General features: G+C 71.0%; 42 protein-coding genes, 1 tRNA gene and 1 pseudogene. 16 read left to right on the top strand and 28 right to left on the bottom strand.

The annotated features are described in order from the left end of the window. Positions 1-74: 74 nt before the first annotated feature. The 6 genes from JF597_RS21455 to JF597_RS21430 all read right to left on the bottom strand — a co-directional run bounded on the left by JF597_RS21455 (position 75) and on the right by JF597_RS21430 (position 7244). Positions 75-1082, bottom strand: a complete 1008-nt coding sequence (locus tag JF597_RS21455; protein ID WP_293997064.1) for a 1-aminocyclopropane-1-carboxylate deaminase — start codon at positions 1080-1082, stop codon at positions 75-77. Between the two features lie 14 nt (positions 1083-1096). After that, the gene (locus tag JF597_RS21450; RefSeq protein WP_293997062.1) at positions 1097-1744 is read right to left on the bottom strand and encodes a GntR family transcriptional regulator; all 648 of its coding nucleotides are present in this window, start codon (positions 1742-1744) and stop codon (positions 1097-1099) included. A 93-nt stretch (positions 1745-1837) separates the two neighbouring features. After that, entirely contained in the window at positions 1838-3427 is a 1590-nt protein-coding gene (locus JF597_RS21445; protein ID WP_293997061.1) for a TROVE domain-containing protein, read from the bottom strand. 325 nt (positions 3428-3752) lie between these two features. Continuing rightward, positions 3753-3822 (bottom strand) — tRNA-Met (locus tag JF597_RS21440). 45 nt (positions 3823-3867) lie between these two features. Beyond that, positions 3868-5328, bottom strand: coding sequence for an alkaline phosphatase PhoX (locus JF597_RS21435; protein WP_293997059.1), 1461 nt, complete (start codon positions 5326-5328; stop codon positions 3868-3870). A gap of 485 nt (positions 5329-5813) precedes the next feature. After that, positions 5814-7244 (bottom strand): hypothetical protein, encoded by a 1431-nt coding sequence (locus tag JF597_RS21430; RefSeq protein WP_293997056.1) that lies wholly within the window; start codon positions 7242-7244, stop codon positions 5814-5816. 340 nt (positions 7245-7584) lie between these two features. Between JF597_RS21430 and JF597_RS21425 the strand changes: the two genes are divergently transcribed. Beyond that, positions 7585-9411, top strand: a complete 1827-nt coding sequence (locus JF597_RS21425; RefSeq protein ID WP_293997053.1) for an endonuclease/exonuclease/phosphatase family protein — start codon at positions 7585-7587, stop codon at positions 9409-9411. Between the two features lie 15 nt (positions 9412-9426). Here JF597_RS21425 and JF597_RS21420 read toward each other — a convergent pair whose 3' ends face one another. The 5 genes from JF597_RS21420 to JF597_RS21400 form a co-directional block, all read right to left on the bottom strand. Beyond that, complete coding sequence (locus JF597_RS21420; RefSeq protein ID WP_293997050.1) at positions 9427-10164, bottom strand: SRPBCC domain-containing protein; 738 nt, start codon at positions 10162-10164, stop codon at positions 9427-9429. Positions 10165-10181: 17 nt separating this feature from the next. Beyond that, positions 10182-10790, bottom strand: coding sequence for a winged helix-turn-helix domain-containing protein (locus JF597_RS21415; protein ID WP_293997047.1), 609 nt, complete (start codon positions 10788-10790; stop codon positions 10182-10184). Positions 10791-10875: 85 nt separating this feature from the next. Further along, entirely contained in the window at positions 10876-11352 is a 477-nt protein-coding gene (locus JF597_RS21410; protein ID WP_293997044.1) for a hypothetical protein, read from the bottom strand. Positions 11353-11425: 73 nt separating this feature from the next. Next, positions 11426-12103 (bottom strand): hypothetical protein, encoded by a 678-nt coding sequence (locus JF597_RS21405; protein ID WP_293997041.1) that lies wholly within the window; start codon positions 12101-12103, stop codon positions 11426-11428. After that, positions 12100-12270 carry a hypothetical protein gene (locus tag JF597_RS21400; RefSeq protein ID WP_293997038.1) on the bottom strand — a complete coding sequence of 57 codons (171 nt, stop codon included), beginning with the start codon at positions 12268-12270 and terminating at the stop codon, positions 12100-12102. Before JF597_RS21400 ends, JF597_RS21405 begins: the two co-directional genes overlap by 4 nt. Before the next feature lie 180 nt (positions 12271-12450). Here JF597_RS21400 and dapA point away from each other — a divergent pair, with 180 nt between their 5' ends. The 3 genes from dapA to JF597_RS21385 all read left to right on the top strand — a co-directional run bounded on the left by dapA (position 12451) and on the right by JF597_RS21385 (position 14894). Further along, positions 12451-13371 carry a 4-hydroxy-tetrahydrodipicolinate synthase gene (gene dapA / locus JF597_RS21395; protein ID WP_293997036.1) on the top strand — a complete coding sequence of 307 codons (921 nt, stop codon included), beginning with the start codon at positions 12451-12453 and terminating at the stop codon, positions 13369-13371. An 80-nt stretch (positions 13372-13451) separates the two neighbouring features. Next, positions 13452-13961, top strand: coding sequence for a hypothetical protein (locus tag JF597_RS21390; RefSeq protein WP_293997034.1), 510 nt, complete (start codon positions 13452-13454; stop codon positions 13959-13961). Between the two features lie 198 nt (positions 13962-14159). After that, positions 14160-14894 carry an alpha/beta hydrolase gene (locus tag JF597_RS21385; protein ID WP_293997032.1) on the top strand — a complete coding sequence of 245 codons (735 nt, stop codon included), beginning with the start codon at positions 14160-14162 and terminating at the stop codon, positions 14892-14894. Between the two features lie 36 nt (positions 14895-14930). On the opposite strand, the gene JF597_RS21380 is transcribed toward JF597_RS21385, so the two are convergent. The 4 genes from JF597_RS21380 to JF597_RS21365 form a co-directional block, all read right to left on the bottom strand. Beyond that, complete coding sequence (locus tag JF597_RS21380; protein WP_293997030.1) at positions 14931-15464, bottom strand: DinB family protein; 534 nt, start codon at positions 15462-15464, stop codon at positions 14931-14933. A 107-nt stretch (positions 15465-15571) separates the two neighbouring features. Then, the gene (dapD, locus tag JF597_RS21375) at positions 15572-16561 is read right to left on the bottom strand and encodes a 2,3,4,5-tetrahydropyridine-2,6-dicarboxylate N-succinyltransferase (protein WP_293997028.1); all 990 of its coding nucleotides are present in this window, start codon (positions 16559-16561) and stop codon (positions 15572-15574) included. 172 nt (positions 16562-16733) lie between these two features. After that, positions 16734-17270: a TetR family transcriptional regulator gene (locus JF597_RS21370; protein ID WP_293997026.1), complete on the bottom strand. Its 537-nt coding sequence runs from the start codon at positions 17268-17270 to the stop codon at positions 16734-16736. Continuing rightward, the gene (locus tag JF597_RS21365) at positions 17270-17590 is read right to left on the bottom strand and encodes a multidrug efflux SMR transporter (RefSeq protein WP_293997024.1); all 321 of its coding nucleotides are present in this window, start codon (positions 17588-17590) and stop codon (positions 17270-17272) included. Before JF597_RS21365 ends, JF597_RS21370 begins: the two co-directional genes overlap by 1 nt. A 309-nt stretch (positions 17591-17899) precedes the next feature. Between JF597_RS21365 and JF597_RS21360 the strand changes: the two genes are divergently transcribed. Continuing rightward, positions 17900-18760, top strand: coding sequence for an AbfB domain-containing protein (locus JF597_RS21360; RefSeq protein WP_293997022.1), 861 nt, complete (start codon positions 17900-17902; stop codon positions 18758-18760). A gap of 58 nt (positions 18761-18818) precedes the next feature. Here the strand turns inward: JF597_RS21360 and JF597_RS21355 are convergent, their stop codons facing one another. The 8 genes from JF597_RS21355 to JF597_RS21320 are packed head-to-tail and all read right to left on the bottom strand — an operon-like array spanning position 18819 to position 25413. Continuing rightward, the gene (locus JF597_RS21355; RefSeq protein WP_037743875.1) at positions 18819-19151 is read right to left on the bottom strand and encodes a metal-sulfur cluster assembly factor; all 333 of its coding nucleotides are present in this window, start codon (positions 19149-19151) and stop codon (positions 18819-18821) included. After that, positions 19148-19618: a Fe-S cluster assembly sulfur transfer protein SufU gene (gene sufU / locus JF597_RS21350; protein WP_293997017.1), complete on the bottom strand. Its 471-nt coding sequence runs from the start codon at positions 19616-19618 to the stop codon at positions 19148-19150. Before sufU ends, JF597_RS21355 begins: the two co-directional genes overlap by 4 nt. An 18-nt stretch (positions 19619-19636) precedes the next feature. Next, the gene (locus JF597_RS21345) at positions 19637-20893 is read right to left on the bottom strand and encodes a cysteine desulfurase (protein WP_293997015.1); all 1257 of its coding nucleotides are present in this window, start codon (positions 20891-20893) and stop codon (positions 19637-19639) included. Then, the gene (gene sufC / locus JF597_RS21340) at positions 20890-21654 is read right to left on the bottom strand and encodes a Fe-S cluster assembly ATPase SufC (RefSeq protein WP_217544243.1); all 765 of its coding nucleotides are present in this window, start codon (positions 21652-21654) and stop codon (positions 20890-20892) included. Before sufC ends, JF597_RS21345 begins: the two co-directional genes overlap by 4 nt. A gap of 7 nt (positions 21655-21661) precedes the next feature. After that, positions 21662-21988, bottom strand: a complete 327-nt coding sequence (locus JF597_RS21335; protein WP_293997009.1) for a non-heme iron oxygenase ferredoxin subunit — start codon at positions 21986-21988, stop codon at positions 21662-21664. After that, positions 21985-23205, bottom strand: coding sequence for a Fe-S cluster assembly protein SufD (sufD, locus tag JF597_RS21330; protein WP_293997007.1), 1221 nt, complete (start codon positions 23203-23205; stop codon positions 21985-21987). The genes JF597_RS21335 and sufD overlap by 4 nt, the downstream gene beginning before the upstream one ends. A 55-nt stretch (positions 23206-23260) precedes the next feature. Continuing rightward, positions 23261-24682, bottom strand: coding sequence for a Fe-S cluster assembly protein SufB (sufB, locus tag JF597_RS21325; RefSeq protein WP_293997005.1), 1422 nt, complete (start codon positions 24680-24682; stop codon positions 23261-23263). Then, positions 24679-25413, bottom strand: coding sequence for a metalloregulator ArsR/SmtB family transcription factor (locus tag JF597_RS21320; protein WP_293997003.1), 735 nt, complete (start codon positions 25411-25413; stop codon positions 24679-24681). Before JF597_RS21320 ends, sufB begins: the two co-directional genes overlap by 4 nt. Before the next feature lie 184 nt (positions 25414-25597). Here JF597_RS21320 and JF597_RS21315 point away from each other — a divergent pair, with 184 nt between their 5' ends. The 6 genes from JF597_RS21315 (at position 25598) to JF597_RS21290 (ending at position 30271) form a co-directional block, all read left to right on the top strand. After that, entirely contained in the window at positions 25598-26401 is an 804-nt protein-coding gene (locus JF597_RS21315) for an aminoglycoside N(3)-acetyltransferase (RefSeq protein WP_293997001.1), read from the top strand. Positions 26402-26447: 46 nt separating this feature from the next. Beyond that, positions 26448-27371 carry an ABC transporter ATP-binding protein gene (locus JF597_RS21310; RefSeq protein ID WP_293996999.1) on the top strand — a complete coding sequence of 308 codons (924 nt, stop codon included), beginning with the start codon at positions 26448-26450 and terminating at the stop codon, positions 27369-27371. Then, a complete protein-coding gene (locus JF597_RS21305) occupies positions 27368-28150 on the top strand; it encodes an ABC transporter permease (RefSeq protein ID WP_293996997.1) in 783 nt (260 codons plus the stop codon). The genes JF597_RS21310 and JF597_RS21305 overlap by 4 nt, the downstream gene beginning before the upstream one ends. Positions 28151-28268: 118 nt before the next feature. Next, a complete protein-coding gene (locus JF597_RS21300; protein WP_293996995.1) occupies positions 28269-28958 on the top strand; it encodes a glycogen debranching N-terminal domain-containing protein in 690 nt (229 codons plus the stop codon). A gap of 14 nt (positions 28959-28972) precedes the next feature. Next, complete coding sequence (locus JF597_RS21295) at positions 28973-29173, top strand: hypothetical protein (protein ID WP_293996993.1); 201 nt, start codon at positions 28973-28975, stop codon at positions 29171-29173. Positions 29174-29260: 87 nt separating this feature from the next. Continuing rightward, positions 29261-30271 carry a COX15/CtaA family protein gene (locus JF597_RS21290; protein ID WP_293996991.1) on the top strand — a complete coding sequence of 337 codons (1011 nt, stop codon included), beginning with the start codon at positions 29261-29263 and terminating at the stop codon, positions 30269-30271. Here JF597_RS21290 and JF597_RS21285 read toward each other — a convergent pair. The 4 genes from JF597_RS21285 to JF597_RS21270 all read right to left on the bottom strand — a co-directional run bounded on the left by JF597_RS21285 (position 30226) and on the right by JF597_RS21270 (position 33593). Then, entirely contained in the window at positions 30226-30969 is a 744-nt protein-coding gene (locus JF597_RS21285) for a nucleotidyltransferase (protein WP_293996989.1), read from the bottom strand. The two genes, JF597_RS21290 and JF597_RS21285, sit on opposite strands and share 46 nt — an antisense overlap. Positions 30970-30987: 18 nt before the next feature. Then, positions 30988-32094 carry an amidohydrolase family protein gene (locus JF597_RS21280; protein WP_293996987.1) on the bottom strand — a complete coding sequence of 369 codons (1107 nt, stop codon included), beginning with the start codon at positions 32092-32094 and terminating at the stop codon, positions 30988-30990. A gap of 166 nt (positions 32095-32260) precedes the next feature. Next, positions 32261-32581, bottom strand: a complete 321-nt coding sequence (locus tag JF597_RS21275; RefSeq protein WP_293996985.1) for a hypothetical protein — start codon at positions 32579-32581, stop codon at positions 32261-32263. A gap of 58 nt (positions 32582-32639) precedes the next feature. Beyond that, a complete protein-coding gene (locus JF597_RS21270) occupies positions 32640-33593 on the bottom strand; it encodes a heme o synthase (protein WP_293996984.1) in 954 nt (317 codons plus the stop codon). Positions 33594-33982: 389 nt separating this feature from the next. On the opposite strand from JF597_RS21270, the gene tkt reads away from it, so the two are divergent. From tkt to pgl, 5 genes are read left to right on the top strand one after another with little or no spacing between them, the layout of a single operon-like run. Further along, positions 33983-36070, top strand: a complete 2088-nt coding sequence (tkt, locus tag JF597_RS21265) for a transketolase (RefSeq protein WP_293996981.1) — start codon at positions 33983-33985, stop codon at positions 36068-36070. Between the two features lie 33 nt (positions 36071-36103). Continuing rightward, positions 36104-37222, top strand: a complete 1119-nt coding sequence (tal, locus tag JF597_RS21260) for a transaldolase (RefSeq protein WP_293996979.1) — start codon at positions 36104-36106, stop codon at positions 37220-37222. Positions 37223-37226: 4 nt separating this feature from the next. Further along, a complete protein-coding gene (gene zwf / locus JF597_RS21255) occupies positions 37227-38750 on the top strand; it encodes a glucose-6-phosphate dehydrogenase (protein ID WP_293996977.1) in 1524 nt (507 codons plus the stop codon). Further along, positions 38747-39850 (top strand): glucose-6-phosphate dehydrogenase assembly protein OpcA, encoded by a 1104-nt coding sequence (gene opcA / locus JF597_RS21250; RefSeq protein ID WP_293996975.1) that lies wholly within the window; start codon positions 38747-38749, stop codon positions 39848-39850. The genes zwf and opcA overlap by 4 nt, the downstream gene beginning before the upstream one ends. Further along, positions 39847-40629, top strand: a complete 783-nt coding sequence (gene pgl, locus JF597_RS21245; protein ID WP_293996973.1) for a 6-phosphogluconolactonase — start codon at positions 39847-39849, stop codon at positions 40627-40629. The genes opcA and pgl overlap by 4 nt, the downstream gene beginning before the upstream one ends. Before the next feature lie 63 nt (positions 40630-40692). Here pgl and JF597_RS21240 read toward each other — a convergent pair. Beyond that, positions 40693-41084, bottom strand: a pseudogene (locus JF597_RS21240) (glucose-6-phosphate isomerase); the annotation flags it as partial.

The following is a 41084-nucleotide window of genomic DNA, read 5'->3' as shown; positions in this document are numbered from 1 at the left end:
GCGCCCCTTCAGGGGCGCGGGGAACTGCGCGACCAGCCACGACGGCGCTGCACCCGACCACCGGCGCACACCAGCTAGAACAAGGCGCTGTAGGCGTTCAACGCCGGCTGACCGCCCAGATGGGCATAGAGCACCGTGGAGTCGGCGGCGATCTCGCCCCGCTCCACCAGGTCCACCATGCCGGCCATCGACTTCCCCTCGTACACCGGGTCGGTGACCATGCCCTCGGTGCGGGCGGCGAGGCGCATCGCCGCGAGGGTGGTGCCGTCCGGGACGCCGTACACGCCGGCGTGATAGCGGTCGTCCAGCTCCACGGTCAACTCACCCTTGACCCCGATGAGTTCGCCGGTGCGCCGGGCGATCCGGGCCACCTGCTCGCGGGTCTCGGCCGGCTTGGCCGAGGCGTCGATGCCGATGACCCGGCGCCGGCGCCCGCCCGCCTCCTCCAGCGCGGCGAATCCGGCGACCATGCCGGCCTGCGTCGACCCGGTCACCGAGCAGACGATCACCGTGTCGAAGAAGACACCCAACTGCTGCTCCTGCTCGGCGACTTCGTACGCCCAGCCGGCGAAACCGAGGCCGCCGAGCGGATGGTCGGAGGCGCCCGCCGGGATGGCGTACGGCCTGCCGCCGGACTCCTCGACCTCGCGCAGCGCCAGCTCCCAGCTCTCCTTGAAGCCGATACCGAACCCGGCGCGGACCAGGCGGACGTCGGCGCCGGCCAGCCTGCTGATGAGGATGTTGCCGACCTTGTCGTACACCGAGTCCGGCCACTCCACCCAGCTCTCCTGCACCAGCACGCACCTGAGCCCGGCACGGGCGGCGACGGCCGCCACCTGGCGGGTGTGGTTGGACTGCACCCCGCCGATGGAGACGAGGGTGTCGCAGCCCTTGGCGAGCGCGTCCGCGACCAGGTACTCCAGCTTGCGCGTCTTGTTCCCGCCGTACGCGATCCCGGAGTTGCAGTCCTCCCGCTTGGCCCACAGCGCGGCACCGCCGAGGTGGGCGGTGAGGCGCTCCAGGGGATGCACGGGCGAGGGGCCGAAGAGGAGGGGGTAACGGTCGTAGGAGGAGAGGGACATGGGAGCTCCTGGGGTCAGTCGGGGTCGGCGAGGTCGGCGAGGCTGCGCCAGATGTCCGCCGTGATACGGACCGCCGCCTCCGCGTCACCGGCGGCACAGGCCTCGATCAGCCGGTCGTGCAGTCCGGCCGAGCGGCAGGAGCCGCCCTCGCCGAAGCGGCGGCGCTCCAGGCGGCGGATGAGCGGGGTGTAGCGGGCGACGGTGGCGGCGGCCGCGCGATTGCCGGCCACCCGGACCAGTACGTCGTGCAGCTCGTCGTCGGCGCGCAGGGCCCCGTCCACGTCACCGGCCCGTACGGCGGTGGCGAACCGCACGTTGGACGCCCGCATCAGATCCAGGTCGGCGTCCCGCAGCCGGGGTACGGCGGCCCGGGTGACCAGCTCGTGCATGGCGCCGACCACGGCCGCCGCGTCCTGCACGTCGGCGGCCACGACCTGGGTGACCCGCGTGTAGCTCTGCGGCTTGCTCTCCAGGAGCCCCTCGTCGACGAGCCGCGCGAACGCCTCCCGCACGGGCGCCCGGGAAAGCCCGAGCCGCTCGGCGAGCTCGGCGTCGCGCACCACCGCGCCCGGTTCGATCTCACCGGCGACGATGGCGTCCCGGATCGCGGCGTACGCGCGGTCGCGGAGCAGGGTGCGGGTGACGGGTCGCAGGGCCTCCATGAACTGAAATGTTACGGTGTCGGCAAGGGGCGGCGGGCAGGGGTGTGACCCGCACCCCCCGTGAAGGTGCGGGTCACGATCGGAGAACGGCGGTCAGGCCGCCTTTTCCCAGGGCCAGGCGGCGTTGCGGGCCGCCTCCAGCAGCGGAACCATCCGGAAGGCAGCGTCCGAGAGGCCGCCGAAGGTGTGGCGGTTACCCGTGCCGGACGGGCCGTGGCCCACCCGGTAGCCGGCCAGGTTCCAGGTGTACACCGGGATGTGCGCCGGGACCTGCTGGGTCGGGTCGCCGTGCCGGTTGAACGCGTACTGCTCGTCGGTGACGATCAGCACCCGGTCCTGTCCCCGGTAGTGGGAGCGGATCGCCGAGGTGGTGTCGGTGCCGCCCAGGTCGCCGAAGCGGTCCAGGATCTTCAGCACCGACTCGCCCTTGCCGAACGTCAGCCGCCTGCTCGTCGTGCCGAACTCGACGAGGTCCGCGTCCGCCGCCCGCAGCGCGAGCGCCGTGCCGAAGATCGCCGCCGCGTCGGCCCGGTTGAGCTCCGAACGCTCGGACAGCCGCGAGTAGAACATCGAGCCCGAACGGTCGACGAGCACCAGCGTCCGCCCCGGCAGCGCGGGCACGTTGGCCAGCGAGTGACCGAGCGCCTGCTCCAGCGGGTACGACCAGCGCAGCGACGGCGCGTGCCGGTACGCGGCCAGGTACCGGAACGGGAACTGCCGCGACCACGCCACCTCCGCCGGGTCACCGATCCGGGCCGCGACCGAGGCCGCGACCTCGTCCGAGACGCCGGCCTCGTCGAAGTTCCGCAGGTTGCGGACGAGCGCCATCGCCCCCATGGACGGGATGACCGCCTCCCACGCGGCCCTGTCCATCGGACCCTGGAGCCATCCGGCCAGCGCCTCCCAGGTGAGACCGGCCGCCGCGAGCCGCTCGGCGCCACCGGGACCGGTGACGACCGCGCGCCGCTGCCCGACGGGCAGCGCCATCAGCTCACGGTGGGCGCCGAGCACCGGGCTCGACACGGGCGGTACCGCGGTGTCCGGGTTGTGCCGCCGGTCCAGCGCGTACCGGAACAGCTCGCCCTGCCACGGCTTGTCGGGGTCCGGCGCCGCGTGCACCAGGTTGAGGATGTCGCCGAAGCGGTATCCCTTGGACGCCGTGTCGTACTTGAGCAGCGACCTGCCGTGGTACAGCCGTCGTACGGCGTCGGCGATCCCGCGCTTGACGGGCTTGGGAACGGCGCGGCCGTACGTCGCCGTCCAGTAGGCGAGCAGTTCGCCGGGCTCGTCGGGCCGCTGGAGCACGGAGGCGACGACCCGACGGTTCGAGGGGCCGTCGGTGACCCCCGCGGTCAGGCGGGCGTGCACGTACTCGGCGGCGCCCACGATCGAGGCGGTCCGCATGTTGCCCTCGCCGCGCAGCCAGCCGAGCAGGCCTGCCGCCCAGGCCGGGTCGGTGACGGCGAGCTCGCGCAGGAGCGTGGCGAAGCGGTCGTCGCGGTCCGCGCCGGTCTCGTAGAAGGTCTGCTGCGAGACGAAGTTGGCGACGGCGAGCAGGAAGAGCTCGGACCGCGCGTCCCGCTCCTGGCCGCGGCCGCCCTGGTAGGTACGGAGCACGCGGCCCGTGGAGGTGACCCGCGAAGTGGGCTGCGCGCGGGGCGCCTTGGTGTTGAATCGCGCCATGGTGAATTCCCCCGAATTCGTTGGAGTTTCGGAGGAGACGCAGCAGAAGGAGGGTGTCCGAGTTCGGGAATCGGCGACGGACTTTACTCAGATGCTCTGCCCATTGAGCTACACCGGCCCCGAGCCGGTGACGGGATTCGAACCCGCAGCCTTCTGATCCCGATGAAGTAACCGCTGCCTGCGCACCGGACACCCACCATGAGCTGCGCCTCCCGAGGTCAAGAACACGCACCGGGAGGTGCATGAAGTTTTCGGTGTCCAGAGATCGAAGCCGGCGGAACCGACGTAAGTGCTCTAACCCCTGAGCTACACCGGCGCGTTGTGCCGGTGGCGGGACTCGAACCCGCGGCCGCCCCATTATGAGTGGAAGTAGGTCCTGCCTTCGCACCTGGACGTGCACAACCTTAGGAGGCGGGCCGCGGGCCGGGCGAGTTAATTAACTATCCGCGCTGCTGGCGCTTCCAGGGCCCGGTGATGGCGAGCATGATGCCCGGGGTCTGGATGTTGGCGTACAGGGTCCGGCCGTCGGGCGAGAAGGTGACGCCGGTGAACTCGCTGTACTCGGGCTCCTCCGCGGCCCCGATGTTCAGCTCGTTGCGGGCGATCGGGTAGGTGCGGCCGCTGTCGGTGGCGCCGAACAGGTGCTGGAGGCCCTCGCCGTCCTCGGCGATGACCAGGCCGCCGTACGGGGAGACGGTGATGTTGTCGGGCCCGTCGAAGTTGCCCTCGACGGACGGGTCGGGGTTGACGCCCATGCGGACCTTGAGCGTGAGGGTGCGGCGCTTGGGGTCGTAGAACCACACCGAGCCGTCGTGCTGGACCGGGCTCTCCGCGCGGGCGTAGGACGAGACGATGTACACGCCGCCGTCGCCCCACCACATGCCCTCCAGTTTGCGGGCGCGGGTGACCTGGCCGGTGGTGAACTGCTTGCGCACCGAGGTGGTCCTCGCGTCGCGGTCCGGGACGTCGACCCAGTCGACGCCGTAGACCGTGCCGATCTTCGTGGCGCGGGAGAGGTCGTCGACGAACTGGCCGCCGGAGTCGAAGCACTTGAAGGCCTGGAGCGTGCCGGCGTCGTCGGCGAGGGTGCGCAGCTTGCCGCGGCCGTGGTGGAAGTGCTCGGGCGGGGTCCAGCGGTAGAGCAGGCCGTTCGGGTTGGACGCGTCCTCCGTCAGGTACAGGTGGCCGCGCTTGGGGTCGACGACGACGGCCTCGTGGGCGTAACGGCCGAGCGCCTTGACGGGCTTGGGGTTCCGGTTGGCCCGGCGGTCCTCGGGGTCGACCTCGAAGACGTAGCCGTGGTCCTTGGTGAAGCCGTTGGTGCCGGCCTTGTCCTCGGTCTCCTCGCAGGTGAGCCAGGTGTCCCAAGGGGTGTTGCCGCCCGCGCAGTTGGTGGCGGTGCCGGCGATGCCGACCCACTCGGCGACGTGCCCGCCGGGGCGGACCTCGACGACGGTGCAGCCACCGGCGGCGGCCGGGTCGTAGACGAGGCCCTCGGTCAGCGGAACCGGGTACGCCCAGTTGGCGCGGGGGCCGGCCAGCTCGTGGTTGTTGACGAGGAGGGTGGCACCGCGCGGGCCGTCGAAGGTGGCGGTGCCGTCGTGGTTGGAAGGGGTGAACTCGCCCGACTCCAGCCGGGTCTTGCCGCTGTACGTGATGACGCGGTACTTGAAGCCGGCGGGAAGCGCGAGGATGCCGTCGGGGTCGGGAAGCAACGGCCCGTAGCCGACGCCGCCGTGCCCGTGCCCGTGCGCCGCGTCGGCGGCCTCGGTGTCGGTGGCGGTGTCGGTGGCGGCGAGGGCGTTCGGGGCGGTGGCGAGCGCGCCGACGCTGCCCGCCAGCGCGACACCGGCACCGGTGATCGCGGATTTCCTTGTGAAGTCCCTGCGGGTGAGCGACATGGTGTCTCCTGTGACGGTCGGGTGCCGTGGAGGGTGGCGGGCCTCAACTCGGCGCACACGCTCCCGCCCGTCCTTGAACTCCGGCTGAACGCAGGGCGACATCACGGCCGTCTGTTCCATGAATCCGTAATCCCCACCCCACGCCCCCCAAAAGCCCACCCCAAGAGAACCCCACAGAGAGCCCGATCGCCCCTGACCGCTTCACGCCGGCCTCGACAGCGCTCTCACCCGTTCCCGCCGCGACAGCGCTCTCATTCTTTCCCCGCCGCAACGGCGCGCAGCCCCGAACGGCGGCATCCGGCGGTGCCCAACCTCCCGCACGCCCGCACCGCACCGCACCGCACCGCACCGCACCGCACCGCACCGCACCGCACCGGCGTGCCACTTACAACAGCGCGCCGCTTGATCTCTCTCCGCCGCAACGACGCCCAGCCGAACCGCGGCATACGGCGGTGCCCAACCTCCGCGCGCCCGTCCGCCGGCCGCTACCCGCCGTGCTGCGACCGTGCCTTGAACGCCGCCTTGCGGGCCTCCTTGGCCACCTTCTTGTCGGGGTGGAGGCGGCCCATCGCCTCCAGTACGTCGGCCGTGTCGGGGTGCCCCACCCGCCAGGCCTCGGCGAAGAAGCCGCTGTGCTGCCGGGCCAGGCCCTCCACCAGCGCCTGGAGCTCCTCGGAGTTCCCCTCGGCGGCCAGCTGCGCGGCCACCGTGTCGATGGTCAGCCAGAAGATCATGTCCTGGGAGGGCGCCGGCACGTCGGCGGCGCCGCGTTCGGCGAGCCAGACCCTCGCCAGCCCGCCCAGCTCGGGGTCGTCGAGGACCTCGCGCAGGGCGGGCTCGGCCTCGGCGCCGAGCAGGGACAGCGCCTGCTGGCAGCGCAGCCGCCGCAGCGGAGCGCCCGCGTCCGCACCGCGCGCGGCGGTCAGCAGTTCGCGGGCCGCGGCGAGGGACTCGCGGCGGGCCAGCCACTGCTCGGTCTCGGCCTGCGCGGCCCCCTGCGGAAACGTGGCCGTACCGTCGAGCAGCGCGTCCGCGCCCTTGTCGGCGAGCTCTCCGACCGCCGGCGCCGCGAAGCCTGCCTCCAGCAGCCGCAGCCGCAACCCGTACGCACCGAGCGGGGTGAGCCGCACCATGCCGTACCGGGAGACGTCGGCCTCGTCGACCGGACCCGCCGCCGGCTCCTCCTCCGTATCGGCCATCAGCGTCTCGTCGACCGGCTGGTACTCGATGAGCCCGACCGGCTCCAGCAGCCGGAACTGGTCGTCGAGCCGCATCATCGCCTCGGAGACCTGTTCCAGGACGTCGTTGGTGGGCTCGCCCATGTCGCTGGGCACGATCATCGACGCGGCGAGCGCGGGCAGCGGCACCGGCGCCTCGCCGGAACCGCCCTCGCTCACGCTCAGCAGGTACAGGTTGCCGAGGACGCCGTCGAGGAAATCCGCCTCCGCCTCCGGGTCCCAGCCGAGTGACGAGAAATCGACCTCGCCGCCCTCGTCGAGCGCGTCGACAATTCCGTCCAGGTCGGGCACGCTCGCGTCGGCGATCACGGTCTCCAGCGCGGCCTGCCACACCGCGAGGACGTCGTGCGGCGAGCCACCGGTCAGCAGCGCCAGCCCCTCCCCCGCCGTCACCGTCCCGGCCTCCTCGTCGGCGATCTCGACCAGTCCGGCGTCCACGGCGACCCGCCAGGCCTCACCGGCGTAGGCGGCGGCGTCCTCCCCGGTGAGGCCGAGCGCCTCGGCGGCGGCCGGGAGCTGCTCCTCGACCAGCTCGCCCCCCGCGTCCACGCGGGTGTCCGGGCCGGCCCAGCGGGCGAGCCGGGCGGCCCGGGCGAGCAACGGCGTGGACAGTGCGGCGTGCGCCAGCTCCGCTTCGGAACGCAACCGCACCGGGGGCAGGGGGGCGCTGTCAGACATCGGCTGGTTCTCCTCGGACGCCTCAACGGTCGTACGGCGACATGGACACCGTATCGACGGCCGTACGACCACCTGGACGCCGTACGGCTCAGCCGCTCAGCCTAGACGGATTTCCACCCATGCCGCCCGGTTCATCTCCCCGCCGGGCCCCGCACGTGGCCGAAACCTTGACAACTGCCCTGGCCACACAGGAGATTGACGCGCATAGAAAACGGGGGACGACCGTTCGCCCGGCGTCTACGCGTGTCACATCCGCGCCGCATGGCATACATGAACGTGTCATGAACGCTCCATAAACCGCCCTTGTCCCGGCGCTTCCGATGTCCCCGGAGGGATTCCCTTGCCGAGCAGGTCTTCCGCGCGTCTCGCCGCGCTCACCGTCGCCGCCGTCTGCAGCGCGGCGTCCACCGTCGCCCTCACCTCGCCCGCCCAGGCCGACGGGCTGCGCATCCACGACGTCCAGGGCACCACGCGCATATCTCCGTACGCCGGCCAGAAGGTGACGGACGTCCCCGGCGTCGTCACGGCCACGCGCACCTACGGCTCCTCCAGAGGTTTCTGGATCCAGGATCCGACGCCGGACGGCAACCCGGCCACCAGCGAGGGCGTCTTCGTCTTCACCAGCTCCACCCCGAAGGTCGCGGTCGGCGACTCCGTCAAGGTCACCGGCACGGTCTCCGAGTACGTCCCTGGCGGCGCCTCCACCGGCAACCAGTCGCTGACCGAGATCACGAAGCCGACGGTCACCACCGTCTCCACCGGCAACGCGGTCCCGGCGCCGGTCGTGATCGACAAGAAGTCGGTGCCGAGCGCGTACACCCCGGCGGGCGACACGGCCGCGAGCAACTCGATCAACGGCCTGGCCCTCCAGCCCAAGAAGTACGCCCTGGACTACTACGAGTCCCTGGAGGGCATGAACGTCCAGGTCAAGGACGCCCGCGTGGTCACCGCCACCGACCCGTACGCCGAGCTGTGGGTCACGGTCAAGCCGCACGAGAACCGCACCAACCGCGGCGGCTCGCTCTACCGCACCTACCGCGACCAGAACACCGGCCGCCTCCAGATCCAGTCCCTCGGCTCGACCGCGGACTTCCCGGCGGCGAACGTCGGCGACACCCTGAGCGGCGCCACGACCGGCCCGCTGGACTACAACCAGTACGGCGGCTACACCCTGGTCGCGAGCACGCTGGGCACCCTGAAGAGCGGTGGCCTGCAGCGCGAGACGACGAAGAAGCAGGCGCACGGCGAGCTGGCGGTGGCGACCTACAACGTCGAGAACCTCGACCCCTCCGACGGCACCTTCGCCGCGCACGCGTCCGCGATCGTGAACAACCTCCAGTCGCCCGACATCGTGTCCCTGGAGGAGATCCAGGACAACGACGGCGCGACGGACGACGGCACGGTCGCCGCCGACGTGACGGTGAACAAGCTGATCGACGCGATCGTCGCGGTCGGCGGCCCGAAGTACCAGTGGCGTTCCATCAACCCCGTCAACGACCAGGACGGCGGCGAGCCCGGCGGCAACATCCGCCAGGTCTTCCTGTTCAACCCGGAGCGGGTCTCCTTCGTCGACCGCGCGGGCGGCGACTCCACCACCGCGGTGGGCGTCACCAAGGTGCACGGCAAGGCCCAGCTGACGGCCTCCCCCGGCCGTATCGACCCGGCGAACTCCGCCTGGACGGCCAGCCGCAAGCCGCTCGCCGGTGAGTTCGTCTTCCACGGCAAGACGGTCTTCGTGATCGCCAACCACCTCAACTCCAAGGGCGGCGACCAGGGGCTGACCTCGCAGTACCAGCCGGTGGTGCGCAGCTCGGAGACCCAGCGCCACGCGCAGGCGACGCTGGTCAACGCGTTCGTCAAGAACATCCTCGACGTCCAGAAGGACGCCGAGGTCATCGCGCTCGGCGACATGAACGACTTCGACTTCTCCGGCACCACCAAGATCCTGGAGAAGGGCGGCGCGCTCTGGTCGGCGATCCAGTCGCTGCCCACCAAGGAGCGCTACACCTACGACTACCAGGGCAACGAGCAGGTCCTGGACCAGATCCTGATCAGCAAGCAGATCCGCGGCAACGGCGACTTCGAGTACGACAGCGTGCACATCAACTCGGAGTTCCACGACCAGATCAGCGACCACGACCCGCAGGTGCTGCGCTTCCGCCCGTAAGCGGTCGGCCTCGGCTCAGGACCGACCGAACACCCCGTTCAGCCAGTCCTGCCAGGCGGCCTCGTTCGCCTCGGCGTCGGCGTCCGGCGCGAAGTCGTGGACGCTGATGCCGACCGGGGCGCCCCAATGGTTGCGCCCGAAGAACCGGACGAGGGCGTCCTCGGTGCGCAGCCCGATGAAGTACGGGTCGCGGTAGTCGACCACCGCGTCCACGGCCCGCCCGCCGGGCCCCCGGACGCTCGCCTTCGCGCCCGCGGCGAGGTCGTCCGGCAGGCCGAGGGCACGGCCCACGGCAGTGAAGGCGTCCGGCGCCTGGGACGCCTCCGGCCCGTTCAGCTGGGCGAAGCTCACCGGGCGGGGCGCGAAGTGGGTGAGGTACTCGCGCAGGGTGTGCAGGTAGAAGTCGGTGTGGCGGCTCGCGCCGTCGTACTGGTTGTCCCAGTCGTCGGTGAAGATCCCGCTGTGCACGTAGCGCACCCAGGCGCGGCGGCCGCCGTCGCGCTCCTCGATGACGTGCTCCAGCTGGTTGGCGCTCTGGGTCGGGAAGCCGACGTCCTCGCTGCGGGTGACCAGGTGGTGCGGCGGGTCGTAGGCGGTGACGGTGGACCCGAAGGCCGCCGTGCCGCCCACCCGGGGCTCGGGCGGCTGCATCGGCCACAGGTAGCCGCCGGTGCCGTGGGTGATCGCCTCCCACACCTCTCCGGGCGTGGCATCGACCTCGAACTCACGGGCGATCTCGAATTCCTTGGACATGATGGGGCTCCTGCCGCCTACTGTTCCAGCTCGGGGGTGGGCCGGTCCTTGACCGTGGGATGGACGGCGACCACGATCCGGTGGTCCCGGCCGCCCTCCGCGTCGGGCGCGTCGTACTTGCGGACGAGCGCGCTCACACCCGCCGTCAGCTCCTGCACGAAGGCCGCACGGTCGGCGGCGGAGGCGAAGCGGACCTCGCCGTCCAGCGCGTAGGTCGCCAGTTGCTTGCGGGCCTTGGCGGCCCCGGTGACCAGCATGCCGACATCGCGCACCAGACGCGCGCCGAGGGCGAGCAGCCAGCGCGCGGAGAGCTGGTCGCGGAAGCGGTCCGGGTCCGGCTGTACGGCGGGCAGGGCCGCCGGGGAGATGACGTACGACGCGGCGGTCGCGCGCATCAGCCGCTCGGTGACGTTGCCCTTGCGCCGCTCGCCCGCCAGCTCGACCAGGCCGTGCCGCTCCAGCGTCTTCAGGTGGTAGTTCACCTTCTGCCGGGGCAGCCCGACCTTGCCGGCCAGCATCGCGGCCGACGCGGGCGCGTCGGCCAGTTCGGCGAGCAGCCTGGCCCGTATGGGGTCGAGCGACACGGCCGCCGCCTCGGGGTCCTCGATCACGGTGACGTCCAGCATGGCTCCACCGTCTCACCGAAAACTTTTTTTGTCCATACAGGTGGAGTTTTCGGTGGGACGGTGGAGCCGGGACCCTCGGTGGAACTCAGGCGCGACGGCCCCCGCGCAGCGCGCCCACCGCCACGGCGACGGCGAGGGCGGCGCCCGCGATCAGCACAGGCCTCGGGTGCCGTACGACGGCCCGCACGACCAGGCGCGCGGGCTGCGGGACCCGGCCCTCGACGGCGTTCCCGGCCACGGCGGCCTTCTCCGACGCCAGGTGCCCGGCGCGCCCCGCCCGCTCCTGGACGGCGCGTCCGGTCCGCAGTGCCCGCCCCTGGAACGTGTGCTGCGCCCTGGCCATCTGCTCCTGTGCGGTGTGGCCGCCCTTCACCGCCCGGCCCTGGGCCTGGTGGCCGGCCTTGGTCGCGCCCTCGCGCAGCTGCACGGTCAGCGCGCCTGCCTTGTCCCTGAGGTCGGCGGCGCGGGCCTGGGTACGGCCCTTGAGGTCGGCCTTCGCCGCCAGCGCGCCGGCGGTGTCGGTCAGCCGGGCCCCCGTTCCGCGTGCGGTCCTCTTCGTCATGGGTGCTGCCCCTCCTGGACTCGTCGGCGTCCGCTCTGACTGCTGACCTTCCGAGTACCCGGTCCGGCCGCCCTCAGCCCTGCTCGCCCCGTTCGCCGAGCCGGGCGAGCTGACTCTGGAACCAGTCGAGGCGGGCCTGCAACAGGGCTGCCTCCGCGACAAGTTCGGGCACTCCGAGGCCCTCCCCCGCCACCGGCGGGCCAACGCCGTCCCCGGCGCCACCGGCGATCACCCGCAGCCCCTGCCCCGCCAGCCGGGCGAACCCGGCGAGCGAGACGGAGGCACGCGCGCGGACACACCCGGCGCAGGCGGCGGCGAGGGCTCGCCAACCGGGCCTGCCCCAGCCCGCGTCGGCGAGCGCGACGGCCGGCGCCCCGCAGGCGCACGGCCCGACGGTCGCGGTCCGCACCCGCTGCCGGGCACAGCGGAAGCCGCGCTCGAAACGGATGTAGGCACCGAGGACGGAGACTTCGAGCAGCACGGCCGACCGGTGCTCGGCGATGCACAGCAGGGCCTCGGCGACCTCGCGTTCGTACACGCAGTGGAAGCCGCAGTCGCACAGCCGCGCGGGCGGGCGGTGCCGTCGGCCGTAGACGCAGGACGCGTCGTCCAGCACTCCGTACGGCAGCGCGCCGCCCAGCGACACACCGGTGAACCCGGCCCGTGCACCATCCTGGGACAGCATCGGGTGGGCGATCTTGTAGCCGGCCGGCGGCTCCGTCGGCCGTTCCGCCGGGAGCCACAGCCTCATCGGGCGGCCGGGGCCTCTTCGGACGCGGCCCGGGTTTCGCGGATCTCCTCGATCGCGTGGACGTCTTCCGGAAGTTCGGGGACCTCGGGTACGTCGCCGTGGACGAGCGGCCGCTCCTCGGCGACCCCGGTGGCCAGTGCCTTGCCCAGCTTCATGGTGCCTCCCATGACCCATGACCTGCAGTAAGTGACCGTCCGGCCCATAGTGGCCCATGAGGGGCCGTTTTGGACACAGGGCCTCGCGCTCGCGTCGCGGCGCCCAGCGCGATCCACGATTTAGCGTTACTAAGGCATGCGTCGTAGAAAATTTAAGTGGAGCTAAGCCGTTGCCCCGCCGAGACTACCCCCATGAAGAACCCACACGGCACCGCCCGTTCGCCCCGCCCTTTCGGCCGTACCCTCTGCGCAATGGTCACCCCCTTCACCGAAGGAGGCGCGCTCGACCTCGCCGGAGCACGGCGGCTGGCCGCGCATCTGGTGGCGGAGGGCTGCGACGGCCTGGTGCTGAACGGCACCACAGGTGAGTCGCCGACCACGACGGACGCGGAGAAGGCCGAGCTGATCGCGGCCGTCCGGGCGGCGGTGGGCGACCGGGTGCCGCTCGTGGCGGGCGTGGGCACCGCGGACACCCTGCACACCGTCGAGCTCGCCCGCGCGGCCGAGAAGGCGGGCGCGGACGGCGTCCTGGTGGTGTCGCCGTACTACAGCAGGCCCCCGCAGGACGCCCTGGAGGCGCATTTCCTCCAGGTGGCCGAGGCGAGCGGGCTGCCGGTGATGCTCTATGACATCCCGGGCCGCACCGGCATCCGGATCGAGCCGGAGACACTGATCCGCCTCGCCGCGCACCCCCGGATCGTCGCCGTGAAGGACTGCTCGTACGACTTCCTCGGCACCCAGAAGGTGCTGGCGCGCACGGACCTGGCGTACTACGCGGGCTGCGACGAGCACATCCTCGCCCTGTACGCGGTGGGCGCGGCCGGCTGTGTGAGCACGGTCGCCAATGCCGTCCCCTCCCGCGTCGCCGCGATCCTGGACGCGTTCGACGCGGGCGACACGGCCCGCGCGACCGAACTCCAGCTGCGGGCCGTGCCGTTGATCGAGGCGATGACGGCCGCGGGACTGCCGGGCACGGTCACGGCGAAGGCGCTGCTCGCCGGGATCGGCCTGCCGGCGGGCCCGGTACGGGCGCCCCTGCGGGCCGTCGGCCGGGACACGGCGGCCCGGCTGCGGGCGGTGTACGAGGAGTTCGCGGAGTTCGCGGCCGCCTGATCGGCGCTCGGCGACGTCCCGGAGGCCTCCTGCGGGATATTCGCCGGTGCTCCGTCCGCCCGCTGCCGTACGTTGGCCCCGTGCGCCCTCCCCTGCTGTTCCTGGACGTCGACGGACCCCTCAACCCGTACGCGGCCAGGCCCGAGCGGCGCCCGGAGGGCTATACGACGATCCGGGCGACCGTCCGTCCGGGCCGCCCGCTGCGGGTGTGGCTGAACCCGTCCCACGGGCCGGCGTTGCTCGCCCTCGGCTACGAGCTGTGCTGGGCGACCACCTGGATGGCCGAGGCCAACCACTGGATCGGCCCGGTCGTCGGCCTGCCCGAGCTTCCCTACGTCGACTTCGGGCGGGGTCTGCTGGCCGAGCGGCCGGACGGGGTCCACTGGAAGACCGAGGCGATCGTGGCGTACGCCGAGGGGCGGCCGTTCGCCTGGGTGGACGACGAGCAGAGCCCGGCGGACACGCTGTACGTCCGCTCCCACCATCCCGGCCCGGCCCTCCTGCATCACGTCGACCCCCGGATCGGGCTGCGAGAGGACGACTTCGCCGCCCTGACGGACTTCCGCGCCTGCCTGCCGCACGACGACTGAACGCCCTCGGTACGGGAGCCTGCGCGAAAACTCCTTGGCGGGACCACGGCAGCCCCTGCTACGTTTCCGGGAGCCGTGCAGGAGAGCGAGGAGGTGGTACCCGTGAACGTATCGACATGGGTGCTCCCCTGCGGGGTCACGGTCGGGCGGTAGGTCGTCCGGGAGCGCCGTTCCCTGGCACTCCCGAAAGGCACGACCATGCACTTGACTTCTGGACAGCGCCTCGACGACGGCGTCCTCGAGCGCGAATTCACCCTCGGCGACATCCCCGGCATCCTGTGGACGCCCGGCTCCGCATCCGCCCCGGCTCCGCTGATCCTGCTCAGCCCTCCTCCTCTCGGGCTGCGCAGGACCTACCCCCGCCTGGTGGCCCGAGCCCGGCACGCCGCGGCGGACGGCTTCGCCACGGCCGCCATCGAGCTCCCCGGAAGCGCCGACCGGCCCCGTTGGCCGGCCGCCGAGCAGGCCCGCGCCGAGCTGCGCCGGGTCATGGAAGCCGGCGAGCCGGTCGGCGACGAGCTCATCGACGCTCTCGTACTCCCGCTCGTCGACAGGGCGGTGCCGGAATGGCAGGCCGCCCTCGACGCCCTCCTGGCGCTCCCCGGGATCGGCGGCCCCGTCGGCTACTCGGGGGGAGTGATCTCCATCGGGATCCGGCTGGCGGTGGTCGAGCCGCGCATCGTGGCCGCCGGTCTCTTCGCCGGGAGTCTCGTGCCTCGCGCCATGTTCGAGGAGGCCCGCCGGGTCACCATTCCGCTGCACGTCCTGCTGCAGTGGGACGACGAGGGCAACGACCGGCAGGCGGCCCTGGACCTGTTCGACGCCTTCGGCTCCAAGGAGAAGTCCCTGCACGCCAACATGGGCGGCCACACCGGCGTCCCGCAGTTCGCCGGGGAGGACGCGGCCCGGTTCTTCGCCCGGCACCTGAAGTGAGACCGCCGTGGGCCGCGTCCGGAGGCGTGCGGGGACTCAGCGCGAGGCAGTGCCGTCGACAAGCTCGCGGATGATGTCCGCGTGGCCGTTGTGCTGGGCGTATTCCCTGGTCATGTGCATCATGATGCACCGCACGTCGAGATCCCCGAACCGGTGGTGCGTGCGCACGTCGTCCAGTGAGACCCCGGCGTAGATCTGGCGGCTGCGTTCGCAGGCGGCCAGGTAACGCGCGACGTCCTCGGTCAGCGTCGCGCCGTCGTCCAACAGGAAGTCGCCGTCCTTGCGCTTCGGCCAGCCGAAGGGTGCGGGTTCCTCGCTCTGTTCGATGACGTTGACGAACCAGACGAACTCGACCTTGGTGAGGTGCCGCACCAACCCGTGCAGCGTGGTGAGGGACGGAACGACCCGCCGGGAGGTCTGTTCCTCGGTCAACCCATCGAGCTTCCGCAGAAGTTCGGCGCGATGGTAGTCGAGCCACCCGGCCAGGGCGTCCCGTTCGGGCGCGATGGTGCGCAGGTCGACGGGCTTGAGCGGCGAGGCGAAGGGCTGCGGCCCCAAGGCGTCGTTCATGGCTGCATTGTCGCAGCCGAGGTCACCACCCGCTCCCGATCGGGACCCCCTGCTCGCACGTGAGCGCCCTCCCCGGGCCGTCCCCGGGGAGGGCGCTCAGCGGTACGTCAGTTGTGGCTGTGCAGGATCTCGTTCAGCCCGTCCCAGACCGCGTTGTTCGGGCGGGCCTCGACGGCGCCGGAGACCGAGTTGCGGCGGAAGAGGATGTTGGAGGCGCCGTTCAGTTCGCGGGCCTTGACGATCTGGCCGTCGGGCATGGTGACCCGGGTGCCCGCGGTGACGTAGAGGCCGGCCTCGACCACGCACTCGTCGCCGAGGGCGATGCCGACGCCCGCCTCGGCGCCGATCAGGCAGCGCTCGCCGATGGCGATGACGACGTTGCCGCCGCCGGACAGCGTGCCCATGGTGGAGGCGCCGCCGCCGATGTCCGAGCCGTCGCCGACCACGACACCGGCCGAGATACGGCCCTCGACCATCGAGGTGCCCAGCGTGCCGGCGTTGAAGTTGACGAAGCCCTCGTGCATGACGGTGGTGCCCTCGGAGAGGTGCGCGCCGAGGCGGACCCGGTCGGCGTCGGCGATGCGCACGCCCCTCGGGACGACGTAGTCGGTCATCCGCGGGAACTTGTCGATCGAGGTCACCTGGAGGTGCAGGCCCTCGGCGCGGGCGTTCAGCCGGACCTTCTCGATGTCATCGACGGCCACCGGGCCGAGGGAGGTCCAGGCGACGTTGGCGAGGAGGCCGAAGATGCCCTCCAGGCTCTGGCCGTGCGGCTTCACCAGGCGGTGCGAGAGCAGGTGCAGGCGCAGGTAGGCGTCGTGGGTGTCGAGCGGCTTGTCGTCGAGGGAGGCGATGACCGTACGGACCGCGACGACCTCCACGTTGCGGCGGACGTCCGGGCCGATCGCCTTGGCCGCACCCTCGCCGAGGAGTTCCACGGCCTGCTCGGTGGAGAGCGTCTCGGTGCCGGCCGGGCCGGGCTCGGCGACCAGCCCGGGGGCGGGGAACCAGGTGTCGAGAACGGTGCCGTCGGCGGCGATGGTGGCGAGGCCGGCGGCGGCGGCACCGGTGGGGCGGGGAGCAGTCGTGTCGGTCATGAGGGCAACCTAACCGGCCAGGGGCCTGCGAGGCGAACCAGCGTGCGGGGCGTCTCAGGGGGCGGGCCGTGGAGGTGCGCCGGGCGGGGTGGCGTCGGGGACGCCGTACAGCCAGGGGCGCGCGTCGGGGCGTGCGCGGTCTGTGGTGAAGGGAGCGACGGGCGCGTTCCGCTCAGGGAATCACGCGCGCCAGGACCTGCCGCGCGTACCCCTCGTCGTACGGCGTCCCCGTCAGCAGCACCTGGAGGCAGATGCCGTCCAGGAGCGCGACCAGCGCCCGCGCGGTGACGGGGTCGGTGCGCCGGGTCAGCCGTTCGGCGAGGTCGTCGGCCCACTCGGCGGCGACGGGGCGCAGGGCCGGGCGGCGCAGGGCGGCGAGGTAGAGCTCGTACTCCAGCTCCACGGCGGTACGGTCGCCGCCCAGCCAGTCGCCGAGGATGCGGGCGAGGGCGGTGGCGAGGTCCGTCGCGGGGTCGTCCAGGCCGCCGTGCGCGGCGACCGTCTTGGCGAAGCCCTCGTTCGCCTGGCGCAGCGCGGCGACCATCAGTTCGTCGAGGGTCCTGAAGTGGTACGTCGTGGAGCCGAGCGGGACGTCGGCCTCGGCGGCGACGGTGCGATGGCTCAGCCCGGCGAGCCCGTTCTCGCCGACCACGCGGATCGCCGCCTCGATGATCCGCTGCCGGCGGTCGGGGTCGTAACGGCGGGGCATCAGTGCGCACCTCCCAGGTTCAGGACCACCACTCCCCCGATGATCAGCACGATCCCGGCGATCTTGACGGTGCTCAGTCCCTCCCCGAAGAGCAGCAGGCCGAGCACGGCGATGGCTGCGGTGCCGACCCCGGACCAGATCGCGTACGCCGTGCCGATCGACACGGTCTTCAGCGTCTCGGCCAGGAGCAGGAACGAGACGACGTATCCCAGTGCCGTCAGCAACGAGGGCCAGAGCCTGGTGAATCCGTCCGCGTACTTCATCGCCGTCGTGGCGGCGACCTCGGCGGCTATGGCGCCGGCGAGCGTCAGGTATCCCATGTGTACGAGTGTACGCAACGTTGTGTACGGGTGTACACAACCGGGCGGCCTCGGACCGCACGGCCAGAAACGGGTTTCCCCGCGGCCGACGTTCCCCCGGCAGGTGCACACCGTCGGCGTCGCCGATTCCACTCCCACACGGCACACGGGGATGTTTAATCTTCACAGAAATCGCTAGCTGAAACTGGCCCCAGCAGGCCCGTCACTCCACTAGTCTGTGCACCTCTGTGATCCATCACCGCTTCACACTTCACTCACCCCACCCTCACATCCCCGGCCGCTGCCTTGGCGCCGCTGGAGGAAACACGCATGCCAGAAACCACCCCCCAACCCCCGCCGCATCCCGCCTGGGAGAACGGCTGGGCCCCCGACACTTCCCGGGCTCCCGGAACCCGAAGACTCTGGCTGGCCGGCACGCTGGCCGTCGCCACCGTCGTCGCCTGCATCACGGCGATAACCGTCAGCCACAACGCCCCTGACCAGGCGTCACCGCATCCCACGGCGTCCGCGAACACCGACAACGGCCCCGGCCTGCTGTCCTTCGCCTCGCCGTCCGCACCGGGCACCACCGCGCCGCCGAAGGGCACGTCGGGGATGTCGGCGACCTCGCCGAGCGCGTCCGCGTCCAAGTCCGGTACGGCGACGACCGCCTCGTCCGGCACCGGCCCGAAGTCCGCGCCGTCCAGCGCCAAGCCTTCCAAGTCCACGCCCGGCAAGGGGAGTTCGGGCGGTTCGGCGCAACAACCCGGCTCCGACGGGAAGTCGGTCCGCTCGGTCAACTACCCGGACCGCTACTGGCACGTGAGCGGCAGTTACGTGTATCTCGACCAGCCCAGCGGCTCCGAGTCCCGCGAGGACTCGACCTTCGACCTGGTCAAGGGCCTGGCGAACGCCTCCTGTTACTCCTTCGCCACGCACGACGGGCTGTACCTGCGCCACCAGAACTTCGTGCTGCGCGCCGAGAGCAACGACGGCAGCTCCCTCTTCAAGCAGGACGCCACCTTCTGCCCGCAGAAGTCGCCGTTCTCGGACGACGTGCTGTTCCAGTCGGTGAACTACCCCAACTACGCCCTGCGGCACAAGAACTTCCAGCTGCGCCTGGACCCCTACGGCTACAACACGACCAACCGCGAGGACTTCTTCTTCGACCTCGTGGGCGGGCTGAGCTGAGACATGGCGAAGCGGCGGCACCCCGGAGAGGGTGCCGCCGCTTTCGTGTGCCGGGATCTCAGACGTTGAACCCGAGCGCCCGCAGCTGCTCGCGGCCGTCGTCGGTGATCTTGTCGGGGCCCCACGGGGGCATCCAGACCCAGTTGATGCGCAGTTCGTTGACGAGACCGTCCGTGGCGGACTTGGCCTGGTCCTCGATGACATCGGTCAGCGGACAGGCCGCCGAGGTCAGGGTCATGTCGATCGTCGCGATGTTCGCGTCGTCGATGTGGATGCCGTAGATCAGCCCGAGGTTGACCACGTCGATGCCCAGCTCGGGGTCGACGACGTCGTACAGAGCCTCGCGGAGTTCCTCCTCGGAGGCCGGCTTCATCTCAACGGTCTCGCTCATGCCGTCTTCCTTTCGGCGTCGGCCGCGCCACCCAGGGCCTGCGCCGTCGCGTCCTTCCACGCCATCCAGCTCAGGAGGGCGCACTTGACCCGGGCCGGGTACTTGGAGACTCCGGCGAACGCGACCGCGTCCTCCAGGACGTCCTCCATCGCGTCGTCGGGCTCCAGCCGGCCCTTGGACTGCATGAGCTCCAGGAAGGTCTCCTGGATCTTCTGCGCGTCCGCCAGGTCCTTGCCGACCAGCAGGTCGTTCAGTACGGAGGCCGAAGCCTGGCTGATGGAGCAGCCCTGGCCCTCGTACGAGACGTCCTCGATCGTCGTGCCGTCGTACTTCACTCGGAGGGTGATCTCGTCGCCGCACGTCGGGTTCACATGGTGTACCTCGGCGTCGCCATCCCTGAGACCACGCCCGTGCGGGTGCTTGTAGTGGTCCAGGATGACTTCCTGGTACATCGAGTCCAGCTTCACGGTCTCAGCTCACGCCCTTCAGCCGAAGAAGTTCCGTACGTGCTCCAGGCCCTCGACCAGAGCGTCGATCTCGGCCGGAGTGGAGTACAGATAGAACGACGCTCGCGTGGTCGCAGGAATTCCGTAGCGCAGGCAGACGGGGCGGGCGCAGTGGTGGCCGACCCGGACCGCGATGCCCTGCTCGTCGAGGACCTGGCCCACGTCGTGCGGGTGGATGTCCCCGAGGGTGAAGGAGATCGCGGCGCCCCGGTCCTCGGCCGTGGTGGGGCCGATGATCTTCAGGTCCGGGACCTGCTGGAGCTGCTGCACCGCGTACTCGGTCAGCGCGTGCTCATGGGCGAGGATCTTGTCCATGCCGATGGCGCCGAGGTAGTCGATGGCCGCGCCGAGGCCGACCGCCTGGGCGATCGGCGGGGTGCCCGCCTCGAACTTGTGGGGCGCCGGGGCGTAGGTCGACGAGTGCATCGACACGGTCTCGATCATCTCGCCGCCGCCGAGGAACGGCGGCAGGTCCTCGAGCAGCTCCTGGCGGCCCCAGAGGACGCCGATGCCGGTCGGGCCGCACATCTTGTGGCCGGTGAAGGCCACGAAGTCGGCCTGCAGGGCCTGCACGTCCAGCGGCATGTGGGGCGCGGCCTGGGAGGCGTCGATGCAGACGAGGGCGCCGACCTCCTGGGCGCGGCGCACTATCGCCTCGACCGGGTTGACCGTGCCCAGGATGTTGGAGACCAGCACGAAGGAAACGATCTTCGTCTTCTCGGTGATGACCTCGTCGATGTTGGACAGGTCGAGGCGGCCGTCGTCGGTGAGGCCGAACCACTTCAGCTTCGCGCCGGTGCGCTGCGCCAGCAGCTGCCACGGCACGATGTTGGAGTGGTGCTCCATCTCCGTGATGACGATCTCGGTCTCGTGGTCCACCCGGTAGGGCTCGTCGGCCCAGCCGAGCATGTTGGCCACGAGGTTCAGCGACTCGGAGGCGTTCTTGGTGAAGATCACCTCGTCGCGGCTGGGCGCGTTGACGAACTCCGCGACCTTGTCGCGCGCGCCCTCGTACATCGCCGTGGCCTCCTCGGCGAGCACATGCACACCGCGGTGGACGTTGGCGTTGTGGCGCTCGTAGTACTCGCTGAGGACGTCCAGTACCTGGCGCGGCTTCTGGCTGGTGGCCGCGTTGTCCAGGTACACGAGCTTCTTGCCGTCGTGAACCAGGCGGTCCAGGACGGGGAAGTCCTTGCGGATCGCCTCGGTGTCGAGGAGGCCCGGCAACTGTGTCACGCGGATACGCCACCCTTCGTGTATGCCTCGTAGCCCTCGTCCTCCAGCTTGTCGGCGAGCTCGGCGCCGCCGGACTCGACGATCCGGCCGGCGGAGAAGACGTGGACGAAGTCGGGCTTGATGTAGCGCAGGATGCGCGTGTAATGCGTGATCAGCAGGGTGCCGACCTCGCCGGTCTCGCGGACGCGGTTGACGCCCTCGGAGACGATGCGAAGGGCGTCGACGTCGAGGCCGGAGTCGGTCTCGTCGAGGATCGCGATCTTCGGCTTGAGCAGTTCGAGCTGGAGGATCTCGTGGCGCTTCTTCTCACCGCCGGAGAAGCCCTCGTTGACGTTGCGCTCGGCGAAGGAGGGGTCCATGGAGAGGCGCTCCATGGTCTCCTTGACCTCCTTCACCCAGGTGCGCAGCTTGGGGGCCTCGCCGCGGATCGCGGTGGCGGAGGTGCGCAGGAAGTTGGAGACCGAGACACCCGGGACCTCGACCGGGTACTGCATCGCCAGGAACAGGCCCGCGCGGGCGCGCTCGTCGACGGACATCTCCAGGACGTCCTCGCCGTCGAGCAGCACGGTGCCGCCGGTGATCGTGTACTTCGGGTGACCCGCGAGGGAGTAGGCGAGCGTCGACTTGCCGGAGCCGTTGGGGCCCATGATGGCGTGCGTCTCGCCCTGCTTCACGGTGAGGTCGACGCCCTTGAGGATCTCCTTCGTGGCGTTGTCGGCCTCGACGGTGACGTGCAGGTCTCGGATTTCAAGCGTTGCCATGGGTGCCTCAGGACTCCTGGGTGAGGGAGACGAGCACGTCGTCCCCTTCGATCTTTACGGGGTATACGGGGACGGGGCGCGTGGCCGGGAGGCCGGACGGCTTGCCGGTGCGCAGGTCGAAGCTGGAGCCGTGCAGCCAGCACTCGATCTGGCAGTCCTCCACCTCGCCCTCGGAGAGCGAGACGTTGGCGTGGGAGCAGATGTCGTGGATGGCGAACACCTCCCCCTCGGTCTTCACGACCGAGACCGGCGTGCCGTCGAGTTCCACCCGCTTCGGGGTGTCCTCCTCCAGCTCGCTCAGCCCGCAGGCGCGTACGAACGCAGTGGACGTCATGCGACCGAGGCCTCCAGCTCCTCCTCGATCTTGGCGAGCAGGCGCTCCTCGATGTCGGCGACACCGATCTGCTGGACCAGTTCGGCGAAGAAGCCGCGGACCACCAGGCGGCGGGCCTCGTACTCCGGGATGCCGCGGGCCATCAGGTAGAAGAGCTGCTCGTCGTCGAAGCGGCCGGTGGCCGAGGCGTGGCCGGCGCCGACGATCTCGCCGGTCTCGATCTCCAGGTTCGGCACCGAGTCGACCCGCGCGCCGTCCGTGAGGACCAGGTTGCGGTTCATCTCGTAGGTGTCAGTGCCCTCGGCCTTGGCCTCGATGAGGACGTCGCCGATCCACACCGCGTGCGCGTCCTCGCCCTGGAGCGCGCCCTTGTAGGCGACGTTGGACTTGCAGTGCGGGGTGTTGTGGTCGACCAGCAGGCGGTGCTCCTGGTGCTGCCCGGCGTCGGTGAAGTACAGGCCGTACAGCTCGGCCTCGCCGCCGGAGCCGGCGTAGGCGACGCGCGGGTGCAGCCGTACGAGGTTGCCGCCGAAGGTGACCACCACGGACTTGAAGCTGGCGTCGCGGCCGATCAGGGCGTTGTGCTGGGCCACGTGGACGGCCTTGTCGTCCCAGTCCTGGACGGAGACGACGGTGAGCTTGGCGCCGTCACCCAGGACGTACTCGACGTTGGCGGCGGTGACCACGTCACCGGTGTGGTCGATGACGACGACGGCCTCGGCGAAGGCGCCCAGCTCGATCACCTGGTGGCCGAAGGCGACGCCGCCCTGGCCGTGCACCCTGATCCGGATCGGCTCGGTGAGCACCGTCTCCTTGGGGACGGTGACCACGCCGGCCCGCTCGAAGGCGGAGTACGCCTGGGCGGCGACCCGGTCCACGGGGGCGCCGGCCCGGCCGAGCCGGGGGTCGTCGCGGCCGACCAGCTCGACGGTGACGCCCTCGGGGGCCTCCACCACGACCTTCAGGCTGTCGTCGGTGGCGACCGCCGTGCCGTCGTGCAGCCCGCGCAGGCGCTCCAGCGGGGTGAACCGCCACTCCTCCTCGCGGCCGTGCGGGACCGGGAAGTCCGCGACGTCGAAGGACGGGGGCGCGCTCATGCGCGTGGCGACGGTCGACTCGGCGGCCACCGCGATGGCGCCGGCGGTGGTGGAGCCCACCGGTGGGGGTCCCCCCGCCCGAGCGGATCCGAGGGTGGGGGAGTTCTGAGCCTCAGCCATGGCTGTCGGTCTGCTCGCTTTCTTACGTGAGTGGCTTGACGGTGACGGCGGTCGCTTAGCCGACCGCGCCTTCCATCTGGAGCTCGATCAGCCGGTTGAGTTCGAGGGCGTACTCCATGGGCAGCTCCTTGGCGATCGGCTCGACGAAGCCGCGCACGATCATCGCCATCGCCTCGAACTCGGAGAGTCCGCGGCTCATCAGGTAGAAGAGCTGGTCCTCGGAGACCTTGGAGACGGTCGCCTCGTGGCCCATGGACACGTCGTCCTCGCGGACGTCCACGTAGGGGTACGTGTCGGAACGGGAGATCGTGTCGACGAGCAGTGCGTCGCACAGCACGTTCGACTTGGATCCGGCCGCGCCCTCGCCGATCTCGACCAGACCGCGGTAGGAGGTACGGCCGCCGCCGCGCGCCACCGACTTGGAGACGATGTTGGAGGAGGTGTTGGGCGCCATGTGGACCATCTTGGAACCGGCGTCCTGGTGCTGGCCCTCGCCCGCGAAGGCGATGGAGAGGGTCTCGCCCTTGGCGTGCTCGCCCATCAGGTAGACGGCCGGGTACTTCATCGTCACCTTGGAGCCGATGTTGCCGTCGATCCACTCCATGGTGGCGCCCTCGTAGGCGACGGCGCGCTTGGTGACCAGGTTGTAGACGTTGTTCGACCAGTTCTGGATGGTCGTGTAGCGGCAGCGGGCGTTCTTCTTGACGATGATCTCGACGACCGCGGAGTGCAGGGAGTCCGACTTGTAGATCGGGGCCGTGCAACCCTCGACGTAGTGCACGTAGGCACCCTCGTCGACGATGATCAGGGTCCGCTCGAACTGGCCCATGTTCTCCGTGTTGATGCGGAAGTAGGCCTGCAGCGGGATCTCCACGTGGACGCCCGGCGGGACGTAGATGAAGGAGCCGCCCGACCACACGGCGGTGTTCAGGGAGGCGAACTTGTTGTCACCGACCGGGATGACGGTGCCGAAGTACTCCTTGAAGAGGTCCGGGTGCTGCTTCAGCGCGGTGTCGGTGTCCAGGAAGATGACGCCCTGCTCCTCCAGGTCCTCGCGGATCTGGTGGTAGACGACCTCCGACTCGTACTGGGCGGCGACACCGGCGACCAGGCGCTGCTTCTCGGCCTCCGGGATGCCCAGCTTGTCGTAGGTGTTCTTGATGTCCTCGGGCAGGTCCTCCCAGGACTCCGCCTGCTTCTCCGTGGAGCGCACGAAGTACTTGATGTTGTCGAAGTCGATGCCGGAGAGGTCGGAGCCCCAGTTCGGCATGGGCTTCTTCTCGAAGAGGCGCAGGCCCTTGAGGCGGAGCTTGGTCATCCACTCGGGCTCGGACTTCTTCGCGGAGATGTCCCGGACGACGTCCTCGTTGATGCCGCGCTTGGCGGAGGCGCCGGCCGTGTCGGAGTCGGCCCAGCCGTATTCGTACTTGCCCAGGCCCTCGAGCTCAGGGTGGGCAGTCTCCGTGGGGAGAGTCATGCGGGGTTCCTCCCGGCCGTGCTAGCAGATGCGTCAGTGGAAATCTTGGGGATGAACGTCGTGCAGACGCCGTCGCCGTGCGCGATGGTCGCCAGTCGCTGGACGTGCGTTCCGAGCAGCTCGGCGAAGATCTCCGTCTCCGCCTCGCACAGCTGGGGGAACTGCTCCGCGACGTGGGCGACCGGGCAGTGGTGCTGGCACAGCTGTTCGCCGACCGGTGCGGTGCGCGCCGTTGCAGCGTACCCGTCCATGCTCAGGGCCTTGGCCAGCGCTTCCGTGCGCTCGTCGGGGCTCACGCTCTCGATCGCCTTGCGGTAGGCGCTCGCCTGGGCCGTGATCCGGGCCCGCGCGAAGGCGGCGACCGCCTCCTGGCCGCCTCCCTGCTCGGCGATCCAGCGCAGCGCGTCGGCGGCGAGCTTGTCGTACGACTGGTCGAAGGCGTCCCGGCCGCAGTCGGTGAGCGCGAAGACCTTGGCGGGCCGGCCGCGCGTCCGCGCGCCGTACACCCGCTGCTCGCGTGCCGCCACGACGTCGTCGGCGACCAGCGCGTCCAGATGCCGGCGTACGGCCGCGGGGGTCAGGCCCAGGCGTCCGGCCAGCTCGGTGACGGTCGACGGCCCGTGGTCCAGGATGGACCGCGCGACCCGGTTGCGCGTCGAGCGCTCACCGGTCGCTAGCTCCTCCTGCGGGGGCCCCGTGGGGGTCTCCCGAGCCTCGCCGACGTTTTTCACAACGCCATTGTTGCGTAATTCCTCAGAACCAGGCAAGCGGCGTCCGGGCGACGGGACGGTGCCCTGCATCACTTAGGCATACCTAACCAAGCATGCGCCCTGACCTGCGGAAACGATCTTTGATCGATCATCCCGCAGCCAATTCGGTGGCGTTCCGCGGCCCCCTCGGGAACACTCCGGAACCATGCCCACACCCCCTCCGACCGGCCCTCTTGTGACGCGGGACGCCCTCGCCGGGCAGCTTCACCTGCTCGGCGTCAGGACCGGCGAGACCCTCCTGGCACACACCTCGCTCAGTTCCCTCGGGTGGGTGAACGGCGGAGCCGTCGCGGTCGTCCAGGCCCTCCTCGACGCCCTCGGCCCGGACGGCACCCTGGTGGTGCCCACCCAGACCGGTGACCTCTCGGACCCCGCGGTGTGGCGGAATCCGCCGGTGCCCGAGGAGTGGTGGGGGACGATCCGGGCCACCATGCCGCCGTACGACCCCAGGACCACCCCCTCGCGCGGGGTCGGCGTGATCCCGGAGACCGTGCGGACCTGGCCGGGTGCGCTGCGCAGCGCCCACCCGCAGACCTCCTTCGCGGCCGTCGGCCCGCGCGCGGCGGAGATCCTCGAGGGCCACGCCCCCGACTGCCGGCTCGGCGAGCGGAGCCCGCTGGCCCGGCTGGAGAAGCTGCACGCGCGCGTGCTCATGCTCGGCACCGGCTACGCCACCTGCACCAGCTTCCACCTCGCCGAGTACCGGATCCCCTCTCCGCGCGTCCGGGTCGGCCGCCCCGCCCCCGGCGGCGGCTGGGAGGAGGTCACCGAGGTGTCGATCACCTCCGACCGCTTCGACGAACTGGGGTACGACTTCGAACGCGACCGGAGCGTCGTCGTCCGCGGAGAGGTCGGTGGTGCGGACGCCCGGCTCTTCCCCGTGGCGGACGCCGTGGCCTACGCCGAGCGATGGCTGGCCGTACACCGTCCCCGTGAGGAGGAGATCTAGTACCCGGCCGTCCGGGTGACGGCAGGCGTCCTTAGACTCTGTCACCATGCGAAGTGAGCCGGTGGTCCAGGTGCGGGACCTGGTGAAGCGGTACGGCGCCAAGACCGCTGTAAACGGCCTCGATCTGACCGCCGAGGCGGGTGTGACCGCCGTACTCGGTCCGAACGGGGCGGGCAAGACGACCACGATCGAGACCTGCGAGGGGTACCGCAAGCCGGATTCCGGCGCGGTGCGCGTCCTGGGCCTCGATCCCGTACGGCAGTCCGACGAGCTGCGCCCCAGAGTGGGCGTGATGCTCCAGTCCGGGGGCGTCTACTCGGGCGCGCGTGCCGACGAGATGCTGCGGCACGTGGCGAAGCTGCACGCACATCCGCTGGACGTGGACGCGCTGATGGACCGGCTGGGCCTCGGCAGCTGCGGCCGGACGTCGTACCGCCGCCTCTCCGGCGGCCAGCAGCAGCGCCTCGCCCTCGCCATGGCCGTGGTCGGCCGCCCGGAGCTGGTCTTCCTCGACGAGCCGACGGCGGGCCTCGACCCGCAGGCCCGCCACGCCACCTGGGACCTGGTCCGGGACCTGCGCACCGACGGCGTCTCGGTCATCCTCACCACGCACTACATGGAGGAGGCCGAGCGGCTCGCCGACGACGTCGCCGTCATCGACGCCGGCCGGGTGATCGCCCAGGGCTCCCCCGAACAGCTGTGCAAGGGCGGTGCCGAGAACACCCTGCGGTTCACCGGCCGCCCCGGCCTCGACGTCGGCTCGCTCCTCAAGGCGCTGCCGGCCGACTCCACGGCCGCCGAGCTGACCCCGGGCTCCTACCGGGTCGTCGGCAAGGTCAACCCCCAGCTGCTGGCGACGGTGACCTCGTGGTGCGCCCAGCACGGCGTGATGCCCGACCGCATTTCGGTCGAACGCCACACGCTGGAGGACGTCTTCCTGGAGCTGACCGGCAAGGAGCTGCGCTCATGACCACCGCGACCGGCACGGACGCCGGCACCTACACCCCGAAGCCGGGTGCCGCCCCGCTCCCCCGCATGATCGCGGCACAGGCGGCGCTGGAGACGAGGATGCTGCTCCGCAACGGCGAGCAACTCCTGCTGACGGTCGTGATCCCCACACTCCTCCTCGTGCTCTTCAGCTCGGTGGATGTCGTCGACACGGGCTCCGGCAGGTCGGTCGACTTCCTGGCCCCCGGCATCCTCGCCCTCGCCGTCATGTCCACGGCCTTCACCGGCCAGGCCATCGCGACCGGTTTCGAGCGCCGCTACGGCGTCCTGAAGCGCCTCGCCTCCTCCCCGCTGCCCCGCTGGGCCCTGATGACCGCCAAGACCGCGTCGGTCCTGGTCACCGAGATCCTCCAGGTGATCCTCCTGACGGTGATCGCCTTCGCCCTCGGCTGGTCCCCGCACGGCAACCCCCTCGCCGTCCTGCTCCTCCTGGTACTCGGCACGGCCGCCTTCTCCGGCCTCGGCCTGCTGATGGCGGGCACCCTGAAGGCGGAGGCGACCCTGGCCGCCGCCAACCTGGTGTTCCTGCTGCTGCTCGTGGGCGGCGGGGTCATCGTCCCGCTGGACAAGTTCGGCGGGGCCCAGCACGCCCTCGGCCTGCTGCCCATCTCCGCGCTGTCGGACGGGCTGCGCGACGTGCTCCAGCACGGGGCGGGGACGCCGTGGGGCGACCTGGGGATCCTCGCGGTGTGGGCGGTGGTGGCGCTGGCGGCGGCCGGGAGGTTCTTCCGCTGGGAGTGACGGTTCTGCCGCCGCGGAACGGAAGCCGCCGCTGGGCCACGTGAGTGACGTTCGTGCCCAGCGGGAAAAGACGCTCCGTGTACGAGTCGGCGGAACTCCCCAGCGCTCTGCAACCGTTTTGCTGCACGACGTCGTGATGTGCGTGGCGGCCCCGGCCTTCGTGGCATCGCCGTGGGACGGGCAACTGCGCGGTCTTCGGGCGGAGGGCTTCTACGGCCATGACCGCAGGCTGCTGCACACCGCCCGTCTGCTGATCCACGGACGCGAGCCTGAGCCGATCGGCGTCCAGCCGCTCGGGCCCGACCGGGTGCGCTTCACCTCGGTCCACCGCTACCAGGGCGACCCGAGCGACGATCCCACCCTGATCGTCGAGCGGGTGCGGACGGCGGGCCAGGGCGAGTTCATCCAGCTGCGGAACGTCGGTACGGTCACCCGCCGCCTGCGCCTCGAACTGGCGCCGGCGACCGACCTCGCGGACATCGCCGACGTCACACGGGGCCGCCCGACGCCGACCGTGCCGTGCTCCGTCCCCGGGGACGGCGGCGGTCTGCGCTGGCGGACCCAGACGGGCCGCGCCGAGGTCCGCACGGTGGGCGGGGCGGGCGCACCGGAGGTCACGGACGGACCGGAGGGCGGCACCTTCGCCTGGCCCCGGATCATGCTGCGTCCGGGCGAGGACTGGCACACCCGCGTCGGCGTGGCTCGCGCAGGGCCCGGCCGGCCGAGGCGCGGCGGACGCTGGAGCAGGCCGAGGCGATCTACCTGCGGCTCTACGGCGAGCGGCACTACTACCGTGCCAAGTCCCTGACCCGGCTCGGCCCCGTGCTGCGCGCCCAGGGCGACGGCGGCGGCGCGGAGCGCGTGCTCCGGGAGGCGGACGGGATCTTCCGGGCGGCCCTCGGTGACGACCACCCCGCGCTGACCGTGTGCGAGCACCTGTCCGACTGCGCCTCGGACCGCGGCGACCACGAGGAGGCCGGCCGGCTCCGGCGCGAGGCGGACCGCATCCGCCGGCTGCTGTGACCCCCGCCGGCTGCTGTGACCCCCGGTGGCGCACGGCGACCCCGACCCTCGTGAACACATGCACAAGCGGCCCCCTACCATGGTGCCGTGCCAAAGCTGACGCCCACCGACCTCGTAGCGGCGCTGCGCAACCCGCTCGCCTTCATCGCCGACCGCTGGACCCCGGCTCCCCGGACCGTCCGGCGGGCGGCTCTCGCCGCGCTCGTCATGTCGGTGGTCATCGTGGTCACCGGCGGCGCGGTGCGGCTCACCGGCTCCGGGCTCGGCTGCCCGACCTGGCCCGAGTGCACCGCCGGCTCGCTGACCCCGACCGACGCGCTGAGCTACCACAGCGCCATCGAGTTCACGAACCGCATGCTGACCTACGTGCTGTGCGCGGCGGTCGGCTGGGCGATCATCGCGGCCCGGTCCCAGAAGCCGTTCCGGCGCGGTCTGACCCGGCTGGGCTGGGCGCAGTTCTGGCTCGTGATGAGCAACGCGATCCTGGGCGGCATCGTGGTGCTCGTCGGCCTCAACCCGTACACGGTCGCCGCGCACTTCCTGCTGGCGACGGCCCTCATCACGGTCGCCGCCCTGATGTGGCAGCGCACCCGCGAGGGTGACGGCGAGCCGCGTCCGCTGGTCGGCAGGGCCGTGCAGCAGCTGGTGTGGGCCCTGGTGACCGTGTCGCTGCTGCTCATCGCCGCGGGCACGGTGGTGACCGGCGCGGGACCGCACCCGGGCGACTCCGGCGACGTCGAGCGCATCGACGTCAGCTGGTCGGGCGTCGCCGAGCTGCACGCGGTGTTCGCCTGGATCGTGGTGTCGCTGACCTTCGCCCTGTGGTTCTTCCTCAAGGGCGTCGGCGCGCCCCAGGGACCGCGGGACCGGGTCCGCGACCTGTTCCTGATCCTGCTCGGTCAGGGTGTGATCGGGTACGTCCAGTACTTCACGCACCTGCCCACGGTCCTGGTCGGCCTGCACATGTTCGGTTCCTGCCTGGTGTGGATCGGTGTGCTCCGGGTGCTGTTCTCGCTGCGGGAACGCGCCGAGGTCACGGCCGACCTGCCCGCTCAGTCGTACGACGCCGTGAGCGCGTCGATCGCCGGGCCCAAGTAGTCCCGGGTCAGCCGGCCCCGGCGATCCGTCCACTCCTTGGTGGGCGCGGCAGGGCAGGCGTCGTAGCGGCGGCTTCGGATGTCGTCGACGACCTCGGCGGGGGCGCCGAGACCGGGCAGCAGGTCGAGGGCCTCGCGTTTGGAGATCAGGCGGCCCTCGCGGACGGTGACGGTGGCCCGGGCGAAGGTGATCAGGCCCAGATCGACCCAGACGTCCTGCGTCCACCGCGAGGCCTTGTCCACGGCGGGTCGCCAGTACTCCCGCTGGTCACGGACGACGAAGTCACCGAGCTCCCGGTCCGTCACGGACGGCAGCAGCCCGGCGGGGGCCCGGCCGTGCAGCACCCGTCCGAACGCGTGCAGCTCGCGCCGGGTCACCGGGGTGACCGGCCGTTTGAACAGCCGCTGGTGCGCCCAGGTCCAATGGCGGCGGGCGGGGTCCGCAGCGGTCGACGGAGTCAGATAGGTGCAGTGCAGGACGGCGGCGAGCGGCAGCGCGCGCAGCCGGGCGTGCGCCACGCGGATCCGCCATACGACGGCTGGGGTCACCGGGCCGGGTAGTACCGCGATCAGGTCCAGGTCGCTGCGGCCCTCCTGGTAGTCGTCGCCCGCGGCGAGCGAGCCGTGCGCCCAGACGGCCACGGGGTCCAGTGCCGACAGCTCACGGACGAAGCGGGCCAGTAACGTCTCGGTGTCCATCCGCCCAGTCTGGACAGCTCACTCCAGCCCGTACACCCGTTTCGCGTTCCCTGCCGCGATCAGCCTGGCCACGCGCTGGGCGTCGCCGAGCGACCAGGCGCCCTCGGCGACCCAGGTGCCCAGGACCCGGGCGAGGGACTCGCGGAAGAGACGGGCGCCGACCACGTGCAGCTCGGGCAGGCCGTGGGCGCCGCTGGAGAAGAGGATCTTGCCGAAAGGGGCCAGTTCCAGGATCTCGGCGAGGATCGTCGCGGCGCGGGCTCCGGTGCGCACCAGGGCCGCGCCCGAGTCGGCGTAGACGTGCGGGAAGACGCCGGCGAGGTGGGCGGCGTGCCGGTGGTAGGGGTAGCCGTGCAGGAGGACCAGGTCGGTGCCGAGGCCGGCGGTGGCCCGGACGAAATCGGTGAGCAGGACCGGGTCGGTGCGGTCGATCCGGGCTCCGGGCTCGCCGAGGCCCGCGTGCAGCTGGAGCGGGAGACCGGAGGCCACGGCGATCCAGAGCAGGTGCCGCAGGAGGACCGGGTCGGCCAGCTCGCCGCCGACCCGGCGGCCCGCCAGCCAGCGGCCGGCCGCGCCCCGCACCTCACCGGGACCGGGGGGTTCGGGGGCCAGGGCCAGGCCGTGCCGGAGACCGGCGACGGAGGTGAAGGCGACCGCGTTCGCGGCCGCGCCGTGCACCGACTCGGCGAGGTTGGCGAGGAACGACTCGACGGTGCCGGAGGTGTCGGCGACCTGCTCGGCGAGGAGCTCCAGGCGGACGATCTCGCGGGCCGCGGCGGCGCCGGTCGAGGCCATCTCGGCGGGACCGGTGAGGTCGCCGGGCAGGCCGGTGTCGACGAGGTAGGTGGTGATGCCGCTGCCGCGCAGGAGACGGCGGCCGGCCTCCAGGACGCCGAGTTCGCGGCGCCGGGCCAGGTAGCGGGCCGGTGCGCAGTGGGGTTCCAGGCCGAGGAGCGGGGGGCACCAGCGTCGTAGCGCGAAACCGGTCTGGGTGTCGAAGAGGGTCGTGCCGGCGGCCGGGGGGCCTTCGGTGCGGGCGAGCTGGGTCTCGAAGGTGCCGAGGCCCAGCTCCGTGCGCAGCACTCCGTGGCAGTACTGGTCCACCAGGTTCGGCGTCTCGATCATCCGGGCTCCCCGTGGACGACGGTTGCATGTCCGTCTTAACGGGTGAACCGGGATGGAGGTCGCGGTGTGCGGTCGTTCTTCGGCCGCGGGCCGGTGGGGGCCGGTCGCGCCCACGCGGCGGAGCCGCATATCAGATGCAGCCCCGCGCCCCTTTGGGGCGCGCTGTTCAGCCGCCTACTTGGATGCCGGCCATGCGCTTCCACTCGTAAGGGCCCGTCGTCACCTTGGCCGCGAACTCGCCGTCGAAGGACTCGTGGACCGTGATGCCGGACTTGGCGACGGCCTGCTCGGCGATCTCGTACGTCGGGGCGACGAGGTCGCCCCAGCCGCCGTCCTCGCCGACGAGGACGATGCGGGCGCCGCGTTCGCCGATGTAGGCCACCTGGCCCTCGGCGCCGCCGTGGGCCTTGGCGAAGGCGCCGATCCGCTTGGTGAGGCGCGCGACCTTGCGCTCGGCCTTCTGGTCAACCTGCTGCGTGTCTGCCATGGACAGGATGCTACTCACGGGTAGATCCACTGGCGAGGGGAGACCGGTGTGACTTGGGTCAGCGCAGGAAGGGGTCCACGGCGACGGCCACGAACAACAGCGACACGTAGGTGATGGACCAGTGGAACAGCCGCATCTCCTTGAGCTTGCCGCCCGTCACCTCGCCCTTCGCGCGGTGCTGGAGCGCGTGCGCCTCCCAGAGCCACCAGCCGCCGGCCACCAGCGCGACCAGCGTGTAGAACCAGCCGGTGTAGCCGAGCGGGGTGAGCAGGAGGGAGACGGCGACCATCACCCAGCTGTAGATGACGATCTGCTTGGCGACGACCTTGTTGGACGCGACCACCGGCAGCATCGGCACGCCCACGCGCGCGTAGTCGTCCTTCACCTTCATGGACAGCGGCCAGTAGTGCGGCGGCGTCCAGAAGAACATGACGAGGAAGAGGATGATCGGCGCCCACGACATGGAGTCCGTGACGGCCGACCAGCCGATCAGCACCGGCAGACAGCCCGCGATACCGCCCCAGACGATGTTCTGCGAGGTACGGCGCTTGAGGATCATCGTGTAGACGACGACGTAGAAGAGCAGCGCTCCGAGTGACAGCCAGGCGCTCAGCCAGTTGACGGTGAGACCGAACAACACGGTGGAGACGACCGCCAGGGAGATGCCGAAGGCGAGGCACTCGCGCGGGCTGACCATGCCGGTCACCAGCGGACGCTGCGAGGTGCGGTCCATCAGCGCGTCGATGTCCCGGTCGATGTACATGTTCAGCGCGTTGGCGCCGCCCGCCGAGAGGTAGCCGCCGACGCAGGTGAGCAGCACCAGCGTCAGGTCGGGCACACCCTGCTGCGCCAGGAACATCACCGGAACGGTGGTGATGAGCAGCAGCTCGATGATCCGCGGCTTGGTCAGCGCCACGAAAGCTTTGACACGGGCCCCGAACGGCCGGTGGCTCGGGCTCTCGCTCGCACCGAGCACCCCCGCTGGACGGGATTCGACGGCCGTCACGCACACCCCTGACAGAGACTCCCAGCGAGCCCGGCCGTGTGAACTCACGGTAAAGGCTCGCGCGTACCACGCCACTTTAGACGTTGCCCATACCCCGACCTTCGCGGGGGTGGGGTCGTGTTGGCGGGCGTCTCGGGAGAGGGGTGGGGTGGCTCGATTGAGCAGTCAGATGAGCGGCTGCGTATTCAACTGCATTCGTGTGCCGACATGCCTTCTCGGCCAGTCGGGAGGCGGATCCCCGAGAGTCCCGGCAGTCTGGAAACACTCGAAAAAATGCACGTCCTTACGGGGGTAGGCTCGACAACGGCCGGTGGGCACCCAGTGCACCGGCAGCCGGTGCGGGCGTGTACCCGTGGACCGGTAACCGAACATGTGGAGAGGAGCCCTGACTCAGGGTGAGCACCAAGCCGACCACCACAGACCTCGACTGGACCGAGCTGGACCAGCGGGCCGTCGACACCGCCCGCGTCCTGGCCGCCGATGCCGTACAGAAGGTCGGCAACGGCCATCCGGGTACCGCGATGAGCCTGGCGCCGGCCGCGTACACCCTCTTCCAGAAGGTGATGCGGCACGACCCGTCCGACCCCGACTGGGTGGGCCGCGACCGCTTCGTGCTGTCCGCCGGTCACTCGTCCCTGACCCTCTACACGCAGCTGTACCTGGCCGGCTTCGGCCTGGAGCTGTCGGACCTCGAAGCGTTCCGCACCTGGGGCTCGAAGACCCCCGGTCACCCGGAGTACGGCCACACCAAGGGCGTGGAGACCACCACCGGTCCGCTGGGCCAGGGTGTCGCCAACGCCGTCGGCATGGCCATGGCCGCCCGCTACGAGCGCGGTCTGTTCGACCCGGACGCGCCGCAGGGCGAGTCGCCGTTCGACCACTACATCTACTGTATCGCCGGTGACGGCTGCCTCCAGGAGGGCATCTCCGCCGAGGCGTCCTCGATGGCCGGCCACCAGAAGCTCGGCAACCTGATCCTGCTGTGGGACGACAACCACATCTCGATCGAGGGCGACACCGAGACGGCCGTCTCCGAGGACACCGTCAAGCGGTACGAGGCGTACGGCTGGCACGTGCAGCGGATCGCCCCGAAGCCGGACGGCGACCTGGACCCGCACGCCATCTACAACGCGATCGAGGCGGCCAAGGCGGTCACGGACCGGCCGTCCTTCATCGCGATGCGCTCGATCATCGCCTGGCCCGCCCCGAACGCGCAGAACACCGAGGCCGCACACGGCTCGGCGCTCGGCGCGGACGAGGTCGCGGCCACCAAGCGCGTCCTCGGCTTCGACCCGGAGAAGAGCTTCGACGTCGCCGAGGAGGTCATCGCCCACACCCGGCAGGCCGGGGAGCGGGGTGCCGCGGCGAAGGCCGAGTGGGAGAAGTCGTTCCAGCTGTGGCGGGACAACAACGCCGAGCGGGCCGCCGACTTCGACCGGATCGCCGCGGGTGAGCTGCCCAAGGGCTGGGAGGAGAAGATCCCGGTCTTCGAGCCCGGCAAGGGTGTCGCGACCCGTGCGGCCTCCGGCAAGGTGCTGCAGGCGCTCGGTGCGGTCATCCCCGAGCTGTGGGGCGGCTCCGCCGACCTCGCGGGGTCGAACAACACGACCATCGACAAGGACAGCTCGTTCCTGCCGGCGGACAACCCGCTGCCGGGCGCGAACCCCTACGGCCGCACCATCCACTTCGGTATCCGCGAGCACTCCATGGCCGCGGAGATGAACGGCATCACCCTGCACGGCAACACCCGTGTCTACGGCGGTACGTTCCTCGTCTTCTCCGACTACATGCGCAACGCGGTGCGGCTGTCGGCGCTGATGCACCTGCCGGTGACGTACGTGTGGACCCACGACTCCATCGGCCTCGGCGAGGACGGCCCGACCCACCAGCCGGTCGAGCACCTCGCCTCGCTGCGCGCCATCCCGGGCCTGAACGTGGTCCGCCCGGCCGACGCCAACGAGACCGCGATCGCCTGGCGCGAGATCCTCAGGCGCTACACGAAGGTCTTCGGCAAGGGCGCCCCGCACGGCCTGGCGCTGACCCGTCAGGGCGTGCCGGTGTACGAGTCCAACGAGGACACGGCCAAGGGCGGTTACGTCCTGTTCGAGGCGTCCAACGGGGCCCCGGAGGTCATCCTCGTCGCCACCGGTTCCGAGGTGCACGTCGCCGTCGAGGCGCGCGAGCAGCTGGAGGCCGACGGCGTCCCCACGCGGGTCGTGTCCATGCCGTGCGTGGAGTGGTTCGAGGAGCAGGACCAGGGGTACCGGGACAGCGTCCTGCCGCCGTCCGTCCGGGCGCGGGTGTCGGTCGAGGCGGGTATCGGTCTCACCTGGCACAAGTACGTGGGCGACGCCGGCCGCATCGTTTCCCTGGAGCACTTCGGTGCTTCCGCCGACGGCAAGGTGCTCTTCCAGGAGTTCGGCTTCACTGCCGAGAACGTGGCCGCCAAGGCCAGGGAATCCATCGCCGCCGCCCAGCGCTGACGCTCATATACGACACGTAGGAGATGTAATTCCATGACAGACGCACTCAAGCGCCTCTCCGAGGAAGGCGTCGCGATCTGGCTGGACGACCTGTCGCGCAAGCGGATCACGTCCGGCAACCTTGCCGAGCTGATCGACCAGCAGCACGTCGTGGGCGTCACCACCAACCCGACGATCTTCCAGAAGGCGATCTCGCAGGGCGACGGCTACGACCAGCAGGTCTCCGACCTCGCCGCCCGCAAGGTGACCGTCGAAGAGGCCATCCGCATGATCACCACGGCGGACGTCCGCGACGCCGCCGACATCCTGCGCCCGGTCTACGACGCGACCGACGGCCAGGACGGCCGCGTGTCGATCGAGGTCGACCCGCGCCTGGCGCACAACACCAAGGCGACCGTCGCCGAGGCCAGGCAGCTGGCCTGGCTGGTGGACCGCCCCAACACGCTCATCAAGATCCCGGCCACCGAGGCGGGTCTGCCGGCGATCGCCGAAGTCATCGGCCTCGGCATCAGCGTCAACGTCACGCTGATCTTCTCGCTGGAGCGTTACCGCAAGGTCATGGACGCCTACCTGACCGGCCTGGAGAAGGCCAAGGAGCGCGGCCTCGACCTGTCGCTCATCCGTTCGGTGGCGTCGTTCTTCGTGTCCCGGGTGGACACCGAGATCGACAAGCGCCTGAACGCCCTGGGCACCGACGAGGCCAAGGCGCTGCGCGGCAAGGCCGCCGTCGCCAACGCCCGGCTCGCCTACCAGGCCTACGAGGAGGTCTTCTCCTCCGACCGCTGGCAGGCGCTGGAGAACGCGGGCGCCCGCAAGCAGCGTCCGCTGTGGGCCTCCACCGGCGTGAAGGACCCGGCGTACAAGGACACCATGTACGTCGACGACCTGGTGGCGCCGAACACGGTGAACACCATGCCGGAGGCCACCCTCTTCGCGGTCGAGGACCACGGCGAGATCACCGGCGACACGATCACCGGCACGTACGAGCAGGCCCGCGCCGACCTCGACGCCGTCGAGGCCCTCGGGATCTCGTACGACGACGTGGTCCAGGTTCTGGAGGACGAGGGCGTCGAGAAGTTCGAGGCGTCCTGGAACGACCTGCTCAAGTCGACCCAGGCGGAGCTGGAGCGCCTGGCCCCCTCGGAGGGCTGACATCTTGTCAAGCAGCAACCCGCTGCGTGACCCCGCCGACCGACGGCTCCCGCGTATCGCGGGGCCGTCGGGTCTGGTCATCTTCGGCGTCACGGGCGACCTCTCCCGCAAGAAGCTCATGCCCGCCGTCTACGACCTCGCCAACCGGGGTCTGCTGCCGCCGGGCTTCTCCCTGGTCGGCTTCGCCCGCCGCGAGTGGGCCAACGAGGACTTCGCCGCCGAGGTCCACGACGCCGTCAAGGAACACGCCCGCACGCCGTTCCGCGAGGAGGTCTGGCAGCAGCTCATCCAGGGGATGCGCTTCGTCCAGGGCACCTTCGACGACGACGACGCGTTCGAGCGCCTGCGCTCCACCATCGAGGAGCTGGACAAGGCGCAGGGCACGGGCGGCAACTTCGCCTTCTACCTCTCGGTGCCGCCGCGCTCCTTCCCGGTGGTCATCCAGCAGCTGAAGAAGCACGGCCTGGCCGACCAGTCCGGCGGCTCCTGGCGGCGCGCGGTCATCGAGAAGCCCTTCGGCCACGACCTGAAGTCGGCCGAGGAGCTCAACAAGGTCGTGCACGAGGTGTTCGAGCCGGAGCAGGTCTTCCGGATCGACCACTACCTCGGCAAGGAGACCGTCCAGAACATCCTGGCGCTGCGCTTCGCCAACACCATGTACGAGCCGATCTGGAACCGGTCCTTCGTGGACCACGTGCAGATCACCATGGCCGAGGACATCGGCATCGGCGGCCGCGCCGGCTACTACGACGGCATCGGCTCGGCCCGTGACGTCATCCAGAACCACCTGCTCCAGCTCATGGCCCTGACCGCCATGGAGGAGCCCGCCTCCTTCGACGCGGACGCGCTGGCCGCCGAGAAGGAGAAGGTGCTCGGCGCGGTCCGGCTGCCGAAGGACCTCGGCACCTCGACCGTGCGCGGCCAGTACGCGGCCGGCTGGCAGGGCGGCGAGAAGGTCATCGGCTACCTCGAAGAGGACGGCATCAACGCCAGGTCGAAGACCGACACCTACGCGGCCGTGAAGCTGGGGATCGACAACCGCCGCTGGGCGGGCGTCCCCTTCTACCTGCGCACCGGCAAGCGCCTCGGCCGCCGGGTCACCGAGATCGCGGTGGTCTTCCAGCGGGCCCCGCACTCCCCCTTCGACACGACGGCCACCGAGGAACTCGGGCAGAACGCGATCGTCATCCGCGTCCAGCCCGACGAGGGCGTCACCGTCCGGTTCGGCTCCAAGGTGCCGGGCACGTCGATGGAGATCCGGGACGTGTCGATGGACTTCGCGTACGGCGAGTCCTTCACCGAGTCCTCGCCGGAGGCGTACGAGCGGCTGATCCTGGACGTGCTGCTCGGCGACTCCAACCTCTTCCCGCGCACGGAGGAGGTCGAGCTGTCCTGGAAGATCCTCGACCCGATCGAGGAGTACTGGGACAAGCACGGCAGGCCCGCCCAGTACAAGTCCGGCACCTGGGGCCCCGCCGAGGCCGACGAGATGCTGGCACGAGACGGACGGAGCTGGCGCCGCCCATGAAGATAGACCTCACGGACACCACGGCCGGCAAGGTCAACAAGGCGCTGGTGCAGGGCCGCCGGGCCATCGGCACGCCCGCCGTGGGCATGGTGCTGACCCTCGTCATCGTCACCGACGAGGAGAACGCGTACGACGCCCTCAAGGCCGCCGGCGACGCCTCGCACGAGCACCCCTCGCGCACGCTGGTCGTCATCAAGCGCGTCTCCCGCTCCCCCCGCGACCGCACGGCGTCCCGCCTGGACGCCGAGGTCCGGGTGGGCGCGGACGCGGGCACCGGCGAGACGGTGGTGCTGCGGCTGTACGGCGAGGTCGCCGACCACGCCGACTCGGTCGTGCTGCCGCTGCTGCTCCCCGACGCGCCGGTCGTCGTCTGGTGGCCGGTCAACGCCCCGCTCGACCCGGCGAAGGACCCCCTCGGCGCCCTCGCGCAGCGCCGGGTCACCGACACCTACTCCTCCGAGCAGCCGGTACGGGAGCTGTCCGCCCGCGCGGACGCCTACACCCCCGGCGACACGGACCTGTCCTGGACCCGGATCACGCCCTGGCGTTCGATGCTGGCGGCCGCCCTGGACCAGGTGGTCTGCGAGGTCAAGGCGGTCGAGGTGGAGGGCGAGGAGTTCAACCCGAGCTGCGAGCTGCTGGCGATGTGGCTCGCGGACCGGCTGGACGTCCCCGTCAAGCGCTCCCTGTCGGCAGGCCCCGGCCTGACCGCGGTCCGGCTCGCCACCAGCGAGGGCGGGATCGCGCTGGACCGCGCGGACGGCTCCCTCGCGACCCTGTCCATCGACGGTCAGCCGGACCGCGCGGTGGCGCTGAAGCGGCGCGACACGGCCGAGCTGATCGCGGAGGAGCTGCGCCGGCTCGACCCGGACGACACCTACGCCTCCGCGCTGCGCTTCGGCGTGGAGCGGCTCAACGCGTCGGCCTCCCCGGCCACGGAACAGGCACCGGTACCGGAGGCTTCGGCTCCGGAGGCGTCCCCCAAAGGAGAACCGGTCACCCACGCGGCAGCAGCCCCCGACGCCGCTGCCGAGGCTCCCACGACAGAAGCGGCACCGCAGGAAAGGCCGCCGCTGAAGAAGAGGGCGAAGGCGACATGAGCACTCCCCAGCTGGTCGTGCACCGCGACAAGGAGCTGATGGCGCAGGCCGCCGCGGCCCGTCTGATCACGAAGATCGTGGACGCCCAGGCCTCCCGGGGCGAGGCGTCCGTGGTCCTCACAGGCGGCCGCAACGGCAACGGCCTGCTGGCGGCCCTGGCGGCGGCCCCGGCCCGGGACGCCATCGACTGGGGCCGGCTCGACCTGTGGTGGGGCGACGAGCGCTTCCTGCCGGAGGGCGATCCGGAGCGCAACGTCACCCAGGCCCGCGACGCCCTGCTCGGCCAGGTCCCGGTGGACCCGAAGCGCGTGCACGCCATGCCCGCGTCGGACGGCCCCTGGGGCACGGACGTGGACGCGGCGGCCGAGGCCTACGCGGCGGAGCTGGCCCGCGCGGCCGGCCCCGAGAACCACGGCTCGGTGCCCACCTTCGACGTCCTGATGCTGGGCGTCGGCCCGGACACCCACGTGGCCTCGCTCTTCCCGGAGCTGCCCGCGGTCCGCGAGACGGAACGCACGGTGGTCGGCGTCCACGGCGCCCCCAAGCCACCGCCGACCCGCGTCTCCCTCACCCTCCCCGCCATCCGCTCGGCCCGCGAGGTCTGGCTGCTGGCGGCGGGCGAGGACAAGGCCGAGGCCGTCGCCATCGCCCTCTCCGGCGCCGGCGAGATCCAGGCTCCGGCAGCAGGCGCCCAGGGCCGCCGGCGCACCCTGTGGCTCCTGGACGCGGCGGCGGCCTCCCAGCTCCCGCGGTCGCTGTATCCGCCGGCTTCGGCGTGACGAAGCACTGACCGAAGAACCCGTACGGCCGCCACGGCCGTACGGGTTCTTTCACGTCCGGGCCTAACGCCCGCGCAGCTCCCGGTACTTGGCCACCAGCGCCGTCGTCGACGCGTCCAGGCCGGGTACCTCGGTGCCCTCGGTGAGGGCGGGCTCGATGCGCTTGGCGAGTACCTTGCCCAGCTCCACGCCCCACTGGTCGAAGGAGTCGATGTTCCAGACGGCGCCCTGGGTGAACACCTTGTGTTCGTACAGCGCCACCAGCTGGCCGAGCACGGACGGGGTGAGCTCCCGCGCGAGGATGGTGGTCGTCGGGTGGTTGCCCTTGAAGGTGCGGTGCGCCACCTGCTCCTCGGCCACGCCCTCGGCGCGGACCTCCTCCGCCGTCTTGCCGAAGGCCAGCGCCTGCGTCTGGGCGAAGAAGTTCGCCATCAGCAGGTCGTGCTGGGCCCTGA

Origin of the sequence: Streptomyces sp., assembly GCF_019510245.1 — a bacterium.
In the GTDB taxonomy this organism is placed as follows: domain Bacteria; phylum Actinomycetota; class Actinomycetes; order Streptomycetales; family Streptomycetaceae; genus Streptomyces.
Note: the sequence above shows the minus strand (reverse complement) of the source record. Positions and strands in the feature narration are given on the sequence as shown.

Bases quoted from the DNA above. Each gene is read 5' to 3' on its own strand.
- JF597_RS21455 (WP_293997064.1), bottom strand. From the start codon at position 1,082: ATGTCCCTCTCCTCCTACGACCGTTACCCCCTCCTCTTCGGCCCCTCG.
- JF597_RS21450 (WP_293997062.1), bottom strand. From the start codon at position 1,744: ATGGAGGCCCTGCGACCCGTCACCCGCACCCTGCTCCGCGACCGCGCG.
- JF597_RS21445 (WP_293997061.1), bottom strand. From the start codon at position 3,427: ATGGCGCGATTCAACACCAAGGCGCCCCGCGCGCAGCCCACTTCGCGG.
- JF597_RS21435 (WP_293997059.1), bottom strand. From the start codon at position 5,328: ATGTCGCTCACCCGCAGGGACTTCACAAGGAAATCCGCGATCACCGGT.
- JF597_RS21430 (WP_293997056.1), bottom strand. From the start codon at position 7,244: ATGTCTGACAGCGCCCCCCTGCCCCCGGTGCGGTTGCGTTCCGAAGCG.
- JF597_RS21420 (WP_293997050.1), bottom strand. From the start codon at position 10,164: ATGTCCAAGGAATTCGAGATCGCCCGTGAGTTCGAGGTCGATGCCACG.
- JF597_RS21415 (WP_293997047.1), bottom strand. From the start codon at position 10,790: ATGCTGGACGTCACCGTGATCGAGGACCCCGAGGCGGCGGCCGTGTCG.
- JF597_RS21410 (WP_293997044.1), bottom strand. From the start codon at position 11,352: ATGACGAAGAGGACCGCACGCGGAACGGGGGCCCGGCTGACCGACACC.
- JF597_RS21405 (WP_293997041.1), bottom strand. From the start codon at position 12,103: ATGAGGCTGTGGCTCCCGGCGGAACGGCCGACGGAGCCGCCGGCCGGC.
- JF597_RS21400 (WP_293997038.1), bottom strand. From the start codon at position 12,270: ATGGGAGGCACCATGAAGCTGGGCAAGGCACTGGCCACCGGGGTCGCC.
- dapA (WP_293997036.1), top strand. From the start codon at position 12,451: ATGAAGAACCCACACGGCACCGCCCGTTCGCCCCGCCCTTTCGGCCGT.
- JF597_RS21385 (WP_293997032.1), top strand. From the start codon at position 14,160: ATGCACTTGACTTCTGGACAGCGCCTCGACGACGGCGTCCTCGAGCGC.
- JF597_RS21380 (WP_293997030.1), bottom strand. From the start codon at position 15,464: ATGAACGACGCCTTGGGGCCGCAGCCCTTCGCCTCGCCGCTCAAGCCC.
- dapD (WP_293997028.1), bottom strand. From the start codon at position 16,561: ATGACCGACACGACTGCTCCCCGCCCCACCGGTGCCGCCGCCGCCGGC.
- JF597_RS21370 (WP_293997026.1), bottom strand. From the start codon at position 17,270: ATGCCCCGCCGTTACGACCCCGACCGCCGGCAGCGGATCATCGAGGCG.
- JF597_RS21365 (WP_293997024.1), bottom strand. From the start codon at position 17,590: ATGGGATACCTGACGCTCGCCGGCGCCATAGCCGCCGAGGTCGCCGCC.
- JF597_RS21360 (WP_293997022.1), top strand. From the start codon at position 17,900: ATGCCAGAAACCACCCCCCAACCCCCGCCGCATCCCGCCTGGGAGAAC.
- JF597_RS21355 (WP_037743875.1), bottom strand. From the start codon at position 19,151: ATGAGCGAGACCGTTGAGATGAAGCCGGCCTCCGAGGAGGAACTCCGC.
- sufC (WP_217544243.1), bottom strand. From the start codon at position 21,654: ATGGCAACGCTTGAAATCCGAGACCTGCACGTCACCGTCGAGGCCGAC.
- JF597_RS21335 (WP_293997009.1), bottom strand. From the start codon at position 21,988: ATGACGTCCACTGCGTTCGTACGCGCCTGCGGGCTGAGCGAGCTGGAG.
- sufD (WP_293997007.1), bottom strand. From the start codon at position 23,205: ATGGCTGAGGCTCAGAACTCCCCCACCCTCGGATCCGCTCGGGCGGGG.
- sufB (WP_293997005.1), bottom strand. From the start codon at position 24,682: ATGACTCTCCCCACGGAGACTGCCCACCCTGAGCTCGAGGGCCTGGGC.
- JF597_RS21315 (WP_293997001.1), top strand. From the start codon at position 25,598: ATGCCCACACCCCCTCCGACCGGCCCTCTTGTGACGCGGGACGCCCTC.
- JF597_RS21310 (WP_293996999.1), top strand. From the start codon at position 26,448: ATGCGAAGTGAGCCGGTGGTCCAGGTGCGGGACCTGGTGAAGCGGTAC.
- JF597_RS21305 (WP_293996997.1), top strand. From the start codon at position 27,368: ATGACCACCGCGACCGGCACGGACGCCGGCACCTACACCCCGAAGCCG.
- JF597_RS21285 (WP_293996989.1), bottom strand. From the start codon at position 30,969: ATGGACACCGAGACGTTACTGGCCCGCTTCGTCCGTGAGCTGTCGGCA.
- JF597_RS21280 (WP_293996987.1), bottom strand. From the start codon at position 32,094: ATGATCGAGACGCCGAACCTGGTGGACCAGTACTGCCACGGAGTGCTG.
- JF597_RS21275 (WP_293996985.1), bottom strand. From the start codon at position 32,581: ATGGCAGACACGCAGCAGGTTGACCAGAAGGCCGAGCGCAAGGTCGCG.
- tal (WP_293996979.1), top strand. From the start codon at position 36,104: ATGACAGACGCACTCAAGCGCCTCTCCGAGGAAGGCGTCGCGATCTGG.
- opcA (WP_293996975.1), top strand. From the start codon at position 38,747: ATGAAGATAGACCTCACGGACACCACGGCCGGCAAGGTCAACAAGGCG.
- pgl (WP_293996973.1), top strand. From the start codon at position 39,847: ATGAGCACTCCCCAGCTGGTCGTGCACCGCGACAAGGAGCTGATGGCG.